Below are 57,671 nucleotides of genomic sequence, written 5' to 3'. Positions count from 1 at the left end.
TCTAAACGCTTCCGGGATTGATAATGTACTGAACCCCCAGCCGTTAGTGGAACCCTGCCAGGCATTCTCCAATCCGAGTCTTGTCAAGACCGCATCCTCTAGGCTGCCAGACCCATAGACCCGGACATGACGATCATCCCGAATTTCAACGATCAACAAAGGATTTGCAGGCCTCTCAATCTGTGTGGCTATTAGTGATAACCTAGCGTCTACAGAGTCAATTAATATTTGAGCTTGCTGTTGCTGACCGTTAAGTTCCCCCACTTCTTTAGTCAACTGTTCAAGGCTCTGCCAAATATTTAAATTTTTTCCAAATAGCGAGATTTTTATTACATCAGCAATGTCGGAAAGTTTACCCTCTAAATTCAAGTGAGCTGGTGGCGATATCATGATGACATCAGGTTCCAATGATGCTAGATATTCAAAGTTGGGCTGAAACCTATTCCCGAGCTCTCGGGTATCAGGCAGTAAAGGCTCTTGGTAGAGGCGCCTATACTGCGCCAAGCCCGCCATCGCCAAAGGGGGTTGTTGCAAAGCAGCAAGTGTATCGGCAATGGCATAGTCAAAAGTGACTAGCTTTTTGGACTCTTCAGCGTTAGCGAATGAGGCGAATAGCGGTAAAAATATAACTAGGAGAAAAATTATACGGTCTGATGTTAGCAAATTACCCATATAGATCATCAATATCTTGTCTATTTTGGCTCTTATAAAACAAAGACAGGCTGTGCAACCGCCTGTCTTTGTCTCTCTTGGTAATGACGTTACCATTGATAACTTACTGAGCCTATGATGCTTCTCGGCTCGCCATAGTAACAGGCATAAGTGCAGGACTCGATATAGGTTTTATCAGTGAGATTGGTGGCATTCAATGCATAAACCCAGGGACCGGTTTCATAACTCACGCGCGTATCGATAAGCGTAAATGCAGGTACTTCTCCCTCGATCCAAGTCGCCCGGGTGGGGCCTACGTAGCGAACTCCACCTCCTACCTTAAGTCCTGGTAGACCGAAATCGCCAAAGCGATAGTCGCCCCATAAAGAGAACTGATTATAGGGTGTATTAGCCGCTCTCTTACCCTCTTGGGCTGGTGTGACGGGGCTGCTTTTCGTTGTACGCGCATCAGTGTAGGCGTAGGCTGCGACAAGATTGGCGTTGGGGCCTATAGCCGTCTTCGCTTCCAATTCGACCCCACGTGAACGCACTTCCCCTATCTGTGTCTGAAAGCTGGTGTCTACCGGATCGGTGACACTGACGTTTTCCTGTGTTAGCTCATAAGCGGTGGCGGTGAGCAGGGTATCCCAGCCCTCTGGCTGGAAGCGAACGCCCAGTTCATATTGCTCTCCTCGGGTGGGCTCGAACTGATTGCCGTTTCGGTCAGTGCCGCTGGTAGGTTCAAACGACTGGCTATAGCTAATGAAAGGCGCCAAACCGTTATCGGCAAGATAGACTCCCCCAACACGTCCAGTGAAAGCATTATCCGTTTCACGACTCCACTCTGTGGAGCCAAAGTAGGGTGAGGTCTCAGATTCAGTCCAATCCTGACGTCCTCCCAATAAGAAAACCCATTTGTCAGCGATTTTCATTTGATTTTGAGCATACAGGCCAATCTGCTCGTTGCGTTGCTTGGATGACCATGCAAAAGGAACAGGTTCACCTAGCTCACCACTACCATAAACAGGATCAAATAGATCAAGCGATGACACAGTTCGGTTGTAGCGCTCTGTTTCATGGCGTTGTCGTGTGTAGTCTATTCCTATCAAGCTGGTATTGGTGGTATTGCCAGTCTGCCAGTCATATTGCAAGGAGGTATCTGAGGTTAAGCCCAATGAGGCATCGCGGCGATCCTGGGCGCTCCGGGCATAAATCCGCTGATCAATACTTTGGCCAAGCCCTATCTGAGGAAAATCTCGATCAGCCCGGAAGGTACGCAGGCTATGGCTGAGGTGGAGGTTGTTAGAGAAGTCGTGCTTGAGCAAGTAGCCGATGGAATAGCGCTCGTTATCATACTCATCAAAGCCGGGCTCCCCAGTGAACTGCTCCCGAGGAATGTCACCATTCGGGTTAGAAACAATGGTGCCGCTGGTGGGTAACCCATAAACATAGGTCGTTTCGTCGCGCTGATACTCGCTTAGCAGAGTGAGTGAAGTGCTCTCGTTTGGTTGCCACTTTAAAGCTGGGGCAATATAGGTGCGATCATCCGGCACATGGTCGATAAACGTATCACTATCCCGGTGCAGCATGGTTAGGCGATATGACCATACGCCATCCTCATCGAAAGCATCGGAGAAATCAGCAGAGATCTGGCGACGATCGAAACTACCCGCCTCAACATTCACTTCGCGCAAAGGGGTGCTGATAGGGCGTTTACTGACAGCGTTGATCATGCCGCCGGGAGCAGCGACTCCGTACAATATTGAGGACGGGCCCTTAAGCACCTCCAAACGTTCCAATCCATAAAGCTCCTGCTGGCCATCATAAATATTAGCGTGGTATTTACTGCCGTCACGATAGGAGTCAGTATTGTAGAACCCACGTATTCTTACTGTTTCAGTGGTTCGGTCAGCCCCACTCTGTCTCGATATACTGGCTGTGTAACCCAGCGCCTCATTGAAGTTCCGGGCTCCATAATTTTGAAACTCTTCACTGCTCACTACCGAGATAGATTGTGGGGTCTCGATGATCGGTGTACCGGTCTTGGTGCCGGTCGCACTTCGGGTGGCAGCAATACCCTGTACTGGCCCGTAGGCGGTTTCCTGCATCCACTCAGCCTCAACCCGCACAGTCGAGAGTTCCACATTCGCAGGCCGCTCCACTAATCGATAGCTACCATCAGCTTCCTTAACCAGAGACAAACCACTCCCGCTGAGCAGTGCCCGCAACCCACCTTCGGCGTTGTAATCACCGGATAGCCCACGGGTTTGCTTACCCTGGGTCAGGCTGGCATCGAAGTAGATGACTACGCCGGAATCGGCGGCAAAGTGGCTGAGGGCGTTGCCCAGGTCACCAGCGGGCACTTCAAAATGCTGCGCACCTTGCTCAGCCTGTTGCTGAAGCTGTTGTTGAGACTGTTGTTGAGACTGCTGCTGGGCGTGGGCAGTCAGTGGCAGCAGCACGCCGGGTAGTGATAGCGTGGTACACAGCATTGCGCCGCTAACCGCATGGGTGAGCCGGGATTTTGTAAATGTTGTGTGGTGCATGGGTTCCCCTCTGGTGAGCAACAAAAAAATGCGTCTTTAACCAGTAAGTCGAACGGGAAACTCCAAAGGTACCGTCATTGGCAAAAATTATTTTTCTTCGTCCACGGTCACCCAATAACGCGTACGAAAATTGACCGATACCGGGAATGATTTACTCAGCGCATGCAGCGCCTGATCGGTGTCGTCTACCCTGAAAGCGCCAGTAATACGATAATTAGCCACACTGGGGGCGCAGCGTAAAACGCCTGTGCGGTAGCGGCTCAGTTCGGCAAGAAACGCATCCAGAGGCATGTTTTGCACCACTAACATCTGGCGTGTCCAGGCATCGTCGGTGGATGCCAGGCTTGTCGGTAGGGAAGCAGTGTCGACGGTAAAGGTAAGCTGCTGGCCGGCAAGACACTGGTTTTGAGCCCCCGAGCGAGTGGTCACTTCCACACTGTGCTCGAACACAGCGACCTGGGTTTCTGCTTCCAGCATCCGCACCGCGAACCGCGTGCCCAAGGCACGAACCCTACCCTGCGGCGTTTGCACAATGAAGGGGCGCGGATTCGCGGCACTGCCACTAGCGGTGGTCACCATGACTTCGCCTGCGCGCAATATTACCAAGCGCTCGTTGGCATTAAAGCGGATATCCACAGCCGAAGCGGTGTTGAGTATCAGGCGGGAGCCATCTGCCAGCGTTAGCAGTTTGGTTGCCCCTGTGGCCGTGTGATGATCAGCAAACCATAGCTCCACGGGGGCGTGGCGGTAGGCAGCCACACCCAGAGTCCCCGTGCCCAGCATCAGTGCCAAACCTTTCAATACACTACGACGGCTCATACTGAAGTGCTGTTCGGCACGCTCCAGTGTGTTCAGTGCCAAGTGGTTCGGCACTCGACCAAGCCGTACCTGCAATTGGTCTACCCGCTGCCAGGCCCACTGATGTATTGGGTCGCTGTCTAGCCACTGCTGCAGAGCCTGTTCGTCTGCTGGCCCGGCCTCTTCCGAACACAGGCGTGCATACCAGTGCGCAGCCGCTTGCAGCGCCTCCCGCCGAGACTGGGTCACTTCATGAGGGACTGTGGAAGCCAAAGGTTACAGCCCCGCTTCCAGTTCATAGAGCAAACACGCCTCGGTGGCCTTGGCCATGTATTTTTTGACTGAGCTGAGCGATACACCCAATTCCTTGGCAATATCTACGTAGCGCATCCCTTGTAACTGCGATAACAAGAAGGCTCGCCGTACTTTGCTCCCCAGGCCGCTGAGCATGGCATCCAGCTCGTGCAACATTTCCAGCATGATGGCCTGCTCTTCTAGCGAAATGGCAACCGATTCCGGCTGCAAGGCTAGGCTTTCCAAATAGGCCTTTTCCAGCGCGTGGCGTCGGAAATGATCAATCAGAACCCGATTGGCGATGGTCGTCAGAAAACTTCGTGGCTCGCGGATAGCCTCAATTTGGAGTTCGGCATCGCTGCGCCCCAGAATGCGTACAAAAGTATCCTGAGCAAAATCCGCCGCCTGCTGCGAACAGCCCAAACGGCTACGCAGCCAGCCAAGTAGCCAGGGGTGGTGGTCGGAATAGAGGATATGTACCTGCTCGCGCAGTGGGTATTTCCCAGACGGCATGGTTACTTTCAGGCCTCAAAATCATGCAAATGATAACTATTTCCATCATACTGAGTGACCCAGGAGGATACAAGCCCTTGCCATGGGTTTGTGAGCTTATGTATCTGGCGAGTTCGCCAGATAGCGCTAATGGTTGGATGCGACTTTCACTTCGATTCGAAGGCACTTTTCAGGTTCGTGATAACCGCGACACTAGCTGTGCGCCAGCCTTCCCCCCCTAGGCTAAAAAGGCCCCAAAAAAGACCAAAAGCTTGCACAGCCAGCACGTGATTGCTCCCATTACACCCAGCGTATTAGCAATATCAAAACCTGTCGGGAAATAGATTGCGTTAAAGTTCAGTGGGCGTTTCCAGAGCCTCAACGAGGGATTCGGCGAAGCGGAGGGCTGAGGGAAGTCCTCCAGCGATCCAGAAAGTGCTAGGAAGCACAATGACATCACCGCGTCTTACACTGGGCAGGTAACTCCATAAAGCAGTACGAGCTATTTGCTCCTCGAGACCAGCTGAATTATAGGATCTGATAATCACTAATCTGGCCTCAGTATCGAATAAATTCTCAACGCCTACTTGGGCATACCCCCACTGATTAGTTGCACCTTTCCAGGCATTGCACAGCCCCAATTGCTGAGAAACAGCATGCACAAAACTATTATCGCCAAATACACGGATATGTCTTTCATCCAGTAGCTGTATGAACAGCAAAGGCGTACAGCCTTTCGTGACATGCTCTCTCAGGCTGGCCAACCGAGCCTGAGTTTCTTGGACAAGATGATTTGCTTGCTGCTGCTGTTCGGCTACTTCACCAAGTTCATATGTGAATTTTAATAGCCCGTCCCAAACATTATTTTCTACCGTATAAGGATAGTTATCAACAACATGAACTGGAGCAATGGACGAAAGCTGTACATCCTGGTTAGCTTGCCAAGGTGCAAGTAAAACCCTGCTAGGCAAAACTTGTTGGAGTAGTTCCATATTCGGCCCTGGCAGCCCAGACTCAATCACATGAGAGGATTCGTAGGTATTGCCTGTCCAGAAATTGAAGGAACTCTCTTGCGTAACGATGACAGGAGATACGCCTAATTCAATCAGCGTCTCAGCGATTGGAAGATCAAAAGCTGCGACAGCTGAAGATGTGTTTGCTTGGGTTTCTATAGAGTGGGTACCAGGAAAAGCCAAAAAAGCAACTAAAGTTGTGCATAACATTCGAAAAATATTTATTAACTTAAAAATAATGATCCTCCCTTTCATCAATCGCTACAGCTGATAAAAATCACTAATAATGCAACACCCCTTTCATCTCGATAAAAAAGAGAAAACACATTGCATTAGATTACAACTCTGACAAAAGACATTGGGAGGTTGCCTATTTAACAACCTCCCATTTTTAATCAGTAACTATAATTTAGGTTAAATGTAAAGTTGCGAGGATCTCCATAGTAATTGTGTCTAGTGTTAGATCGAACCGTCGAATAATATTTTTCATCAGTAAGATTATTCCCCTTAAAGCTAACATCAAAGTTCTCATTGAAGCGATAACCTAATTGAGCTGAAAGTAAGGTATAGCCACCTTGCTCCCAGCGATTAGTGCCATCTTCGGCATAAATACTGCTGACAGTGTTAACACCAGCACCAATACGCCATCCTTGGTTGGCATCGTCAGAGAAGCGATAACGTGTCCAAAGTTTGAAGTTATGCCGTGGTGTATCAGGTGATAGCGATAACCCCTCCAGACTTGCATCACGTGTATACTCAGTATCCGTATATGCGTAACTGGCACTTATATCTAAACGTGGTAATGGACTGCCGGAGATCTCTGCTTCAAAGCCACGGCTGCGCGTCTCTCCAAGCGGGATAGAGAAGGCAGAGTTATCGGGGGCTGTGTAGGCTCGGTTCTGATCCTCAATATTGAATACGGCAAGATGCCAATTGAGTTCGCCGTCGGGTGATCCACCCTTTATACCCGCTTCAATTTGTTCTCCTGTGCGTGGCTCGATAATCTCACCGCTAGATTCGACCTCTGTTTGCGGCTGAAAGATATTTGACATGCTTGTATAAAAGTTAATGCTTGGGGTTATTTCATAGATAGCTCCGTAATAAGGAGTGAATTCGCGACCACTGCCAGCTCTATGGCGCCTCCAATCTCCCTCAGCAAGGTCTGATGTGATGTCATACCAGTCAAGGCGTCCGCCAGTAACGAGTGTCAGGCGTGGTGTGACAGACCAGTTAACTTGCCCATACAGGCTCTCTTGGCTCAAGTCAGAACTGACATATCCAGGATAAAGAGAATATTCATCCGGTTCTGGCAGTTCGTGGGGAGAATAAATGTTTTGGAGGGAATGCTGATTAAGATAGTCACCTTCTCCGTAAGCATACGGGGTGTAGCTGTCGTTCTTATTGTAGCTGGCCCCCAGAGTGGTAGCATGTTCGGCCTCGAATAGATTGAATGGAGTCGTTAGTCTCGCCTCCAGCGATTCACTCTTAGTTCGATTAGACCAGGAGCTATTACGTGTCAACATATCGCCTGAATCTTCATCAAGCACTAGAGCACCTTCACTGCTTGTGACATTCATTCTATATGTTTCGATCTGGTTAGCTTTTAAACTAAAGAAGCCGCCATTATTAAGATAGTGTTTTAGATCAGCAAAATAGCGTGTCGCATTTGCGTGCGAACGATCCCATGACGAACCGAGATAGGTTGAGCGGTCAACATCGAATAAGTTGCCGTTGCTGGCTACGGGCAAACCAGAATGCGGACGGGAGTCCTCTGTTTGTCTAGCGACGCCGACCGATAATGTGGTATCAGGGGTAAAGTCGTACTCCAGCGTGCCGTAGCCAATAGCATTTTGTGCATTAACCTCATCGACGAACGACTCTTGTTCATCGTAGACCCCCACAATCCTGCCGCGTAGGCTACCACTCTCGTTGAGCGAACCTGTGACGTCAATTGTGCTTCTATAGGTGTCCCAAGAGCCGGCAGACAACGACATATCGAAGCCGAAATCCCGCCGGGCGCGTTTGCGTGCCAAGTTGACAGTGCCACTGGGTTCGCCGCTGCCCGTGAGTATTCCCGTAGGTCCCCGCATAACCTCAACACGATCATAGAGAGCCGTGTCGTAGAGGCCCGTATTGGCTAATGAGCCATAAGGTGCTTCAACACGGCTTCCATCCAGCATAAGAGAATCAATATCATAGCCGCGGGATCTGAGTTGATACTGATTTGATCCGTATGACATTACACTAATGCCAGTAGTCTGCTCCATCGCCTCTTTGAGAGAGGTTAAGTTTTGATCGTTGAGCCTTTCGCGGGTCAATACACTGACAGACTGCGGAATATCCTTGATGGCCTGTTCGCTCAAACCGATAGTGCTGCGATCAGTGGTAAAGGAATTGCTGCTCTCTGTTGCCGCAGTGCTATGCCAGTCAGCCTCCACCTGCATCGTCGACAACGACACATCCGTTACCTGCTCTGCCAACCGGTAACTACCATCCCTCTGCAGGGCTGCCGTTAAACCCGTTCCATCCAACAACCGCTCCAGCCCTTCATTAACGCTGTACTGACCTTGCAGGCCAGGGCTTTGGCGCCCTTCCCCCAGCTCGCCAGCGCCGCTAATAAACACACCCGCCTGGGCAGCGAAGCGGTTAATTGCCGTGCTAACCGGGCCACTGGCAATATCATAGTGGCGTGCTTGCTGCTGAGTGACTTGAGCGATGGCGGGCTGCGATAGCAGCGGTGCTGCTAATAGCCCAGCGGTGGCAAAATGAACCGCCAGCGTCAAGGCGCGGCGGTTAAGCGTCGGTTGGGGCTTGGCAGTAAGTGGTCGAAGTGCCGTGCGCTGTTGGAGCATGTTGGTTCCCCTTGCAGATACGTTTTAAGTACTTATAAAGAGGAATCGAACCAGTGCGAAAAAGGGGAACCAGCAAAACCAATTTTTTTCTCTTTTTATTCCTCGCTGGAGCTTGTTTCGTCTGCCTCTATTTTGATCCACCAGGGCATGACTTGGCGCACCTTCACCGGTAGTGTGGTCTCGACCATGTTCAGGGTGCGCTCTAGATCATCGAGCGGGAAAGCGCCGAGCAGCGTGAGATTCGCCACCTCTGGGTCGACCTCTAGGCGGCCGTGGTGATGACGGCTAAGCGTCGCGGCAAAGTTCTTTAGCGACATGTTCTCGGCTAACAGGACGCCGTTGGCCCAGGCTTCCCGACGGCCTTCGGCGGGGGTGAGTTCCCCGATACGGCCTTCAGTGTAGTGCGCTTGCTGCCCAGCATTGACTACCTGCCGCTGGCTCGCATGCAGAGCATCGCCCTGAGTCTGGATAGCCACAGCGCCATCAAACACCGCCAGCAACTCACCTGAAGGCTGTTCACCCACACTAAAGCGCGTTCCCAAGGGCGTGAGTCGTGCACTGCGGGTATCCAGGTAAAATGGTCGCTGGATGTCTTTGCCAGTCGCTATCAGCACTTCACCTGTCACCAGCGCCAAGCGGCGCTGCTCTTGATCGTAATCAACATTGAGTGCTGAAGCGCTGCTCAGCCAGACCTGGGTGCCATCTTCCAGCACGATATGAGTGATTTCACCGGTAGCGGTGTGATAATCAGCGCCCCACTGCTGTACTAGCCGTGGCAACGGCGTGCTTTGCCAGAGCGCGGCGGAGAGTGCAGAGACCAGCGCAATGCTTGCTAGCCCTCCCAGCAGGTGGCGACGCCCTCGCCGCCGTTGGCGCGCCAAATTAATCACGCTGTTCGCGGCTTGCCGCTCATCCTTTTCCAAACTGTCAGCGAAGCGGCGGCTGACACCTTCCACTTGCTGCCAAGCCCAACGATGAGTGTCGTTGGCATCTCGCCATGCCTGCCAGCGTTGGCGCTCTGTTGCCGACATCTCACCTGCTTGCCACTCGGCAAACCACTCAGCGGCCTCTGCCAATGCACGGCGTTTGGCGGCTTCATCGGCGCTAACCGCAGAAGCCATTTAGAGGCTCGCCTCGAAGCCCGCTTCGATCAACGCGCACTGCAGCATGGCCTGGGCCATATATTTTTTGACCATACGCTCGGAAACTCCCAGCTCCTCAGCAATCTGCCGATAGGGTTTGCCCTGCAGTTGCGATGCCAGGAAAGCAGTTGCCACCTTTTCGGGCAGCCGCGCCAGCATGCGGTCGATCTCGCACAGCGTTTCGATAACGATCTGCTGGTGTTCGACGGAAGGTAGGTGCGATTCAGCGCGGGCGGCCAGGGCTTCTTGCCAGGCTTTTTCGATATCCTGGCGACGCCAATGATCAACGCACAGCCCTTTGGCCATACGGCTGAGGTAGGCTCTGGCACCGTCGAAACTATCCAGATGGCGAGGCGTTTTCAGCAACCGCACAAACGCATCCTGCGCCAGATCCGCCGCCGACTCACTGCACCCTAACCGATGGCTAAGCAACTGCTGCAACCAAGGCTGATGGTGGTGATACAACTGACCGAGGGAGTCTCGACAGCCGGTATGGTAAGCCACAGGCTCGGCTAATCGGGGTGCCGCCGCCATATAAAAAGCGCCTCACTTATTCGAAAATGATTCTTATTCTTTTTAAATTCACAGGCAGTGTCAATGACCGTTCTCGCCTAGATAGCGATGAAACGTCAACAGGCACTCATTAAATGCACACAGAAAGCAAATCGATGCTTTAGCGGTCAGTGGGTGGGAGCGCCAGCGAACTGTCTAACTCTGCTCGGCAGGCACCCGAACTGTTTCAGAAAAGCGGTGCTGAAATGGCTGACATTAGAGTAGCCAAGTACCATAGCGGTCTCAGTGACATTGTAATCTTGTAGCAAGCGCTTTGCTTTCTTCATGCGCTCTTCTTGGAAGAGCGCATAAATGGTCGTTCCAAAGCGCTTTTTAAAGCATATCTTCAGTTTGCATTCGTTCATACCGACAGCACGTGCGAGCTTTGCAATGGTCGGCGGGTCACTGAGATCTTGTAGTAGAAGTTCTTTGGCCCCATCCAGTTGGCGGCATACACGGGGGGAGAGTACATCGCACCCACGGCAGGTCTGGAACGCTGACAAGTGCCAGTGAAGAAAATCTAACGTTGCCGCATGCAGCAATAATCGGTGCTGCGGTATATCTTTCATCAGATTGGCAATGCTCATCGCTGAGCGCATCGTCTTGCGGCATTGGCCAGCATGGCGGACGAAGAAATCAGCCTCTTCTCCCCTCTCTCTGCCAATCAGAGGCTCTACCTCCTCTCCAGCCAAGCCATAAAGGGCATCAGGGGAGACCATCACCGTTAAATTCTGAAAATCATGGCTGTGACGAATGAGAAAGGACTCGCCGGCGGAATAGCCTAGGGTCACATCGCCTTGGGAGTAGTCCAGCGCACGGTTACCCACCTGGCCGTCGAACCTACCCGCCAGTTGGCAATTCAGATGCAGAAACTGGTGATCTCCCGCAAATGATTTAGGCGTATCAATCGCCCCCAGGCACTCAGCCGTGGTGTGGCAAACAATGAGCCCAGGCTGCAACATAACCCCGACATGGTCGGTGCTCTGGAGTGTAGTACTCCCCAAACTTCCGCGGGTGCTTACCGAGTCTGACTGATTTATATCCACCCTTTCATACCCGCCCTTTCATATTTACCCCTTCACACCAGCCCCAAAACACTAATGATAATCAATATCAAAAGATATTACTATCAGTCTCTTTAGTAAGCCTCCATCCCTGAGGCTAGAGCCTTCCATAGCACGATGGGGGCGCGAAAGCGGGTGTCAGAAGTGGAGGGCGGCACCTAGACCTACTGTTGCACCGCGAGCATAGGACACACCAAACACTGGGTTGCCCTCTGCATCCGTGCCAAAGCGATCTTTAATACTCATGTACTCTTCATCCAGCAGGTTGTCGCCAAAGAAGTACACCTCGCTATTACCGAAATCCATACCCAGGCGGGCGGATACCAAGTGTACTGGCGGCAACTTGCCGAAGTTAGACGCATCCGTGTAGCGGCTACCCATGTAGTTATAAGCAAGCCGCGCGTTGACGGTCCCATCCGCCAATACCCCTCCAAGGCCGAGGTCTTGACCCGCTACTTGATAGCCAATGGCTGCCTTGGCGGACCATTCCGGCACTGTTGGCAAGTGATTGCCACTGTTCAAGCCATCTTGCAGCGCCGCCGCCTCCTCAGACACATTGCGCAGTGCCGTATTGGTATAGGCAACACCACTGCTTAGCCACCAGCGATCCGAGGGGCGATACTGTGCATCTAGCTCTAAACCTACTGAACGCGCATCCAGGTTTAGGTTCTTACCAGTGAAATCCTCGTAGTCCCAGGTTTGCATTTGCTCCTTACGCATATCGTTCAAGAATAATGCCCCACTGATCGCCAGACGGTCATCAAGCCATGCAGAGCGTGCACCCAGCTCGTAGGTCAATACCGTCGAGGAGTCATAGGGGTCTCGGGGTACACCGCTCCACATAAGCGAATTACCCTGCCCAAAGCCACCGCTCTTGTAGCCTCTGGAAAGACTCGCCCAGGTCATCAGGTCGGGGGACCAATCGTAGGTGAGCGCTGCCCGCCCCGTTACAAAGTCGTAGCTCTTTTCCCCCTCCTCGGCAAAATAGGGCACAGCTCCAGACATGCCGTCACTGGTGAACTCGGAGTGGAATTCCTTGGATTCATGGGTAGCACGCGCGCCCAACGACAGCTGCAGTTGATCGTTCATTGGCAGGTTAACTTCACCGAATACCGCCTGCCCTGTCGTGGTGAGATCGTAGTCGGTGCTGCCCGTAGCGGAAGGACCGAAGTACCACATTTCGCTATTGCGATTTCGTTGCGCTTCATCCCGATAGAACACCACACCTGCCAGCCAGCCAACCTGTGCATCAGGCAGCGCAGCTACCCGGAACTCTTGGGTCAGCCGTGAGTCTCGCTTATCCCAATCGATAAAGTTCGTTTCAGGATCCAGGAAGTCGGATGGCGGCAAGCCACTAAAGTCACTGGCGATAAGGGCATCGGGAAAATTATAGCTATTACGATTATTCAAGCGTGCATAGCTGGTTTGCGCGGTTGCCGTGAATGTGTCGAAATCATGCTCAAGTCGTGAGTTGATACTGAGCATGCGCAAATCATCCACGGTCTTGTTCTGAGCCGCCTGTTTCGCCTGCCCCGGGCGATCAGCAATGTAGGCCGTCGGTGCGGTGTCAGTGCTTTCTCCCTGAACACTGAGCAGCCAGCTTGTTCGTTCGGTGGGGGTAAACAGTAGAGATCCACGGGCCACCCAACTCTCATCTTTACCCAGATCCTCACCCGCACTATTGGGAATATAGCCATCGGTACGCGAACGGCGAATCGCTAACCTGCCAGCAAGCCGTTCAGGCACGATGGAGCCATTGAGAATGCTCTCGGCGCGAAAGATACCATCCGTACCAACCTCTGTACGCAATGAACCCTCGAACCCATGATCAGGCTGCACAGGCACCAGGTTGATAGCACCACCGGCCGTATTGCGACCAAACAGTGTATTTTGCGGTCCTTTGACGACCTCCATCCTCTCCAGGTCCAGATAGGGTGAGAGCGAAGCGCCCATCGGCATGGGCGCACCATCAACGAAAGTCAGTACCGAGCTATCATCCGGGCTAAGGGGCGTAAGGATCGGTGCAACGCCACGAATGACGGTAAACGCATTAGAGCGATCACCGAAAGTGCCGAGACTAGCGCCCGCCACATCACGCAACGCCGCCGCACCATCGAGCATACGCTTCTGTTCCAGCGATTCACCGCTCTCCACATGAATTGACGCGGGCACATCCCGAAGGCTTTCCTCGCGACGCCGTGCCGTAACGGTGACTGGCTCAAGCTTGGAGGTCTGGTCGTCCAGTGCGGGGTCAGGACGTTCATCCTCTGCAACGGCGTAGGGCGTTTTCGGTAAAAACAAAAGACCTGCAATCAGCAGGTGGCAGGGTCGAATGCTCCGCATATTCATGGCTGTATCCGTATTGATGAAGTCAATGGAAGTCACCATGCTAGAGAGCCACACGCCAACAGCACTACTCCAAACGGGACACGAACCCCCGAATGCGATTTATTTCTATTCTTGTTCAGGATACTGGAGTCGGCTCATCAGGTGCCTGGGCTGCCCACATGGCGGCATATAGACCGTCGCAGCAAAGCAATTCATCGTGCTTGCCGGACTCGACGATGCAGCCCCGGTCCAGGACAATGATCTGATCAGCATTGCGTACCGTGCTCAGCCGATGCGCCACCATGATCAGAGTGCGATCCCTGGCTAACGTATTAAGGGCGCGATGGATCGCCATCTGCGATTGCGGATCCACGGCGGCAGTGACCTCATCCAGCAATAGCACGGGTGCATCCTTAAGCAGAGCCCGGGCAATCGAAAGGCGCTGGCATTCGCCACCAGAAAGTGCAAAACCGGACTCTCCCACTCGGGTTAGATAGCCTTCCGGCAACCGCTCAATAAAGTCAGCACAGTCAGCAGCAACACACGCTTGCCGCACATCTTCATCGCTAGCATCCTCCCGCCCTGCCCTCAGGTTCTCGATGATGGTGCCGTCAAAAATCTGGACCTGTTGAAACACCGCGCTAACTTTTCCATACAGTTGTTCCGAACCCATCTCACGCAGGTCGACACCGCCCATACGTACAGCCCCTTGGTCAGGGTCATGAAAACGCCCCAGCAGATGCAACAACGTGCTCTTACCCGCACCGGAGGGGCCGACGATGGCCGTGATACTCCGCTCTGGCACCTCGATGCTGATGTCACGCAACCGGGCTGCCCCCCCGTGGGAGAACGACACCGCATCGAAGCTCACCGCAAAGTGCCCCGGCGTCTTCGCGACCAGCGGCTCGGCGAGTGGCTGCAGTGCCCACGCTTCCTCTAGCTTGACTTCGCTTTGGCAGGCATGGCGCAACATGACCAGATATTCGGCCGCCTCCAGTAGCGGCCCAAGAAACTTGTAAGCCAACAGGAAGAAGGCGATCCAACTCACAGGGGGAATCTCGTCACCAAGCACGCTCAAGGTGCCAGCCAGCAGTAGCACAAGCAGACCGCACTCGACGAGGAAGCGAAACAGCATCACTGGGCCACCGCCCCATTTTTCAATGCTCAGGCTCATTCGGCGCAGGTCGCAAAAAGCCGCTGTTAAGCGCTGCGCCCAAGCATCAGCGTGATGGAACAGGCGCAGTGTCGTCAGCCCACCGATGAATTCCACCAGCAGACCGGATGTCTGTCGGTAGCGTGCGTGCTTGCGCAGCCCCGCACGCTCGAATAGATGGCGGCTGACCACCAGCGCCAGCGCCGCTAGGGGTACCAGAGCAGCTAAAGCGAGCGCTAGGCGCCACTCAATACTAGCCAGAACAAGCAGTGCCACCAGCGATAAGCCCAGCGCGGCGACGAAGTCTGCCAAAACATGGGCGAAGATCGATTCCACACGGTTAATGTCATCCGTCACCACATCGGCTAGCTGTCCAACACGCTGGCTGCGCAACTCGCCAATAGGGACGTTGCGCATTCGTTCAATCAACCGTTCCCGATAGCCTGCAATGATGCGGTAGCTTTCCAGAAAGCAGCGTTTCTGGCCGCCATAGGCCAACAGCCACTGCAGTACAAAGCTGACGATCAGGGCCAGCGCCAGCCAACCTGGATCTGCCGCCCAACCAAAGCCGGGACGTGGAACCCCCAGAATGGTACACAACCACAGATAACAGAGCAGATAAGGCATCAGTTCGCAGCAACGTTCAAGCACCCTCAGCAGCAGTCCCAATAGCAATGGCCGCGCAGAAGTGCCGCTATGGGAAAGAATGCGCCGCAAGCTGATCCAGACATTCACGTTTGCCATCGTTTGCTATCCTTGTGACGTTGTCAGATCGCCGCGCTCCGAGGTCAGCGTCCAGCCGGAGCACGATGCTTCACAACGCATCATCGACTGGTAGTAACCGCTACGCTGCATCAGCTGGGTATGACGGCCGCTAGCGGTCAGTCGCCCCTGTTCGATCACCAGAATCTGGTCGGCGCACTCAATCCCGGCAAGACGATGCGCGACGATTACGAAGGTCTTGCCGGGATACGCCTGTCGCAGATCCCGGAAAAAAGCGCGCTGGGTCAGGCTATCGGCAAACGCCGTTGCTTCGTCGAGCAGCAGGATCGGCGTATCGGCGAGCAACACCCTTGCCAGCGCGATGCGCTGTCCTTCACCCCCGGAGAGGCGCGTACCGAGTTCTGCGACCTGGGTATCGAGCCCCTCAGGCAATCCGCACACCAGTGCTTCTGCCTGGGCCACCCGCAGCGCCTTTGCGATATCAGCCTCGCTGGCATCCGGCCGAGCTAGGCATAGATTCTCACGGATGGTGCCGCTGAATAGGAACACCTCTTGGGTGGCCATTCCTACCAAACGTGTTCGATCACTGTCCGCTAATTCGCTCATCGGCCTAGCGTTGATGAATACACCGCCGGTAAGTGGCACCAGCAGCCCAGCCATGATGTGTGCGATGGTGGATTTCCCTGCGCCCGAAGGCCCCACCAGCACATTGAGTGATCCAGGTCGTAGGCAAAGACTCACACCCGCCAACACCGAGCGGCCTCCGTACTGTATGTCAACGTCCCTCAGCTCGACCAAGGGCGGCTCGCTGAACGTTACTGAGCGGCTCGCCATAGATGGAGGCACCGGTAACGCCAGGATAGGCGCCATGCGCCGCAGCCCAGCCAGAATCGGCGGAATCTCCATAAAGAAGCGGCTGACTTTGAGTAGCGGTTTGAAAATAGCTGCGCCCAGCATCAGGGCCAGTGCCACATCCGCTGAGCTCACTTCGCCCCTGGCACACAGCCATGCCCCCAGCGGCAACACCAGCAACATATGAGCCCCCAGCACGCTGGTAAATAGTGACCAAACAGGCACCGTGCGTCTGGTGATGGCCGTCGTCAGTTGGTAGTACGCCTGCAACCGAGACTGCAATAGTTGGAAATGTGATGCGGATCGACAAAATACTTTCAGTACCGGCATATTGCGCAGATATTCCACCATCACATTATTGAGGTTGGCGGTGGCTAAGCTGAATTGGTCATGGTCATTGCCAACCCCTCGCATACCCAACATAGCGACGAATAGCGCCACTGGTCCGATGGCCAGCACTGCGAGCGCCAGCCGCCAGTCCAACCAGAACAGCAGTGCGGTAACACAAAGTGGCGCCAGAATCGCGGCAGTGATCTCGATCGTGTGATGGGCGAGAAACCCCTCAAGGCGCTCCACATCCTGAATGACCGACTGCTTCAAAGCACCACTGCCATGCCCGTACAACCAGGGTAAAGGTACTGCCACCAGCTTGGCGACCATGGTATTGCGAGCCGTTGCCATGATCGCGTAGGCGACATGATGGCTGATCAAGTAAGCCGCGCCGTAGAGCAGGTACTTGAGCAGCAGCGCTGCCGCTAGCCAAGCCGCCAGGAACGGCAATGTCTCCACAAACCGATGTGGCGTTAGCACAAGAGTGCTAATCGCTTGGTAGAGCAACCAGAACGGCAGCAATTCAGCCAGAACCGCCAGGAACGTTATTAGCAGCGCCACTACCATCATCAGTCGATGGCTGACTGTGAGTTCGTAAAGCAGGCGCGGTGCACTGGTATTGGCTCTGAAATTTCTCATGGGTAGGCTCATACTGGTCGAAGCGAACTCAGCATAGAGAGGTAGCGACTGCCAAGACTCCCCGCAGCAGATCCTTTTGGAGGTGATTTCACTCCCGATTCGGGTAGCTGAAGGGTGCCGATTAGCCAACAATCCAGTACTTCGAATGGCCGTCCTGGATTCCAGCTCATGCAACGTCTACGCTCGCTTCTTATCGCAATTCCCGTCATGACCGTTCTGAATACAGGGGGTGTTCTCGCCCATGATTTCCCCCTAACCATCGTCGATGACCGGAATAAGAGCGTTGAGATCGCTCAGCTACCGCGCACCGTCGCCTCTATTTCCAGTTTCGGTGCGGACGTACTGGTATCGTTAGGCAGGCAAGTCGATGGCCTGTCGATACTGGGTGGCCAGCAGTCTGACTTTCTCGGCGGCGCAGCAGTGGACGCTGTGAATCTTGGGGAGGTTCACCAAACCAATCTAGAAGTTTTGGCTCAGTTATCCCCGGACTTAACTATCGGGCTACGCACCTACACTGAGCCTTTCGAACAGAAAATTGAGGAAGCCGGTGCCTTTCTGGCGTTTGACCTGATCACCCTGGAAGACTCTCTACGCGGTGTCGAACGCGCCACCCTGGCGCTCGGCGCCGAAAACCAGGGTAGCGCGTTGAACGAGCGCTTCCTGAACGACCTGGAGAGCCATGCCGAGCGTGCACCGGGTGACATCAGCGCCGTATTCCTCTGGCACTGGGGTGATGTTCCTTATGCTTTCTACAGTCATCACCTAACCGGACACATCATGACCCAGCTTGGCGCGACCAATATTCAGGGCAATCCACCGCCAGGCATGGCACCAGCGGATTCTTCCGCGATCAGTATGGAAACGCTGCTGCGCCTAAATCCAGATGTGATCCTGTCGTTCAAGGCAGAAGATGGCCCCTTCGTTAGCCACCCCGCTTGGCCCCGTTTGAAGGCCGTACGTAATAACCGAGCCTGGCGAGTAGGTGATCAGTACGTCATGCCCCACGGCCCGCTGGCCAGACAGATGGTACTTAAAGAAATGGCCTATCTACTCTACCCGGAGCACTTCCCCGCTCCCGAAGATATCCCCGAACCCGCCCAGGCCCGGGCTATGAACTTCGAGCGCTAGCAGGGCATGGATAATCTCCTGCTCCAGAAAGCCCTGCCGATTCGCGTGTTCTGGCTTGCATCGGCCTGCCTGCTCGTCCTGAGTCTAACAACAGCAGGAGCGCTTGCGCTGGGCGAGTTTGGTATTCCGCTCCACGTCCTGCTCGAAGCGCTGGTACGTGATGATGGATCCGATGCGGCATTTGTGATTCGTGAACTACGTATACCCAGGTTACTGACCGGGATGCTGGCAGGTGGTGCGCTGGGTTTAGCGGGTGCCATCGTGCAATCAATCACCCGCAACCCGTTGGGTGAACCTGGATTACTAGGGGTCACGTCAGGGGCGGCATTCGCGATGGCGCTGTGCATGACCTACTTCACGCTACCAACCCCGACCATGCTGTTACTGAGCACGCTAGGTGGCATAGTAGCAGCGCTAATGACACTCTCCATCAGTTTGGGGGCACGTCTGAACCCGCTGTACCTGACGCTGACCGGAATGAGCGTTAATCTGTTCTTCGCCGCTGCTATCATCGTGCTACTGATCTGCGCCAATGTTGAGGCCAACGGCATCTACTACTGGTTAACGGGCAGCTTAATCAACCGCACTTGGGAGCACGTACACCTCCTGTGGCCTTGGGTGCTACCCGCCCTACTATTGGGAATCGTCTTTGCAGGCAGGCTGGATCTATTGCGTCTGGACGACACGATTCTCATCGCTCTCGGCATGCGCGTCACGCCTTGGAGACTGCTGTTCGGTGTCGTTGCCGTACTACTAGCGGCGGCGACAGTGGCGGCCACGGGCCCAATCACCTTCATTGGCTTGGTCGCCCCCCACTTGGTCCGCTTCACCCTGGGCAGTAACGGAGTTCGCCATCGTCATCTACTGCCGCTGTCCGCCCTGGTCGGCGCCAGCTTGGTATGCGCGGCTGATCTTATCGCCAAGTGGCATGAGGTTCCCGTTGGGATTCTCTGTGTACTGCTGGGCGGGCCGATACTGGTTTACCTGATCAGTCGGCAGAAGGGCTAATTATATGTTTCAAAACGTTATAACAACACGCAGCAGCGCGAGCCAGCGCATGCCATTGCGCATTCCCCTCACGCTGCTCGGGGTTGTCTTGGTACTGCTGGTGCTAGCTTCTCTGTTTATTGGGGCTGTATCGGTGTCGCCACGATTGATTCTCGATAGCCTATTTTCAGGCCAGGCGTCGTCACTGGAAGGCACGTTGGTATGGCAACACCGTTTGCCACGCGCACTACTCGCCATCCTGGTCGGCCTGCAGCTCGCCACCGCTGGCCTGATATTGCAAGCGGTGTTTCGCAACCCGTTGGCGGACCCGAGTATTGTTGGCATTTCCAGCGGGGCTGGGCTCGCAGTCATCACCGTTCTGCTGCTTGCCGACCTTGCCACGGTGGATGTGCTAATCGGCGACGCGACTCCCGCAATGATGAGCTGGCTGCCCGCAGCAGCACTGCTCGGTGGGTTGCTGGCAGCCAGTTTGGTGCTGGGCCTATCCTGGCGGACACAGCTGCGTCCCGTCCATTTGGTGCTCAACGGGATTGCCGTGGGCTCTGTGCTGAACGCGCTAGTGATGTGGGTTATCGTCACCTGGGGCGGTGCACGCACTGAAATCGCTTTGATCTGGCTAGCTGGCAGCCTATACGGGCGCGACTTTCAGCATCTGTACATGCTGTGGCCCTGGAGCATAGCGGGATTACTCGGCACCCTGGCTTTGCTGAGACCACTTGCCCTGCTGCGTTTTGATGACAGTCTGGTGATCAGTCTGGGACTTCGCCCTATGTTCTGGCGTGCTGCCGCCATTGCTGTTGCGGTTCTGCTCGCCGCCAGTGCGGTGGCGGTTACTGGCCCGGTCGGTTTCGTGGGGCTGGTCGCTCCCCACCTCGCCCGACTACTGGTGGGCTCAAAACTGCATCGATTATGGATCGGCAGCATGTTGCTCGGCAGTATGCTGATGCTGTGCGCTGATCTCATTGGCCGTACAGTGATCAGCCCCTTAGAGATTCCCGTGGGTGCATTAACGGCCTTGCTTGGCATACCCATATTCCTGCTGCTCTTGCACCGACAAGCGAGGATTAGGTTTTGACTGAGCATAGATCCCCCAAGACGTCGGTTATGCAAGATTCAAGCGCTGGTTGAGCCGAACTAACCCAGGCTCTATCTGCATTTCACCTATTCAACACAGCCCGCTGTAGCCCCCGGCTGACTATCAGCGCCAGCACCACTACCGCTGCCATGCATAGCGCCAGCATGGTGAACATGCTCGAATAACCCAGCCGGTCGAGCACAATACCGGCGAGCACGGGCACCGCCAGGCGCGACAGGGTGAATAGGCTCGCTTGTAGGCCGTAATCCAACGCCCGGCTCCCCGGTCTGGCAAAGTGCATCATCAGCCCGAACATCAGCCCCGATAGTGCTCCCATGGCGCAAGCGATCGGCCCCACGCCCACCAACCATAGCGACTGCTCGGCGGCCATGTGGCTTACCAATCCCAGGGTCGCCAAGGCCAGTGCTCCCAAGCCAGCGAACAGCGGCACTGCCCGGCCAATGCCGATACCCATTGCCAGACGTTGACCCGCCAGGCTAGCCAGAGCCCCCATCACGCCTCCACCAACCCCAACCCACCATGCCACCTGCTCTGCTGGCATACCAAGGTCAAGCATCAGTGGTTTAAGATAGATCCAACCAGCGCCGACAAAAGGGAAGAGCAACATCAACAACGCCACCCAGATACCAGCAGCAGGCTGACGAAAAAAGTTCAGCACCCCACTCTGATAAGGCGGCGAAAAGTGCGCTTCCGCCGGGATATGAGGCTCGTTTTCTGGCTGTGCTGTCACCACCATGCCGCATAGTAGAATGCCACCCACCGCGAGCAGCAGTGCCATCAGCACAAAGGGAACCGCCCCACCCGTTCGCTGGTGCAGCACCAACAGTAGGCCACCGCCCACCACGGCAGCCAGAAACAGGGCTGCTGAACGAATGCTACCAGCGCGCAGCCGCTCCTCAGCGGGCAGGCAACGAATCGCCAACGCGTTCACGGGCACATCGGCCCAGGTCGCCAACCAACTGATCAGCAGCACCCAGGCATAGAAGCGCGGTGGCTGCGCGAGTGGAAAGTCATACGCTAGCCCCAGCAACGCTAGGCCCAGCAACAGCCCGAGCAGGCATGCCCAGGCGCGATAGCCTCCGCCAGCGAGGCGGCAACGCTCCACAGGAATCGCCATCACCAACTTGAGTATCGCGGGCAGCCCCGCCAGCTGTAACAAACCAATTTGTGTGCCGCTCCACCCCTGCTCGCGCAGTACCAGCGGCATCCCTAGCAATAGATAGATACTGGGCAACGCCAGGGCAAAGTGAAGCCAGCCGAAGGTCAGTTGCTTGGCCATCACAGAGCGATTCATTTGACCCTCCTGCGCGCCACCAGGGCCGTGGCTGGCGCCATGGGAAGCGCTATCGGCTGCGCCTCGCACACCTCGAAACCCTGGGCCAGCAGTGCTTCGCGCAGCTCACCGGCCTGGGTCACTCGACGCCCCTGCCACAGCAGCGGCAGGTAATAGGAGAGCATGCGGCGGGCCGCCTCGGGTTCGTCAGGAATTTCAGCGTGCACGCAGATCAACTCGCCACCGGGCTTTAGTGCGGCATGCAGTTTGGCTAGGCAGGCCGAAAGCTCGGGCACAAAATGCAGTACCGAAGAGCACCAGATCAGATCGTACCCGGTGCCGATGTCATCCCTCGCCAGATCGCCGCCCCGCGCTTCGAGACGCGACGCTAGGCCAGCTTCGGCAATATGTTGCGCAGCCACATCGGCAGCTTCAGGCAGTTCAAAGACCACGCCGTGCATATGTGGAAACGCCTTCGCCAGGCCAACAGCGACCAACCCCGGACCTCCGCCTAGATCCAGCAACCGCCAGGCTGATTCAGTCCTCCTTCGTTGTGCCACCAATTCACAGGCCGCGGGCGCTGTTACCGCCGCCTGCTCACGTGCCAGATGGCCACGCGCTGCCGCAGCCCAGCGTTCACCGCTAGCCAGTGGTGCTGGCCGGTTTTGTCCGCGTAAGCCATCGGCAAGCCCGGTACCAAAATCACGCAGCGACGCAAGCCGAAAACGCCAGGCATCACCGCAGTCTAACGCTGAGGAAGACGCTAGATAGCATCGCGCCACCTCGCTGCTGGTGTAAAGCCACTCCCCCGCCGCATCGCGGCTACGGTCGAGCAACTGCATGCTCCACAACAGCGTCAACCAGTGGCGAGTGGCTTCGGGCCGCCATGCGCGCATTTGCGCCAGAGCTTCGGGAGTGCAGGGTGACGCCAGCGTCTCAAATAGATCCTCTGCTAAGGCAAGCTGTAAAGCCTCGACTTGCACAGAAGCTAGCGTTAGATCCCAGCAGGGCTGCAGCGCATGGGGAAGTGCATCCGCGGGCTGGTTCATAGCGACACCCCCACACGCAAGCCAATCTCCCTGGGCGGACTATACTCCCGAACATTGCCATTGAGCAGGCCAACGGCATCAAACCGGCGGTCGGTGACGTTGTTCACGTACAGTCCCAACTGCCATGGCCCATGGCGATAACCTGCAGCCAGGTCCAGCTCGGTATGCCCAGAGCGGCTGAATTGGTTGGCTGCATCCAGGTAAGTCTTGCCCATGCCGCTGAGGTTAGCCTGGGCATACCAGTCCTGAGGCGAGTCGTAACGCACTCCCAGCCGACCACTGATATCCGGCGCGAAGGGATTGCGGTTGCCAGCATGGTCGCCGCTCAGATCCTCAAACTCACGAAAGCGGGTACGATTCAGCGCTAGGCCCGCCTGCAGTGTCCAGTGGCCGCCCAACCAGTAATCGATATCCAGCTCAATACCCCGCGAACGTGCTTCGGCAGCGTTGGCGATATGCACGTTTCCGGGCTGGAGTACCTGCTGCACCTGCATATCCTCGATAGCCATCCAGTAAGTGGCGACTCCATAGCGCAGCCGCCGCGACAGCGCTGTTCCCTTGATGCCCAACTCGTAGGAAGCAACCTCTTCTGGATCGTAGCCGGGGTAGCCACTTTGCGCTGAGAAGGCGTTGAAGCCTCCGGCGCGAAACCCTTCGGCATAGCGGGCATACAGCCAGTCGTCGTCACCCAAGCGGTACTGCAGTGCTAACTGCGAGGTAACATCGCGCCAGCGCTCGCTGCGCTGCCCGGCTCCTCGGGGCGTCAACGCCACCCGGCTCTGCTCTAAGCGCAGGCCTGGTGTTAGGCGCCAACGTTCACCTAGCGGCAGCGTCCACTGCCCGAACAGCGCGAGGTTCTCAGCCTCTAGTGTTGCCTCACTGCGCTGGGTACCCATCGGATTGCTTTGCTCGAACTGCAGTTGATGATCATCACGGTCGCCGTACAGGCCCAGTACCCAACTGCTCTGCCCCTCATCGCCCTGACGCTCCAGCCGCAGTTCCTGAGACAAGGTGGTCAAACGCTGGTCGCGCCCCATGGCAAAACGCTGGGTCGGGGTAAAATCGGTATCTTGGGTAATACGATCGTGGAACTCTCGCCGCGCAGTAATCGAGCGCAGCGCTAGCTCTGTCGTCAGCGCATGGCGTACATCTAAAGAGACATCCTCGCCGGATGAGCGATTGCTACCAGGGTCCGGCGACGTAACACGGCGCGACTCGTTCTCGACCCGCCCCCAAGGCGCCGCGCCATCACGATAGTCTAGCCGACCATAGCGTAGGGTAACGTCGGTGTCCTGCGTCGGCAGCCAGCGTAGACTCAGGCGTCCACTCTTGCGCTGTCGGTCATCCGCCTCACCTGCACGCGTCAGATTATCCACAAAGCCATCCTGCTGGCGCCACTCTCCGCTGACACCCAAATAGAGCTGTTCAGGCACTAGCGCTTGGGCAGCATCAAAGCGTAGCGAGGTTAAATCGCGACTGCCTAGCGTAGCCTCCAGTTCGGCATAGGGGCCTTCATCCGGTTGGCGGGTATGCAGGCTGATCACCCCCGTTTCGGCATTTCGGCCATAGAGTGTCGACTGGGGCCCACGCAGTACCTCGACCCGCGCCACCCCCAATAGGTTGTGATCGAACCCTTGGCCACTCACCACTGGCACACCGTCGATCAGCATCAGCACCGATGAAGAGAAAGCGGTAGCACCGGAGGTCAACCCGCGCATTACCGGCAGTGCGGTACCCGACTGGCCAAAGGGTTGAAAACTCAACCCAGGTGTATAACGCGCCAAGTCGCCAATGTCGGATGCACCTGCATCCGCAAGCGTCTCGCCGGAGATAACCACCAGACTTGTTGGCACCTCTTCCTCTGCCTGCACTACCTTGTTGGCCGTCACCTTCACCACCGGCAGCCCTTCCTCTTGAGCGACGCCACCCATACCGTATCCCCCCAGCAGAAGCATCATCGCGACTTGCTTCACCCCTTTGCTCTGCATCGCTCCCCCTTAAGTACTGTTGCTGCCTCCTACTGGCGCAGGAGTAGTTAAGGGAGTAGGCTAGCGCCAAACGATATCAATTATCATGCTCATTCATATGCAAACCGATTCACTTTCTATGCCTAGCGATGCACCACTCCCAGCAGAGAAGCCTCTGCAAGGTTCTCAATGCTGCGTGCTGGATGATGGACTCTCGGCAGTGCTGACCCGCTACCGTGCTAAACATACGATCGTCGAAGAGAGTCACACACCTCATACGGGCGCAGGCGTGATAGTGACCTTTGGTCTACAAGGCCACTCTGATTACCGAGAGCGCTGGGGGCCACGCATCGATTTCGGCCATGGCCACACCACGGTAACCACCTTTGACCACAGCCAGGGGGAGCGCCATATACCGGAAGGGGAAACAGTGCTTCAGCTACGCCTTGTCGCCAGTACTGGCTGGCTAGCGCGCTATCTGGGCGAACGCTACCAAGCCGCGCTCCCTGCCTCTGGGGGTATTCGACCGCTGGCTTTCCAGCCTACTTCGTCGGCCAGTCGGGCACATCTACAGGCGCTCCAGGCATGCCTCCAAACAGGCGGTTCTCGCATCCAGCAACATATCCACGCCCTTAGCCTACTGGGGGAACAGCTCGAAGCGTTGCTGCCAGAACCCCGCCCCACACAGCACATTGCCAGCGTAGATGCCGAACGCATCGTTCAGGCCCACGAGATTATTCTCAGCGAGTTAGACCATCCATTGACGCTGGCTTATTTAGGGGCTCGGGTAGGATTGGGGGAACAGAAACTCAAGCAGGGGTTTCGTCGCATGTTTGGGGTCACCCCACAACACTTTCTTCACCAACAGCGCATGCGCCACGCCCATGCGCTGCTGGAGAGCGGTCAACAGGTCGCTCAGGCTGCCTATGCCACAGGCTACCGGCACCCAAGCAACTTCAGCTCAGCTTTCACGCGCTTCTTCGGCTATGCTCCCAAAGCCATCAAGCGGCGCAACACCTGAGAACAACGACGCCTCTTCAATTTTATCCCACTACGGAATTTTCAACTCACCCTCGCCACCGCATCGCGGCTGGCCGCTTCGCGCTGCTCACCGGTGAGTTCCACCAGCTGCCCACCGCGCATTTCCAGCAGCCGATCGGCTTGATCGAAGTAGTGGTCGTCGTGGCTGATTACCACCAGCGTTTTGCCCAGCGCTCTGAGCTGCGGCAGTAGCTCGCGGTAAAACACCCGCCGGAACTGCGGGTCTTGATCGGCAGCCCACTCGTCCAGCAGCAATAGGTCGCGCTGCTCGGCTACTGCCAGCAGCATCGCCAGGCGCTTGCGCTGGCCCTGGGAGAGGTTGGTGTTAGTGACCCGGTCGCCTTCGAAGTCGAGTTTGCTATGCATGCCCAGGGCTTCTAGCCACTCCTCTACCAGTATCGAGTCGGGAGACTTCCCTGCAGGCCCCATCAAGCGGTCAAACAGATGCAAATCGGTATAGATGGCGGAGAAGTGCTGGCGATAGGTCTTCCAATCTTCCTCCTGCAGTGGTCGGCCATCGACCTGAACACAGCCGCTTTGCGGCTGATAAAGCCCAGTCAACAGTCTCGCTAGAGTGGATTTGCCACTGCCATTGCCGCCGATCAGAAACACTACCTCGCCACGCTTTAAGGTCAGGTCAATAGGCCCGATGGCAAAGCCTGACCGCGCTTCTTCAGCGGGGTAACGATAGGTAGCCTGTTCTAGCACTACCTCCTGCCAGTTATGGTGCTGCGTGCCGCCATCGAAGGAGTCACGGTGCTCCGCTAGATCCAGCGCGCTGATTTTCTCGAAGGCCACCCGCGCGTTGATCAGCGGCGGAAAGGCACCAATGGCTTGAATCAGCGGCGCGCGTAGAAATAAAAGCGTGAGCGAGAAGGTGGTGGCCACTTGCGCTGATGCCCAGCCCAGGCCGTTGGCCAGGAAAAACACCACGCCGATGGCCCCCAGCATCATGATATTGAACCAGTTGACCGCGCTAAGATGGTAGGTATCACCGCGAATAATATGGTGCCGATACGCTTCAGCGTTAGGTGTGTAAACATCACGGTACAACCACTCGGCTCGGTCGCGATTGAGTGCCAGTTCCTTACGCCCCTCAATCACCGACTGATAGTCCGCGTAAAGGCGGTCTTCTGAATCCCGTAGCTTGGCCATATGCCGATACACTTTCGCCACCAAGCGCATGCCTACCAGAATAGTAAAAATCACCCACAGCGCCGTCACCATCAGCATAGTTGGCGAAAGCCAACCTAGATAAACCGTGACACCCACCGTCAGTACCCCACCCTGCACCAGCTCCGGCAAGCGCACAAAGGCCACGGTGATATAACGCACATCGCTGGATAAGCTGGCCAATAAACGTGCGCTGCCAATCTGCTCAATACGCTCGATATCGGTATCCAAGATGCGTTTGATCAACTGCCCCCGCAGCCGATAGACAAAGTGGTGCCCCAAGGTGGTCAAGGCTAATTGCGAGGCCAGAGTAATCGCCAGCAGCAACGCCACCAGACCCAGGAATTCCGGCAGGATTCGCCAAGGGTCAGCGAAGGTACCCAACATTCGTTCATTGATAAACGCAATAACTCCGATGCCCAGGCCGGCGCTGACCAAACTAAGCATTACCACCGCCATAAAGGGCCAGCGGTAATCACGCCATACAATCTTGAACAGCTCCATGAACAGGGCCTCCTGGTACTTCGAAAAATTAGCCGATATTTGAAAGCTAGCGTTGGCGTTTGGCCGGTTTATTCTCGGGTTTCAGCGGGCAACCGCCGCACAGCGGCTCGCCGGGCAGCCGATATTTGATGCAGCACAGCCGCCGCACTCGAGCAGGGGTTTCACCGCCCAGTTCCAGATAACGCACAGGTTGATAGAGCGGGTTGCGACGCCCATCGGGTAGCGTCTTAGTGGCGAGATAATCTAGCAGCGGCTCACCCGCGCCAGTGAAGTCTGGATGCCGTGAGCAGGTCTTGCCCACGAACTCCACATAGTGACCAAGATTGCTCCAGAACACTTTGGCAGAAAGTCCAGAGACCACGGCCAACGCTTCGATAAGCGGCGCACAGTGGTCATCGAATAGGCTGCTAAAGCGTGCCTGGAGCGCTTTTGAGGCCAACGGCACGCCACCATGCGGCAGCCAGATGCGCGACGTCTGACCGTGATCACCCAACGCCAGCCGCAGCTCACCTCCGCCGACTGGCAGGTCGTAACCCAATAGCAGGTTCGCCACCAGCGTCGGAATAGAGACACTGCTGAAATGGAATTTCGACCATATCGAAGCGGCGGCCAGAAAATCAGCATCGTCACCGTGGTACCGGCAGTAACGCGACAGCTGGGCGAAGAGCACTTCATGATTCAGCAGTTCAGTAGCTGCCAATGTCGTCTCATCAGGCTGACCAAACGCAGGTGCCTTTAAGTTATCCAACGGCGGCTGGCGATAGAGCGCCAACAAAGCGTCTGCTGGATTCGTCGCTACCGGTAGCACGCTCGCCGCTTCGCTCATAGCCGCCGCAACCCCCACATAAAGTAAGCACCACCAATCAGGGAGGCGACCAAACCTGCTGGTATCTCGTACGGGAAAATAATCTGACGACCTACCCAGTCTGCCATCACCATTAATAGCATGCCGATCAACGCCGCCCCCAGCAGATGTTGCCCTGCCCGAGAGAAGCCAACCAAACGCGCCATATGCGGTGCCAGCAGGCCAATAAACGACAGCGGCCCCACCACCAAGGTGGCGCAGGCGGTTAGTAGCGCCACCAGTAACAGCAATGCCAAACGGGCGCGGTTGAGGGTTACCCCAAGCGCCTTGGCCGTCGGTGCGCCTAACGGCAAGATATCCAGCCAACGGGTAAAGGGCAGTGTGACCAGTGCCAGAACGGCGGCAATGCCGCCGACGACAACCGCATTGGTGACATCCACGTAATAAGTAGAGCCCGCCAGCCAGGCGATCACCTGCTGGCCACGTGGGTCGCCACCCGCCAGCATCACGCTACGCACCGCATCAAACAGAGCGCTGACGGCCACCCCGGTGAGCAGCAAACGCTCGGGCAGATAGCCGCTCTTGCGGTTGATACCCACCAGTACCAGCAGCGTTGCAAAAGCCCCCAGGGTACCCACGCCAATCAGCATCATATTGGTGGGCGCAGGTAATAGGAAAATCCCCAGAATCAGTGCAATGGCACAGCCACCGCTGATACCCAATACCTCGGGGCTAGCCATGGGATTGGCGGAAAGACGCTGCAGAATCGTTCCGGCAATTGCCAGCATTAGCCCACTCGCCGCTGCCGCCATTACCCGCGGCATGCGCCACTGCATCACGTTCCAGTTATCCGGCGACAGTAAGTACCAGCCATCAACACCCTGTCCCACCAGCAAGCCAAGTAATGTGGCGCCCAGTAGCGCGAGGAGTAAACCCGTTGCTAAACGGGAAGGCGCAGGATGGCGATGGGCAAAAACGCCCGCCCCTTTCGGTGGTTGATCGCCCTGCAGTTTCAAACGTGGAATCAACCACATTAATAGCGGCGCCCCCAGGGCACCGGTAATCGCTCCAGTGGGAATAAAGGCCGCCACCATGCCACCGAAATGTTGCAGCAGTAGATCCGTGGTGACCAACAACACAGCCCCTAGTAACGTCGACCAAAGCAGACGTGGCCCTAAGCGCCGCGCACCGGCCATACGCACAATATTGGGCGCTGCCAAGCCGATAAAACCGATGATACCCACCACGCTGACAATGCTACCGGTAATAAATACCGCCAGCCCCATCCCCGCAAAGCGCAGATAGGTCAGCGAGACGCCGAGGCTCTTGGCACTGGCGTCGTCAAGCTCAAGCACCGCCAAAGGGCGCAGCAAAAACCAGGCGGCGACACAGCTAATCGCCAGCCGTGGCCAGAGAACCGCAACGCCATCCCACCCGTTTTGCGCCAGCGAACCCGCGCCCCAAATAAGCAGCCCCGAAAGCGCCTCGTGGTTAAACAGCAGCAGCGCTGTAGAAAGCGCCCCTAAGTACAGATTAACCACCAAGCCCGCCAGCACCACCACGATCGGCGCCAACCCGCGCCGCCACGAGAGCAGGAAAACTAACCCAACCGCCAGCGCACCACCCAACAAGGCGACCCATTCACGCCCGGCGACAAGCAGCCCCGGCGCCAGTAAGGTAGCGGTCATCAACGCCAGGTTAGCGCCCGATGCCACCCCTAGGGTGGTGGGCGAGGCCAGCGGGTTGCGCAGTACTTGTTGCATCAGTACACCCGCCAACCCCAAACCGCCCCCAGCTAGCAGCGCGATCGAGAGACGCGGCCACCACGCATAGTGAAGCAACAACTCGTCGACGTTCTCAAAGGAGGGCGCCACTAACGCCTGCACTCCCAGCATAAAACCGCCCTGCCCCTGCAGACCTAGCCAAAACAGCACCACCATCGGCAAGCTAAGCAGCAGGCAAGCTTTTGCAGGCGACATCCCCCCCATTCGCTGGGTAACTTGCGCAGCGCTTAGCATAGCGAACAACCTCTTGTCATAGCCGGGCAGATCGCCACACAGGGCCTGATAGGCAGCAGAGTCATTTTCTTAGCCTTACTCTTTTCTGGAGTTGGTGGTTGAATTATCCGCAACGATTCTAAATGATAATAATTAGCACTACAATTAACACCATTTATTAATGGAGACAGCCACAATGGCGGCTAAACAAACCTACCAACTTTTCGATATCACTCTCGCTCGGCGAACCCAAGTCAGCGCTTCGTTAGTTAAGTTCACCTTTACTGGCCCAGCCGTCAGCCAAATGGCGACCTACGCTCCGGATCAACGCGTCAAACTGTTCTTCCCCGAAGGCGGTGGTAGCCTCGACCCGCTGTTTGAGATCGCCAAGCTGGCCGAACACGACTGGTACAGCGCCTACCGCGCCCTACCAGATGCCCAGCGCCCCTCTGCACGCACCTACACCATCCGCGCCCTGCGCCCAGATCGGGCTGAGGTGGATGTAGAGTTTGTGCTCCACGGCGACAATGGCCCTGCCTCGCGCTGGGCAATGAATGCCTGTCCAGGTGACCGGCTAGCCATGACAGCCCCTGACGCTAACGCGGAAGGCCCAAAACAGGGCTACGAGTGGAAGCCACCCCAAGGCGTGCGCCGTATTCTGATCATCGCCGATGAAACCGCTCTCCCCGCCGCGGCTGGCATTCTGGAAACCATTGATGACCTGCCGCTCAAACCCAAGGTTGAAGCGCTGCTCGAAGTGCCCCGCAGTGACGACGTTCAGCCGCTGCCCCAAGCCGCTAAGCTGCACTGGCTGGCCCGTGATACTGACCCCGGCTGCCAGCACGGTGAGCTGCTGCTGAGGGCGGTACGCGATATTGATCTGCACAAGGAAATTCAAGCGCTAGGCGGCACGCCGACGGCAGCCACTAGCAACGTCGACAGCGACGATGAGGACGGCCCTCTCTGGGAATCCGCCACTCTGGATGACAGCGCGCCCTTCTACGCTTGGATTGCCGCTGAAACCAAAGTCGCTATGAAGCTGCGCCGCTATCTGGTCAACGAGTGCGGCCTCCCCAAACAGTACGTCACCAGCATGGGCTACTGGCGCCTAGGTAAAGTCAATGGTTAAAGAGGCTGCAAACAGCACGGTGCTAAACAATCGTCACGCAAGCACGTCAGCCCACACGTCTCTGGGCTGGCGAGATAGCCCCAACTACTATGGGCGAATCAGCCGTGCACTTCACTGGTTGACCGCTGCGCTGGTCACGCTGCAATGATCAGCATTGCCCAAGACTCTTGCGGCGACACAGCAGAGCCGGGGCCGCTGATTAACGAAGATATCTTCTAACTCAGCGCTCCAGGTCTGGGTATCCACTGATTGGCCTCCTGCCTTAACTAACACCACAAAATAAATAACAATAATTATTATTTGCGTTAACAGGCAGTAAAGTCAATCAGCGAGGCCTAATCCTCTTTTCATAACGATATGCTTGTACTAAACAACTGATCTACCAAACCAAAAACGTCTACTGTCATCGCCACGTCATGGATGGTTCGTTACCTTTATCAAATGATTTGATAACAGCCATATAAGTCCCCAGGAGAAACGACATGCTTGAGAGCGAAAACAGCTTGCTGGAAACAGTTAAACAAGCAGCCTATGAGGCGGGTGCGCTGTTACGCGAGGGATATTCGCTAAAGGGGCGGATTGCCTTCGAGCAAAAGGGGGCGTCAGACTTTGTGAGCTACTACGATACGGCAGCCGAGAATATCATTATCGACTGCATCAGCAGCGCCTTTCCCGATATCGCCTTCCTTGGCGAAGAAAGTGGCCTGACGCCCACCGATAGCGACTATACCGTGATTATTGACCCCCTTGATGGCACCAGCAATTTCCTGCATGGCGTGCCTCACTTCTCGGTGTCTATTGCGGTCACCAAAGGTGATGCGCTGATTATCGGTGTTGTCTATCAACCACTCCTTGATGAGATGCTTTGGGCAGGCCAAGGTACAGGCGCCTTTCTCAATGACCGCCCGTTAACAACACCAGCCCCTCGCCCGCTAACCGAGATGCTGGTGAGCACTTGTCTGCCCTATCACGCTAAAGGCGACTGCACGACAGCGCTAAATCAACTCGCGACATTAATGCCTCAAGTGGCGGGTATCCGCAGTCCTGGCTCAGCGGCACTTGAGATTGCCTATCTTAGCCTAGGTCGGTTTGATGCTTTTTGGTCGCAAGGCGCCGCGCTCGACTTCTGGGATATCGCTGCCGGTATTGTGATTGCCCGAGAAGCGGGATACACCGTCACGGATCTCTCTGGTGAGGTGAGTCCCGCTCAATGGAACAGCCTAATTGCAGCGCACCCTGAACGGTATAACCAACTATTAGCATATTTAACTACTTGCTAATAAAAAATTCGCATCCCACAGAGTTCAAACGCAGTATTGTGCGTCGTTGAAAAATAAACCGCAGGGCTCGGCATGCCCTGCTTATTTTTTGTGCCTTCCTCCCTGGCGCGCTTTGAAGCGAGGATTCGTTTTACAAATGACATAGAGCCGCCCGCGACGTTTGACCACTTGGCAATCAGGATGGCGGTTTTTGGCGGACTTGAGCGAGCTAAGTACTTGCACGTTACATCTCCGCTACTTAGCGTCGGAAGAGCGGCGCGAAACCAAACCGAAGCGCTGCTGAAAACGCGCCACCCGACCTTCAGCAGAAACTCTGCGTTGCTCACCGGTATAAAAAGGGTGAGAAGCACTAGAGACATCCAGGTCAATCAACGGGTAGGTATTGCCATCATCCCAGACAATCGTCTGCTTTGAGGTGCAGGTAGAACGGATCCGGAACGTGGTACCGCAGCTAGTGTCGCGGAACACCACGTAGCCATAAGCAGGATGTATGCCCTTTTTCATATTCGATTCCTTCAATTGCAATTGATACAAGATAACATAACAATTACATATGATTCTCATTAACATGTAAAGATTATCTTGCAGGCCTACCCTCGTTAACTCACAACCCAACGCTTGCCCCGTAGCACTGCGTTAGCCGCCAATACTCAAGCCCTCGTATGGCTTACCTAAGCCAGCCGACAGAAATCTTTTAATTTTTTTGTTAAAAATGAGAACCATTAGCACTAGAATGGAACCATTATTATTAACCCTATCGCCAGGAGTCATTCATGTTCGAGGTCAAAGGCGCCACCTTTGAAATCAATGGTAAGCAGATTTTAAATCCCATTGACCACAGCTTTCATGAGGGCAAGGTTTACGGCCTGATTGGCCACAATGGCTCGGGAAAGTCGACGCTGATTAAGCTGATGGCCCAGCAGCAACCCACCAGCCAAGGCGAGATTCACTTTGACCAGCGCCCACTGCGTGACTGGGGAAACCGCGAGTTTGCTCGTCAGGTAGCTTATCTGCCCCAGCATTTACCCAGCGCTGAAAGCCTGACTGGGCGCGAGCTGGTGGCTTTTGGTCGCTACCCTTGGCACGGCCTGCTCGGTCGCCATAACCAGAAAGACAAAGACGCCATTGATCGCGCCATCGCCCTTACCCACACAGAGGCCTTTGCCGACCGCTTAGTCGATACACTCTCCGGCGGCGAGCGTCAGCGAGTATGGTTGGCTATGCTACTCGCCCAGGGAAGTCGTTTCTTGCTGCTCGATGAGCCACTAGCAGCACTGGATATTGCTCACCAAATTGAAGTGCTAGCGCTGGTTCGCAAGCTATGCGATGAGCTGAACCTTGGCGTCATTATTGTATTGCACGATATCAATATGGCATCACGCTACTGTGATGAACTGATGGCACTGCATAGCGGTCGCTTGCTGGCCCATGGCAGCCCGGATGATTTGATGAGTTGCAGCACCTTAGAAGCGATTTATGGCCTACCCATGCAGGTGATGAAACACCCCAATGGGGAGCACAATATTGCTGTAGCCCAATGAGTGAAGACATACCGACGCGCTAATGCCAGACGAGATCACTGTCCACATTAGCGCGCCTATTTAATCACTCCTTCTTGATACCGGCTTTCCAGACTGACTCACATCGTGTCGGTACAGTGTTGTATTTCATCAGCCATTTGGTTAAGTAGTGCGTCGTAAAGCCCTGCACCTAGTGTTAAGCCAACGCCTAGAGGGTCCATTACACCAATATAAACATCCGTATCGCCAAAGACAGTATCAACGATTTGCGGATTAAATTGCGGTTCGCTGAATACACACGTAACGCCTTCTGCATCAACTAACTGCTGGATAGTTTCAATACGTCTCGGGCTGGGTGAGGATGCGTCACCGATAGAAATAGCACCAGCCGCAGTGACACCCAACGCTTTTTCAAAGTACTGATAGGCATCGTGAAATACGATAAAGCGAGTCTGCTCGCTATTGGCTAAGCGTTCCTTTAAATCTTGCTCAAGTGCTTCAAGTTCTTGCTGGCCTTGTGCCGCATTAGCACGATAGTGGGCGGCATTGTCAGGATCGATTTCGCTAAGTTGCTGGGCAATGGCATCGAGCCAGCGCGTGGTCGTGGTCGTGGTCGTGGTCGTGGTCGTGGTCGTGGTCGTGGTCGTGGTCGTGGTCGTGGTCGTGGTCGTGGTCGTGGTCGTGGTCGTGGTCGTGGTCGTGGTCGTGGTCGTGGTCGTGGTCGTGGTCGTGGTCGTGGTCGTGGTCGTGGTCGTGGTCGTGGTCGTGGTCGTGGTCGTGGTCGTGGTCGTGGTCGTGGTCGTGGTCGTGGTCGTGGTCACCCAGATCAAACGTCGCGCCTTCACGATATGCAAACGTATTAATGCCGGGTACGCCCATTAGTTCCAGATGCTCGGCGTCGTTTGCCAAATTGGCGATCGGAGCCGATAACCAAGGCGTTAGATCATTACTTACCCATACGACCACATCAGCATCATTTAACACTTTGGCTTCCGAAGGCCTCAGTGAGTAGCCGTGAGGTGATGCACCAGGCTGAATGAAAAGGTCGGGAGTCCCGAGATCCCCCATAACTTTGGCCACTAGCGAATGAACCGGCGGAATGTCTACCGCCACACGGGGAACATCTGCTAGGGCTGACAAGGGAAAGCTCGCTAATAGCGGCAGGGTGTAACGTGAAATTCTGTACTTCATGTTTTTCTCCAAATTATCAAAACCATAATTCCCCCACTCTCATACGACCTATCTAGAAAGCGCTTATAGCCGCAGAAGCATTAGCCCTTATTTTTTTAATATGATATAACATAACAAATTGAATCAGAATAGCAATTAACCGAGAGGCTGCAAGCTGATGTCTCAATTCACACCCGGTAATGCCCCTCTCCTGCGCGCCAAACAAATCAATGTTCTGATCAGTGGCCAGCATATTTTGAGAGATATTAATCTGACATTGCACCGTGAAGAGATTGTCACGCTGATTGGCCCAAATGGCTCAGGAAAATCAACGTTAGTTAAAACATTAGTTGGGGCCATTAAGCCAACATCAGGTTACGTCGCCATCGATGAGAATTTGTCTATCGGTTATGTGCCCCAGCGACTCCATTTAGACCCAACGCTACCGATGACGGTCTCACGCTTCCTTAACCTTCCTCACCGCCATGCCCGCCGCGATGTGCAGCAAACATTAGCAAACGCTGGGGTCGAGGCATTGGAAAATTCCGCCATGAGCCACTTATCAGGCGGCCAACTCCAACGGGTACTGCTGGCCCGCGCGCTTATCACAAAACCAGACATCTTAATTCTCGACGAGGCAACACAAGGGTTGGACTATCGTGGCATCGCGGACTTTTATAAAAAAATTGAAGAGGTTCGTCAGCACTACCGCTGTGCCGTATTGATGGTCAGCCATGACCTTCATGTCGTCATGCGCACCGCCGACCATGTGCTGTGCTTAAACGGCCACATCTGTTGCGAGGGCAAACCAGAACGTGTTGCGTCTTCCCCAGACTATCAAGCGTTATTCGGTGAACAGACAGCACAAATGCTGGCTTTTTATCGTCATCACCATGAGGAGGCAGCCCATGTTGGATGACTTCATGTGGCGCGCTACTCTGGCCGGCATATTCGTTGCCCTTGCCGCGGCACCGCTTGGCTGCTTTGTGGTTTGGCGACGTATGGCTTACTTCGGCGATGCGACATCTCACGCCGCCATCCTTGGTGTTGCACTGGCTTTAATGTTTAACCTCTCTATTTTTGCAGGCGTATTAACCGTTGCCCTCACCATGGCCGCTTGCGTAACGCTACTCAGCGGGCGCGGTTATGCCATGGATACGCTACTCGGTGTCATGGCTCACTCAGCCTTGGCGATCGGCCTGGTCGCCGTTTCATTTATTTCGGGAGTCCGGATTGACCTGACGGCATATTTATTCGGCGATATCCTGGCCGTTGGCCAGGATGACCTGTGGATCATCGGTGGCGGCGCATTACTGATATTGGCGTTACTCTTCTGGCGTTGGTCGGCACTTCTGACTGCCACACTGAGCGATGAACTTGCCTACGCCAATGGCATTCAGCCCCGCCGCGAGCAATTGGTCTTAACGCTCTCTCTTGCCATGGTCGTGGCTGTGGCACTCAAGGTGGTCGGTGCATTGCTAATTGCAGCCTTACTGATTATTCCTGCTGCAACGGCAAGGCCTTTCTCCAGAACGCCTGAAATTATGGCACTAGTAGCTATGTGTATTGCGACATTGGCGGTTACGTTGGGGCTCAGGGCCGCTTACTATTTTGATACCCCCACGGGGCCGACAATTGTTACCTTGGCCGCTGGCTTTTTCGCGCTTTCGACTCTAGGGATAAATGCTTTTCGCTATTTAGGCCAACGTTAGGTATCTGTCAGGTCAAATGGTTATCCCAGCGGAATTCCTGGCTGGCGAGCAACTCGGGCACTGCCGTGTCAGGGGTTACACGGTAGAGTCCGCCCTGGCCGGAGGAGACCAGAAAGCCGCCGCTCCCATCACAGCGGGCACCGGCAGCGTCGGGTAGCTCCAGGTTAGCGTTCAAGCGGCCCTGTTCAGCATCTAGCAGCAGCACCCGATTGCCGCGAGGAGCGGTCACCAGAACAGTTGCTGAAACACGGCTAAACGCGACGCTAGCGGTGTAGTGCCGAAGGCTGGTGGTGACCTCATCGGGCAGCGCCAGCTCAGAGAAGCCTCCGGCAGCATCCAGACGACAAATCAGCGGATAGGACTCCCACTCAGGGCCTTCAAATTGGTATCCGGCGATCACCGTGCCGTCCGCTGCCACGTCTAGATGACGGCAGCTAAGCTGGTGGTGCGAAGGAGCATGGCGGGCTACTACTTCGCCGCTGTGGCGATTCATAAGCATCAGCGCCGGGGCCATAGTGTCCAGATTGAGCTTAACCCGACCGTAGTCAGGGTGAGTCTGGATTCCCCCCAAACCAATCACCAGAGTATCACCATCCGGCATCAGCCGAAGCTCATGGGGCCCGATACCATCCAGCGACATATCGCGCACATGAGCGTAGTCGTTGGCAGCATCGTAAACGCGCACCAGCCCGGCGCTGTCCGCCAAACGATTGGCGGTGACATACAGATAGCGCCCGTTCAGGTCGAAAACCCCATGTCCATAGAAATGGTAACCTTCTCCCGCTGAAATGGTGTGAGCTAAGCGCCGATTAGCCCCATCGATCACATGCATTCGAGTGCCGGGGCGGCGGGCAAAAAGTACTGCCTGGTGGGAGCTAGGACGTAGACAGCCCCCGTGACAGCGCTCGGGCACTTCAATCATAAAGCGGCTTTTACCATCCAGTGCCACTCCAGCGATGTAGTGCTTTCCATCAAGATCATCAACCGCGCTAAACAGCCAGTCAGCATTTTCGCGCCCCGGCACCGCCCAGCTCAGTGGTGTTAATGCCATTAAGACGCTTCCTAGCCCAGCTTTCAGCACCTGCCGTCGCTGCATCGCTCAATCTCCATCGCTAGAATTAAAGCCACGCACGAGGCCAAGCTCGGCCGCAATTTCGGTTCCCAGCAGATAGTTCAACTGACCAATATTGAGATAAAGCGACTGCAGGTCACGAAAGGCTTGATCGTCCAGTGACGTTGTCAGCCCCGAAGGCAGATCACTCGCCTTGGCTAACGTCTTGTCCAATTGATCACGAAATGTCTCGGCGAGTGGCACTGCATCGGCTTCGCGCAGCAACGTCGAGAGCCCTGGAAGAAACCCTGTGCGCAGCCCTTCAAGCGTACTTTCCACCAAACGAATGGAGTTACCGCTACGCCAAGCTTCCGCTAAATAGCGATTAGCAGGCGTCCCTTGTAGCCCCATTGGCTCACCAAGACGTTTCTGCTCTAGGGTTTCGATTGCTTGAATGGCGTTAGCCAGTGTGGTTTCGGTGTAACGCGGGGTATCACGATAGTGCATACCAAAGGCCTGCCAGTCGCGCTCCAGTGCGCTACTCGTGTCTACGAGATGAGTAGAGATAGCCTGCAACAAGCCGCACATAGCCGGTTCACCAAGTGGCCGGTCACTCATAGCATCGTCATATAGCAAGTACTCAATAGCCGGAAATCCCTGAATCGCGACGCTATCGCTAGCAATATCTTCGGCCGTTGGCGTGGTGTCCGCTCTCAACCATCCTTCTACCTTGCTACCTACAAGGTTTTTGCGGTCTGGCCAGAACTGAAGTTGCCAGCCACGGCTATTCTGCTCAATGGGCCCAAACTGGACAAAGCGCACCGCCTGCCAAGCTTGATAAGCCCCCAGCCAGTCGCTTTCAAGCCGCTGCTTGAGCGATTCATCGGGCGCTTGGCAAAAGCGCGTTGCACTAGCCTCCAGGCGCTCAGAGGCATGACTGAGTTCGGCATACTGCTGCGCTATCGCGCCATGCCAGATATCACGTGGTGTATTGGTGTCCGTATCAGCGGAACCCAGTGCAGAAAAGGGAGCCGCTAAAAACGCAACGGCTACCCCCAAACGACGAAGAGAAGAAATCACATTAACTCCTTACCAATAGCCGACAGCCGTAACAGAAGCGTTGTAAAGCTCATAAAGATTCAAGAAAGCGAATAAGTTCCGCGCGCTGGTCAGCGGGTAGATGTCGATAGGCTTGGGTGGCCGCCTCTGCTTCGCCACCATGCCAGAGAATCGCCTCTTCGAGCGTACGGGCACGGCCATCGTGGAGAAAGCCAGCCCGAGGATTCACCGTTTGTGTCAGGCCAATACCCCACAACGGAGGGGTGCGCCATTCGCGCCCATCCGCTTGAAACTCACTACGATGATCGGCCAAGGCTTCGCCCATATCGTGGAGCAGTAGATCGCTATAAGGCCATATTTCTTGATTCGCCAACGCCGCTCGGGGAGCATCCGAGGCGGTACGATGGCGGGGGGTATGGCAGCTTGCGCAGCCCAGTGCGTTAAATGTCTCGGCCCCCTGTATCACCTCAGGATCATCCATGTTGCGGCGCATCGGCACCGCCAGGCTAGAGGCATAGAAGGTGATGAAGTCTGCAATTTCATCGCTGACTTCAGGCGTTCCACCATCAGGAAAGGCATCGCACCCCTGACTCTCCATACAATCCGTTTGCGGCACTAAGCGAGACGTTAGCCCCATATCGCCGGCGAAGGCGTGCATGCTCTGCTGCTCAATGCTGGGCTCACCCGCTTTCCAACCAAAACGCCCCATCACCGTGGTGCCACTGCGCACATCCCAGACTTGGTTATAGCGCCCGGAAATGCCATCGCCATCGGCATCGTTGGGGTCGGCAGCCGCCATCAGGTCTGCTTCAGGAATCGCCTCCAGCAGGCCCAGGCCAATCATTGGTGGCGCCAACCGCGGCGACGTCAGCAACGTGTTCGGTAACTCACCGTAGGCAGGTTCGGCAATTGAGTAAAGCGGCTCCTGCAAGGTAACGCTATGGCCGTCGGCAAAGCCCACTTCCCGCGGACGGTACTCAATGATCAGTTTGCCCTCCGGCTGCACGCCAGGAATCGCAGAGGTTTGTAGCTGCAAACCGTAGTTGGGTACCGGGAGCGCGCCCCGTTGCTCCAAAATTTCCGGCTCCGACTGATTGGAAGGCAGCGAAAGACGCAGAAACAACGCGATGGGGGTTTCATCTCCCATCGGTGGGTGGCCTCGCCCATCCTTGAGATGGCAACCTTGACAACTATTGGTATTAAACAACGGGCCCAGGCCATCACGGGCCTCAGTACTGGCAGGTGCTACCACCCAGGGGTTGCGGAAAAAGCTATTGCCGACGCTGAAATCAAGCCGCTTGGTCATCGACATGTTACGTAGCGGTAATGAATAAGCGTTGTGATCAAATTGCTCCACTGCCCCATCGCCACCGCTCATCGGCGACGATTGAATGGCGGGAGATTCAGCCGCCTGTAAAGAGACCACAAACAAAGAGGCCGCCAACAGTGCTAAGAAAAGGCAGCATTGAGCGAGTCGCCTGAAGGCAAAAAAGCGAGAGAGGTGGCACATAAATATACCTTGAGACAAACGACAAAAGCCGTCCGACAGCCAAGCTGCCAGACGGCTCATAAAATCAAACGAATGATTTAGAAACGATGGCCTGCATCATCCGGCTGCAAAGAGGTAACCCCCAACTCACCGGCGGCTTCTTCAAGGGATGCCGTTTGCGCCACCAGAGTGAGAATCGCCTCGTTGATCAATTCACTGCCCTGCTCATTACCCGGCGCAATCATCATATCGAATGCCATCGGCGAGCTTTCCGCTTCAGCCGCTTGCTTGATAGCATCAAGCCGCGCCATGGTGGCTTCAAGCTGCTCACCAAGGGTATCGGCTAGCTCGCTATCTGTCTGAGACAGTAAGTCTTGCAGCGAAGGCCCCTCTACCACACTGCCATCAAGGCGCTGATAGCTGCCGGTGTAGATATTCTGAATCCCCTGGCCGTTGTAGTAGTGAGAGTTGTGGGTATTATCGCTGAAGCAGTCGTGCTCATCCTCAAAAGAGTTGGCTTCAAGCGCGACTTTCAAGCGCTCTCCCGCTAGTTCACCCAACGATAGCGACCCCATACCAAATAGCATACGGCGCAGGCCTTCCTGATCACTTTCAGCCAGCAGTTCCTGACGATAGTTGCCTTCAACTTCAGGCGACCACTGGGCAACCATCCACTCAAGATCACTGACTAGCAGGTCCGACACTGCATCCAGGTACGTCCGGCGGCGATCGCAGTTACCATGGGTGCAGTCATCGCCGGCTTGGAAGTCACTCACCGGACGCTCACCACTGCCTGCTTCGAAGCCATTAAGGTCCTGCCCCCAGAGCAGAAATTCGATGGCGTGGTAGCCGCTGGCGACGTTGGCTTCTGAGCCCCCCACTTCGTTAAGGTCGGCTAAGAGCTCTGACGTAATATCACTGACATCCAGGACTTCCCCCCCTATCGTGATACGTTCGTTGGCAATGATATTAGCAGTGGCCCCTTCATTACCCAGCTCATGCTGATAGCCATCGCTTTCGACATAATCAATCATGCCTTCATCCAGAGGCCAGGCGTTCAGCTGCCCTTCCCAGTCATCCACCACCACATTGCCAAAACGAAATACTTCGCTTTGCTGATACGATACCCGTGCTTGCAACCAAGCTTGCTTAGTTGCGTTAAGAGCCTCAACAGTAGGGTTGGCCAGCAATTCGTCGATACGCTCGTTCAACACCTCGGCGGCATTGAGCGCATCGGCGTAATTAGCATGCGCCAAGTCGGCATAGTGATGAACCACAGCGCCGGCGCTAACAGCATCGTCAGCGGAAACGGCCAAAGGCATCAGCGCGCTAAGCGCAACGATACCTGCAAGAGGGCGACGGAGCATGATGACAGGCATTACAGTGTCCTTTAAGCGATGGCATTAAGAGTTTAGTGTCGTTTCCCTGTAGATTAATGTAATTCATTTACTTATGACATTCAATCTCACTTGCATAAAGATATGGCGCTTTTATTTGTTAAATACGCGCCTTTTGCATAACGTCATTACTTTCTTATCCTGGGAAGACGGCCATGTTGGATTACAAACTTCTCCATGCTCTGGCCACTGTGGTGGAGTGCGGCGGTTTTGAACGAGCAGGCGATACATTAGGACTTTCTCAATCAGCCATCTCCCAACGTATAAAAGCACTGGAAGTACGTCTAGGCCAGCCAGTGCTAATGCGCCATCCTAAGCTTTCACCTACACCTGCTGGTCAGCGGCTACTCACCCATTACCAGCAAGTACAGCTGTTAGAACGCGACCTACAGCAGACGCTACCTACGCTAGATAACGCAACGACCCGACTAAGAATCGCCATCAACGCTGACAGCGTGGTGACGTGGTGGGCAAACGCTGTGGCAGATATCTGTCAAACCGAGGGCGTATTGCTCGATTTAGTTATTGAGGATCAGGACGTTGGGCTTAACCGTCTGCGAGATGGCGATGTCGCAGCCTGCCTTTGCTCTACGCCAACACCCATCGCGGGCGCTCGCTGTATTAAAGTAGGCGAGATGCGTTATCTCCCGCTAGCATCACCTGCCTACGTGCAACGCTACTTTCCTGAAGGCCTTTCTCCAGAAGCTTTTCAGCAAGCCCCAGTGATTGTGTTCGGCCCTCATGACCAGCTTCAGCATCAGTTTCTTGCTCAGTGTGGCTATCACGGCCATTTCCCCTACCACCTGTGCCCTTCATCAGAAGGGTTTGTGCGTCTCGCCACCGCAGGCATTGGCTACGGAATGGTTCCACAACTGCAGGCACTAGACCAACTGCAAAAAGGCCATCTTGTCAGCATCGCCCCCGGCCACTCGCTTACCGTGCCACTTTATTGGCATTTTTGGCGCCACAGTGGACAACTAGTCCAGCGCCTAACTAAAAGTCTGAACTGTCTCATGCTTTAGACCCATTGTCGGCCACTCGCTTTGAAAGAGGTCTACACTTTGCCTAGGAGCAAAACCCGCCCAAGGCAGGCAAGGGAACCTAGGCACTAAGACCTAGAAGCGATAAAGCCCAACGCAAAAATAACCAAAATAGCGATATTTATGGATGCTTACTGTTGGTTAAAGCGCCTTCCGGCTGGCTTGTTAGTGCTTATTATTAGCTGGCATTCACAAGCAAGTGCTGCAGCTACCATCGTCGTCTCTCCCGAGCAGGCGCGTTACGACTTAAATGAAGCAAGCGGTTACTGGAATACCTTAGAATCGCTAAACCTACGCGATGTTTTAGCATTATCTCCTTCATTTAAACCGGTCCATCACGCCTCTAACCTACATTTCGGCTATACACAAAGCGATGTCTGGCTAAAAACACAAATTCGTAATGCATCGTCCCTCCCGACTACCTGGATGGTTAAATTCGAATACCCATTTTTAGACCATGTCACTCTGTATACGCTGAGGGAACACGCTAGCGATGTTCAGTACAGCGGAAGCGCCGTGCCAATTGACGAGCGATCAATCGCCCACCGACAGGCCGTTTTTCCGGTGATGCTGGTCGGCGGAGAAACCGTGACGCTTTATACCCAGGTAAAAGCCACGGGCAGTAAGTTTCTGAGCTACAGCTTAATGACGCCAGAGGCGTTTTATACTCAAAATGACCGGCATAATTTCTGGCTGGCGACTTACTTCGGCATGCTGCTAGCATTAAGCATTTACAACCTGCTGCTATTTTTTGTGCTTAAAGAGCACGTATTTCTCTACTACGCGCTATTTGCCTTCGGGTTTACACTGGCAAGTTTGACGTTCAATGGCCTTGGCACGCTGATGTTTTGGAGTTTCCTAGGCGATAACACCGCGCGCCTGGTAGCGATTGGCTTTACCTTTGCTTCTGCGATGGGCGCCCTATTCACGCAAAGTTTTCTTAACACGGCCATCTACTGCCCACGTTGGCATCACATCATTACGCTGTTTCGCGGCTACTGCTATATAGCGCTGGTAGCGATGATATTTTTGCCACTTCAACCCGCCCTACGCTTAATGGATATAACAGGGTTTGCTGCCTCACTATTAATGCTCGTGTGCGGTATTTATTGCAGTTGGCGCCGCGTGCCTAGCGCCCGTATTTTTGTGCTCGCCTGGTCAATATTTCTACTTGGGGCTAGCGTGTTTGCACTTCGAAACCTTAGTATTCTACCCGCCAATTTCCTAACCCTTCACGGAATACAAATCGGCTCAGCCATTGAGATGTTGCTGCTATCTTTCGCACTAGCCGCACGTTTTAATAAATTAAAATGGCAAAAAGAGCGTGCTCAAGCAGAAACCGTCGCAATGCTCAAAAAACAGGAAGCTGTTCTAGAAGCAAAAGTAGCCGCTCGTACTCAGGCACTAGAGAAGCTAGCCAATCACGATATGCTCACCGGCTTGCTTAACCGCAACGGGCTGACACGCTGCGCAGAAGCGGCTCTTGAACACTGTAGAAAAACGCATACGCCTTTAGCACTGGTCATGTGTGACCTTGACTGCTTCAAACCAATTAACGACCAGTATGGCCATGAGGTAGGCGATTTCGTGCTTCAGCAAATCGCCAAGCGTCTCGTGCACGTCGCACGTGGGAGTGATCATTGCGCGCGCTTTGGCGGCGACGAGTTTATTCTCTTACTGGAGGGGATAACTGATCAGACTGCGTTAGAGGAGATGCGTAACCGTATCGAACAGACCGTTCGCTCACCTATCAAGCTACCTGATGGCACGTTAGTTAGCGTCGGCGTCAGTATCGGTATTTGTATTAGCTATGCAGATAACGACACGTTAGCCAGCCTGCTTCGCGAAGCGGATAGCCAAATGTACGCCGCCAAGTCACGCCAAACCACCCGTTACTATGGCTATGGTTCAGCGTGATCCTGACGGATAGAACACGATATCAGTCAAATAAACTCATACGTTTCATAACGTTATCGCGCTTGATTCGCCAGTGAAATAGAGCACCCGCAATATGCAGCGTAATAAGCACAACTAACGCCCACCCTAAACGCTCATGCCAAACAAACAGCGTTTGCGAAAGCGCTTCGTTTTTGCCCAATACCCCCGGCAAATGCCATTGAAAAAACTCAACAGGAAAGCCGCCGGTAGCAGTGGCTGTCCAACCAATCAGTGGCATAACCACTAGCCCCGCATAAAGCAAGTGATGCACGCTAGTACTGATAATTCGCTCGAAGGCATTGAGCGGCGGTTCGTGGTCGGGCACAACAAAAGCTAGCCGCGTAATAATCCTCAGCGTCATTAGCAACAGTATCGTCACGCCTAAGGTTTTATGGCTGGTATAGAGCACGTTGGTAAGCGCATTCCCAAGCAAATCAACGGCGCGCTCATACCCCAGGAAGCCAAGCGTCAGACCACTTGCCAATGACAGCAGCACGGCGACTGCCACTAGCCAATGCAACACTCGGTGAGGATAAATATAGTGATCTAGCTCGTGCATTCAGAACTCCTGGCTCATTCGCGTCATGGTAGTTAGCTTAGCTCAGTCAGGTTGCGTTAGAAAAACTAAGAAACCTCTGATTAACTATTGCGCTTGTCCATACTGCGTTAAAAATCGCCTCAAAATGCTCATTTACAACTCGTAAACTCCGCTTTTTCGTTGATTTTTGCCTTGTCTGGCCTACGCTCATAACATTAATCAGAGGATCCTAAATTATCGAGCCCCTCACTGAGCCGTATCACAATCAGCCCCCATTTGGCCGCCTTTGGACCAATTTTCCTGGGTTACTTCTTGAAAAAACACCTGCACGCTCACTGGGTCGGTACCATACACATCGCAGAACGCATCAGTAATACGCTTTGCCAATTCTCGCTTTTGCGCAAGATCACGGGGGAATTGCTGGATAGTGACTATAGGCATCTTAGCTTCCTATCAATGAACATGTTAAAGCAACACCTTATAACGCTTCACTAGGTGCCGCTAGCTGTTCGCGAATCAATTCTCCTAAACGCCGCGCAGGCTCAGAAGGACGGTGTGGAGCACGATGAAGCGCTAGCTCAATCATTGGCAAGGCAGGAAGGCCACTACTGTCATCCAGCGGGCGCAGCGAGGGGGTCAACATACTACGCGTTACCACAACAACAGCTAACCCCGCGGTTACAATAGGGGCAAGACCCGCCATTGACTGGCTGGTATACGCAACGCGCCAATCACGCCCAGCCCCTTGTAACGCCTGCTCAGCAACCTCGCGAAAAACATCAGCGCCGGGAGAGTAAAGCGCCAGCGGAATAGGGTCACTTAGCGAAGGCTGCTGATTTACCCCTACCGCCCACATCAGTGGCTCACGACGAATCACATCGCCTCCTGGCGAATTTCGTTGGCGAGTCACCAGCGCCAAGTCCAACTCTGCTGCTTTGACCTGTTCGACCAAATGAGCACTAGTGCCACACTTTACGGTTAGCCCCACCGCAGGATACAGCTGGTGAAAGTACGCAAATACTGACGGCAATAGCGACGCATAGTCTTCAGGAATACCCAACGTTAAATCGCCCGTTATCTGGCGCGCCTGCATATCGCTCCACGCGTCGTCATTGAGTGCCAATAGGCGGCGCGCGTGTACCAGCAAACGATCTCCTTCTGGGGTGAAACGTAGTCGTCGCCCAGCTCGCTCATGCAAACGCACATCAAGCTGCGTCTCTAAACGCTGTAACTGCATGCTCACTGTTGACTGGGTATACGCCAGCCGCTTTGCCGCTGCCGTAACGCTACCTGTATCGGCAATAGTAACCAGCGTACGAAGTAGCGTTAAGTCAAATGTTGGTGCACGCATACATCACCATTATTGATAATAATGATCATAAAAGATCGATATTGTGATGAGTGTTTACTGAGTATGCTGCGCGTCTCAGGTTTAACGCAAGGAGAGATGCCATGCATCCCGTTCATTCCCCGGCCGTCATATCCCCCAGGTACAGTGTATGCGCAGCACTTGTGGCGGTGATGTTATGGAGCATAGCGCCGCTATTAGCAGAGTTGGCTCGGGATACCTCTCCGCTTCAGCTCACCGCACTTACGCTGCTTGCAGGTGCACTGGCAACATTGCCACTCAGCCGTCGCGTTAACGTCGCGGCTTGCCGTCCTCGCTGGCAAATTAGCGTATGGCTTGGCCTACCACTATTGATCGTTGGTGCTGTTAGCAGTTACTACATTGGCATGCGTCTAGCACCTGCCGCAGAAGCCGCTTTGATCACCTACACCTGGCCAGTGCTGTTTGTACTATTAAGCCAATGGAGCCGGTTTGGTCGTCTGCATATCGCCAGCGTGACAGGTGCGCTAATTGCTTTTTCGGGTGCCGCTATTTTGTTACTGCCGCAAGCCTTAAGTGGCGGCTTTGGCGGGGCTGCTTCAGGGTATGGGTTAGCGCTACTGGCGGCTTGTTGCTGGGCGCTCTACTCCTGGCTCGGGCAAGTAGCTCCTGTATCGCTAACACCATTGCTCCCGCGGTTATTAATGATCGCCTGCGCTGTTGCAGCCTGCGCCAGCTTGATAGTGGAAGGAACCTTCATCATGCCGCAGGGTGAGGCTCTGTTGGCGGGTATCGCGCTGGGGCTTGGGCCGTACGGCATCGCTATGGTGGCCTGGGATAAAGCACTACGCTTTGGCCAAGCCAGCCTAGTCGGCAGCCTTGCCTATGGCGTACCGATCCTAGCGGCACTGCTACTGGTACTGGCAGGCGTCAGCGTGTTTGACTGGCGGCTACCAACGGCCGCCTTATTGGTCGTCGTAGGCTGTTTAAAAGCAAGCCGCTAAACACTATTGACCTAAATAGCGAGGCTTTGCGATACCTTCCAGCGCATCAAGGGGGATCGTCAGAACAGGCTGGCCGGCTGCATAAGGGGCAATTTCATAGACGTTGTATTTAACTTCCCAGGCAGTTGCCAACGGGGCTATGTTGCGGCTCTCGCTGAGCGGCCAATTGAGGGCAAACTGCTCATCATGACCCATCTCCTCTATCCAGCGTTGGTGGGCCTGATCAAGCAGTGCTTGAAAAGCGCCCTGCTGGCCTTCCAACAACATATCGTCTGGATCAACCACACGCAGCTGACGCTCGTCTATCACCATAAACTCAGTCATTGGCAAACCATGCGCTTGCCCCGCATGATAAACGTAGCTACTTAGCTCAAGTATCAATAAGTCGTTGTGCTGCCCATAAACCTTAGCTTCTAATACCGCTTCGCTAGTCATTGCTCCAGGTGAGGTGCGATTATCTTCCTCAGCTAGCTCAAAAAAGTTTTGTGCATAGGCCTCCCAGCTATCAGCTGGCAATGCATCCTCCTCAGTGATGCCCATTGCAAGCGTTAACAGCCGTTTTTGTAACTGCTCCGTTAGCTCTGCAGATTGCGGAAACGCGAGCGCAGACACGGTGACGGTAGAGCACTGTTCAGCCTGACACTCAGGTGCTATGTACTCTTTTTCAACCGCTTTGGAAGCAAGCGTAAGTGACTCTGCAGAAGCATCATCCGACGACTGACAACCACCTAGTAACAATAAACCAATCACCGTTAAACCGAATGAATAGCGCAGCATAAAACCTCCTTGTGAATAACGTAGGCACCTTCAAGCCACGTAAATAGGAATACAAAAGCAAACGCCCCTGCTGTCTCCAGCAAGGGCGTTGCATCATACAACGTGCGCTACATTACGCGTCAGGCTGCATTTCTGTTGGCTCTGTATTGACTTGCAACTCAAACATGCCGCTGCCGCTAACTGCGAAACCACGTGCAACAACAGTGTAGGTACCCGGCAAAAGCGCCTGCTCTAAACGCGAGTTAGTGCCGCTACCGCCGTCATCATCGCTATAAGAATCACCGCCGCCACTTAGCTCTAAATACGTATCAAAGTCACTTGAACGCATGCTGAGCCTAACCAAAGAGCTTTCTTCTAAAGTGAGTTCATAGGTCAACGGCTCACCACTATACCAGCCAGTGAGCGTTTCATTAGCTGTTAACTCACCCTCATTACGTAGTTCTACACCCTCCGGCAATTCACGCGGCTCTACTGAAAGCGTAAACAAACCGCTGTCGGAGCCATACGCCGTGCGTGCTGTTAATTGATAACTACCCGGTGCTAAAAAGTCGGCAATACTGGCATCCAGATTGCCAGCACTATCGTCATCTTCGCGGAAGTAGCCATTTGGCCCTTCCAGCACAAGATAAGAGTCGATATCGCTTGAGCGCATATCAATTTGATACATACCCGCTTCTTCGATCTCTAGTTGATAGCTTCGCTCCTGGCCGCTAAACCAACCATTCAGCGTTTCGCTGGGCACAACACTCCCATCATTGCGCAGATCGTCAGGCAATTCACGTGGCTCCGCACTCAACGTAAAAAGACCACTCCCTTCGCCGAAGGCAGAACGTGCGGTGACGGTGTAATCACCAGGAGCAAGAAAGTCTGAAATACGTGCATTCAAGTTGCCAGCGCCATCATCATCCTCACGGTTGTAGCCGTTCGGACCAGACAGCTCCAGATACGCATCAAACTCATCGGCACGCATCTCGATTTGATACATACCTTCTTCTTCAACGGTTAACGTCACTTCCCGTGACGTGCCACCTAGCCAACTATCCATCGGCTCGCCAATGGTCAGCGTGTCAGAATCGCTCAGCTCAACCGTGCGGCTATTAAGGGTGAATGGGCCATAGCTGCTTGCATCCGCCCCACTGACGGCCACTACGTATTGACCATCTTTTTCGATACGATGACGAACGGTCTCGGCATTCTCCAGCAGCTGCAGCCCATCGTCATAGAGAGCAACGACTCCCCTTAAGGCACCACTGAGAGAAAACTCGACTAACGAGTCCTCTTCCAGATTGATGACATAGCGCACATAGCGGCTACCATCATTACCGTTCAGCTCCGCTGCCGAGGTAATCTCTCCCCTAGTTTGCTCACCTAGCGTAATACTTTCGAGCCCTGCTAATGCTTGGGAAACCTGCCCCTGCTCCGCACTGGTAGGTTCTGCGGCGCTTGTCGTTGATGTAAAACTGGGCGCCGCCTGAGCGGCTAACAACCCAACAGCAACCCCACCGGCGGCAACCAAAATTAGCGTTAGAGAAGAAGACTTAGCCATAGGTGCATCCTTGTTTATTGGCAAACATGTAAAACCTAGCGAGTGCTAATTATATGATGCCTATCTGAGTAAAGTGAGCCTTTATCTAAAATTTATACCAGACACATGACACCGCCGAGTTACATCGACCACACTTCGTTAACTTGCTGAATCACAACGGCACTGAAGAAAGTTGCAAAAAATCTTAATTTAGAAGCCAATTGCACCGATCTTCGTAAAGCTTGCCGTATTAAAATGACCACGTTACCATCGGAGCAGATATCGGTAAATACTCCGACACATAAAGAATCGGCACAATGTAAACTGAGGCACTCCAATGGGAGCATCTAAACGGTTCATCCGCACGAGCTGTGCTGCGGCATTACTCACCTTCTTTTCCACTGGTCATGCATTTGCCACAGAAATTCAAGAGGGAATCGCATCCTTTTACAGCGATCGCTTCCAGGGTTCCCCTACAGCCAGTGGCGTACCTTTTGACCAACAAGCGCTAACGGCTGCTCATCCAACGCTTCCTTTTGGCACCAAGGTGCTAGTTACCCGCCCTGATACTGGCCAGGAGGTTGAGGTACTGATTAATGACCGCGGCCCCTTTGTTAAGGGACGTATTATTGACCTATCAAAACGGGCAGCTCGCCAACTCGGCATGATTCGACGCGGCGTTGCCCCCGTCATGATCACCCTGGTCGATTAACGGATAACACACCCGCAAGTGTGTGATACCCCTTAAACAAACAGCGTTGAAGAAGATTAAGCTTAATTGAAAGCGGCTCACCAGAGCCGCTTTTTTATTGCACAGCAAATTAACTCTTCGACGAACTTGAAAGCGCGCTAACGGTCTCTATGCTGCAAGGAGATTTGTTTAAATCACACATGCAGGAGGCACCCATGCAATCTCGCTTTTTTACCTTAACGAATTACCCCACCGGCTTACCTAAACGCGAACTATTTTCACTGGAAAGTCAGGAACTTCCCGATCTTGACGAAGGTGAAGTCAGGGTTCGCAACCATTGGCTGTCCGTTGATCCATATATGCGTGGACGAATGACAGGGGTACGCACCTATGTCGCCCCTTTTGAGCTGGGCAAGCCGATGGAAGGTGGCGCAATTGGCGAGGTCATTGCGTCTAACCACCCAACCATTAAGGAAGGCGATAAAGTCAGCCACATGGGCGGCTGGCGGGATATCGCGCAGGTGTCAGGCGACAGTGTCACTGCGTTACCAGACAGTGACGTACCAGAACAAGCATATCTAGGTGTATTGGGCATGCCAGGTATGACGGCATGGACAGGCTTGAACCTTATTGCCGAGTGTAAACCTAGCGACAATGTACTGGTAAGCGCTGCCAGTGGTGCTGTTGGCTCGCTTGCTGTACAGCTGGCGAAAGCCAAAGGTTGCCACGTGGTTGGCATTGCTGGGGCTGCCCACAAGCTTGCATGGCTTGAATCATTGGGCGTTGAGCCGGTTAGCTACCAAGGCCGAAGTGCACAGGAACTCAGCGACGCTGTTAAGCTTGCTAGCCCTAATGGCATTGACGTGTATTTTGAGAACGTTGGTGGTATCTGCTTAGAAGCAGCGCTAAGTCAACTCAATGACGGTGCACGCATTGCTGTATGCGGCATGATTGACAGCTATAACGCCGAAGCACCGGCACCAGGGCCGAGCAACCTTTCCCAGTTGGTGGTACGCAAAGCTAAGATGCAGGGATTTATTGTTGCCGATCACTGGTCTAGCTATCGCTACTTCCTCAACGAAGTCTCTCCTCAGGTAGCGAAAGGCAATATAGCCTATAAAGAAACCGTCAAAGAGGGTCTTGAAAGCACACCGGATGCCTTTTTAGCGCTTTTTGAAGGGGGCAACACCGGCAAAATGCTGGTGAAGCTCACTGACTAAGCCATGCTTACGTCAAGTTAACCCCACATTGCTACCTCACTATTTCCTACCTCAATAACAAGCCGCGCCACGGTAACAGGCGCGGCTTTTTGGTTTGCAGCACTACTTAGCAAGCAAATTATTAGACCAAAAGTGAATTGATTATTAAAATTACCCATAATCAATGTGTGTTTTAACCCATCATCACTGCCAATGGGTTAGGGCACGTTGCAGATCTGTCGCTTTTCTAATTTTACCAAGCGGCTTCAATTCGTTGTTAATAGGGGTTTTCTCATGGATGGACACACGCGTGCCCACGGCAAATGGCCAGCGCTACTGCTTGGCCTGCTACTCGCGGTAGCTGGTGTTGCACTGACCATTGGCGGCGCTAAGCTGCTTAGTTTAGGTGGTAGCGCTTACTACTTAATCGCTGGGGTCAGTATTTTTGTTGTCGGTGTACTGCTGGCAATGCGCAAAGGCATAGCCTTATGGCTTTATGCAGCGGTACTTTTTGCAACGCTGCTATGGGCACTCTGGGAAGTTGGCTTAGACTGGTGGCAGCTGGTCCCCAGGGTTGCCATTGTCTGTTTAATTGGCATCATTTTACTGCTTCCCTGGTGGCGCAAACCGCTACATTCACGCGGCGGCAGCCTAGCGCTAGTGGCAAGCATTGTCGCAGCGATTATTGTGGCAATTGCTAGTCAATTCACCTATCCAGGTACTGTGGCAGGCACGATGGAGTCTGCCAATAATAAAGAGGTTAACCCAGCCCAGGCTGCAGGCGATGACTGGCCTGCCTACGGCGGCACTAATGCAGGGACGCACTACTCCTCGCTTAGTCAGATTACTCCCGAAAATATAGGCGAACTGGAAGAGGTGTGGCGTATTCAAACCGGTGATGAACCCGGCCCCAATGCACCGCCTGAAATCACCAACCAAAACACGCCGTTAAAGGTCAACGATAGCCTTTATATTTGTACATCGCACAGCCGTGCGATGGCACTGTCGCCCGAAACCGGCGAAACCCTGTGGGCGTTTGATCCCAACATTAGCACCATGGGCGCAGACGACTTTTCCGGTTGGGCACATATGACCTGCCGCGGCTTGGCGTATTATGATGCGGCTAATTATTCCAGCAGTACTGAAGATTCCACCATCGATAAACCAACACTGTATGCCGATGGCAGTCAGTTTGAACTCGACCTCTCCTTCTCGCTCACCTCAGAAGAAGACTCCACGTCTGAGCTGTTAAGCGCCACCGATGTCATGTGCCCACGCAGGCTTTACCTACCCACCGCCGATGCCCGCCTGATTGCACTCAACGCCGATACCGGGGAGCGCTGTGAAAGTTTCGGCGAAAACGGTGAGATCGACCTGACGAACAATATTGGCGAGTTTAGCCCAGGAGGCTATTACTCGACATCGCCTGCGACTGTCACTGAAGACTTAGTAATTTTGGGTGGCCACGTTACCGACAACAGCTCAACCGACGAACCCTCTGGCGTTATACGCGCCTTCGACGTACATACTGGCGGACTAGTGTGGAACTGGGACAGCGGCAACCCTGAAGACACCGCACCATTAGAAGAGGGCGAGACTTACACGCGTAACTCACCCAATGTGTGGGCGCCGATTAGCGCCGATGAAGAGCTTGGCCTCGTTTACCTGCCCATGGGTAACGCTACGCCAGACCAGTACGGCGCTAACCGCTCTGAAAATGATGAGACCTTTAGTGCCGGGCTAGTAGCGCTTAATTTGAACGACGGCCAAGTGGCCTGGGTGTACCAGTTTGTACACCACGACTTGTGGGACATGGACACACCTGCACAGCCCGTATTGATTGACTTGGCAACAGCAGATGGCACCCAGCCAGCCGTCATTCAGCCCACTAAACAAGGCAGCTTGTATGTGTTAAACCGTGAGACCGGCGAGCCGATTGTGCCCATTGAAGAAGTGCCCGCCCCTCAAGGTGCTATTGAAGGCGACTGGACGGCAGAAACCCAACCTCGCTCAGCACTGAATTTGCTACCACCGCCGCTTACCGAGCGCGACATGTGGGGCGCATCACCCTTTGATCAGATGATGTGCCGCATCCAATTCCTCTCGCTGCGCTATGAAGGCCAGTACACACCGCCTTCGCTGGAAGGCAGCATTATCTACCCTGGCAACGTTGGGGTGATGAACTGGGGTGGTGTTGCGGTAGACCCAGAACGCCAAGCACTGTTTACCGGCGCGAAGTACTTAGCGTTTGTTTCCAAGCTGATTCCACGTGATGAAGTTGAGGATGGCCAAGGCTCAGCTAGCGAGCAAGGCCTGCAGCCCAACACGGGTGCCCCTTACGCAGTAGAACTCGGCCCGCTGCTGTCAGTGCTCGGCCTTCCCTGCCAAGCACCCTCTTGGGGGGATGTGGCAGGAATCGACCTGCAAAGTAACGAAGTTGTGTGGAAGCACCACAATGGCACCACCCGCGACAGCATGCCCTTTGATCTGCCGATTGGTCTGAACGTCGGCGTCCCTGCGCTGGGTGGCCCGCTAACCACTGCGGGTGGCGTTTCCTTCCTAAGCGGCACACTGGATCAATACCTGCGCGGCTACGACATCACCACTGGCGAAGAGCTGTATAAAGCTCGCTTGCCTGCCGGCGGCCAAGCAACGCCGATGACTTACACCGGCGCAGATGACCGCCAGTATGTGGTCGTTACCGCCGGTGGTCACGGCACCTTCGGCACCAAAATGGGTGACTACGTGATTGGTTACGCTTTACCGGAATAGCCATCACTTAGCGTAGCGACGAACAAAAACGGGCGACCCAATGGGTCGCCCGTTTTTTTTGCTAGGGAGCCTCTGCTGATTAAAAACTCAACTCCACGCCGCCATAAACACTTCGCCCTGGGGCTGGCTCATAAAAGCGGCCAAAGGTGCCGTTTAAGCGCACATTGGCATAGTGCTCTTCATCAAGCAGATTGCGCAGACCAAGATAAGCACTTAGTCGCGTACCTTCACTTAACTGCCAACCATCACCTACCCGGAGGTTGAGCAGCCAATAGCTATCTACCTCCGTCGCATTAGCGTTATCCGCTACTAAATCACCGATGTATTCGGTTTCCAACGTGACGAAACGCTGATCAAGGTTTTCCCAGGTTAATTGATTGACCCACGTTTGCTCTGGCAATCCAGGAATCCGGTTGCCATCAAAGCGTTCACTAGGTGTTGCAAACTTATCGAATTCATAACGCGCGAGGGTTAAAGCGCTATCCAGACGCCACTGGTCGGCAAGCTGCCAGCCCAGCGCCAGCTCTAGGCCATCGCGATTTGTGTCACCTGCATTCTGATAGAAGGTACGACCACCCTCATCATACGGCACCAACTCATCGCGAACGCGGACCGAAAATAGTGCGAGATCGTAATCCATCGCCAACGGCTCAATGTAGCCACGCAACCCTATTTCGCGATTCCATGCTTTTTGCGGCTCAACAGCAGGGTTAAAGCCACCGCCAGCCGGGTTGGCAAACTCAGAAAACGTGGGTGTCTCAAACGCGGTGCCGGTATTAATATACGCTTGGTGCTGCGGACGATAGCGATAGCTTAGCCCCGCCGAGCCACTCCACTCGTTAAAGGTACGCTTCCCGCTTTGATCTCCGTCATCAAGAAACGTATCGTCGACGTCTAGCGCCACCCGGTCATATCGCGCGCCCAACGAGAGCGTGACCTGTTCCGAGAGCGCTAAATCCCCTTGGGCAAACACGCCAGCGGACGCCGCAGTTTGGGTTTCATCCGCTAACTGCTCGCCAACTACTCCCTGGGCATCGACATTATTACGAAAACGCTCATCCTCTTGGCGCGCCACATCCACCCCAACGATATAACTCAGCGGCAGGCTCCCTAACGCCACCTCGTGATGGTATTCAGCGCTTGCGCCCATATAGTCCCGCTGATAACCCAAACGACTACTGCCCACAAATGGAAGCTGCTGTTCAAAGCTACGCTGAGCAATTAAGCCCTTGAGATACAGCTCACCATCCCCTGCCGCTAAGTCTTCGTATTGCAGACCCAACAGCTGCTGATCGACGTTTTGCCCAGCATCTAGCGCTAGCGAATTGGGCGCAGCCTGATCGCGCCCAGCGGCAACTTCACGGGCATTAAGTGCACCGGGATCTTCCGAACGGGGGTTCTCCAGCAGATTAATAATCGCAGTAACCGCCCGCCCACTGCCGAGTTCTCGACGCAACTTTGCATTCAGCAAATACTTCTCGGTTGAACTTTGTTCACGATAACCATCAACGTTAAGCGCCGTCAGACTGATATGGTGCGACCAATCGCCCTGTACACCGCCATTTTGCAGTGCCACTTTTTGATAGCCATCACTACCTGCGCCCATCCGCAGCCGTGTACCAGGATTATCACGCCCATCTGCAGTGGTCACATCAATCACTCCGCCAGCCGCATTACCGTAAAGCACTGAAGACGGCCCGCGAATCACCTCAATACGCTCGGCACTGTCTAAATCAATGGCATCCAACTGCGCTTGACCATCCGGAAGTGTGTATGGAATGCCATCTACCATAACGGTAATCCCACGCACACCAAATGGAGCACGCGCGCCAAAGCCGCGAATAGCAATGCGTTGCCCTTGGGCGAAGTTATCGCGGTTTTGTAAAAACACCCCCGGTACTCGGTTAAGCGCTTCATCCAACCTCACCCGTTGCTGACCTTGGGCAATTTCTTCGCTCTCCAAGGTAGAAACGGCCGCTGGTGTGGCATACAGCTCGCGGGCTAAGCGCGGAGCGCTCACCTCTACTGTAGGCAGTACCGCATCTTCACCGCTGGGCGCCTGCGCCCACACAGGGCTGGCTAGAACAACGCTCGCGAGCAGCAGTGATGACGGTAGATAGTGACTCATGGCGTTCCTTATTCATCTGTAGTCGATGGGCTTTCGCAGCCCTAATTTCTTGAAGATCTAATTTTTTGAAAACCTAAGTTCTTGAAAATCTAAGCTCTTGAAAACCTAAGCTCTTGAATACGCCTACCTAAGCAAGTGAACGATAGCCCAAACACGAGGTCGTACCTAGGTCGCACTGATTCGCCAAACTTAATCATTGCGACTACGTTACGCTCAATCGCTGAACCGCACTGTTGCTAAAAGGCCAGCATTAGCAATCAGCACTAAAACCGTTATTGATATCTACATTATAGAGACCTACGTTATTAACCTGTTCGTTATTAACAAACAGACTGTATAAGCAAAGGAGGCTGCATGGCGTTTACCGCAACTGACCCGATCAAGATGATCTTTGCCGTTATTCTGCCCCCACTAGCCCGGATTTCTCACAGGGTATAAAAGAAAGCGGCTGAAAG

At 54.4% G+C, this 57,671-nt stretch carries 48 protein-coding genes (1 of these 48 running past the window's edge); 15 read left to right on the top strand and 33 right to left on the bottom strand.

Features of this window, described 5'->3' with window-relative positions; genetic code table 11:
* The 12 genes from INT19_RS12310 to INT19_RS12255 all read right to left on the bottom strand — a co-directional run.
* A protein-coding gene (locus INT19_RS12310) for an ABC transporter substrate-binding protein (protein WP_193060952.1) crosses the window boundary here: on the bottom strand, window positions 1-768 show its 5' portion. The gene continues 210 nt to the left of window position 1, outside the view; only the first 768 of its 978 coding nucleotides appear in the window; its start codon is at window positions 766-768; its stop codon lies off the left edge, out of view.
* A complete protein-coding gene (locus INT19_RS12305) occupies window positions 762-3,197 on the bottom strand; it encodes a TonB-dependent siderophore receptor (protein WP_193060951.1) in 2,436 nt (811 codons plus the stop codon). Before INT19_RS12305 ends, INT19_RS12310 begins: the two co-directional genes overlap by 7 nt.
* 87 nt (window positions 3,198-3,284) lie before the next feature.
* A complete protein-coding gene (locus INT19_RS12300; protein WP_193060950.1) occupies window positions 3,285-4,268 on the bottom strand; it encodes a FecR domain-containing protein in 984 nt (327 codons plus the stop codon).
* 3 nt (window positions 4,269-4,271) lie between these two features.
* On the bottom strand, window positions 4,272-4,802 hold the full coding sequence (locus INT19_RS12295) for a sigma-70 family RNA polymerase sigma factor (protein ID WP_193060949.1): 531 nt from the start codon (window positions 4,800-4,802) through the stop codon (window positions 4,272-4,274).
* Window positions 4,803-5,131: 329 nt separating this feature from the next.
* Complete coding sequence (locus INT19_RS12290) at window positions 5,132-6,049, bottom strand: ABC transporter substrate-binding protein (protein WP_193060948.1); 918 nt, start codon at window positions 6,047-6,049, stop codon at window positions 5,132-5,134.
* 140 nt (window positions 6,050-6,189) lie between these two features.
* Window positions 6,190-8,646, bottom strand: a complete 2,457-nt coding sequence (locus INT19_RS12285; RefSeq protein ID WP_193060947.1) for a TonB-dependent siderophore receptor — start codon at window positions 8,644-8,646, stop codon at window positions 6,190-6,192.
* Between the two features lie 95 nt (window positions 8,647-8,741).
* Entirely contained in the window at window positions 8,742-9,767 is a 1,026-nt protein-coding gene (locus INT19_RS12280; RefSeq protein WP_193060946.1) for a FecR domain-containing protein, read from the bottom strand.
* Window positions 9,768-10,322 carry a sigma-70 family RNA polymerase sigma factor gene (locus tag INT19_RS12275; RefSeq protein WP_193060945.1) on the bottom strand — a complete coding sequence of 185 codons (555 nt, stop codon included), beginning with the start codon at window positions 10,320-10,322 and terminating at the stop codon, window positions 9,768-9,770.
* A gap of 146 nt (window positions 10,323-10,468) precedes the next feature.
* Window positions 10,469-11,386, bottom strand: a complete 918-nt coding sequence (locus INT19_RS19800; RefSeq protein ID WP_319022191.1) for a helix-turn-helix domain-containing protein — start codon at window positions 11,384-11,386, stop codon at window positions 10,469-10,471.
* A gap of 156 nt (window positions 11,387-11,542) precedes the next feature.
* A complete protein-coding gene (locus tag INT19_RS12265; RefSeq protein WP_193060944.1) occupies window positions 11,543-13,753 on the bottom strand; it encodes a TonB-dependent receptor in 2,211 nt (736 codons plus the stop codon).
* A gap of 115 nt (window positions 13,754-13,868) precedes the next feature.
* Entirely contained in the window at window positions 13,869-15,629 is a 1,761-nt protein-coding gene (locus INT19_RS12260) for an ABC transporter ATP-binding protein (RefSeq protein WP_193060943.1), read from the bottom strand.
* A gap of 6 nt (window positions 15,630-15,635) precedes the next feature.
* The gene (locus INT19_RS12255; RefSeq protein WP_226916773.1) at window positions 15,636-17,429 is read right to left on the bottom strand and encodes an ABC transporter ATP-binding protein; all 1,794 of its coding nucleotides are present in this window, start codon (window positions 17,427-17,429) and stop codon (window positions 15,636-15,638) included.
* A gap of 168 nt (window positions 17,430-17,597) precedes the next feature.
* On the opposite strand from INT19_RS12255, the gene INT19_RS12250 reads away from it, so the two are divergent.
* From INT19_RS12250 to INT19_RS12240, 3 genes are read left to right on the top strand one after another with little or no spacing between them, the layout of a single operon-like run.
* Entirely contained in the window at window positions 17,598-18,557 is a 960-nt protein-coding gene (locus tag INT19_RS12250; protein ID WP_193060942.1) for an ABC transporter substrate-binding protein, read from the top strand.
* A 6-nt stretch (window positions 18,558-18,563) separates the two neighbouring features.
* Window positions 18,564-19,565: a FecCD family ABC transporter permease gene (locus INT19_RS12245; protein WP_193060941.1), complete on the top strand. Its 1,002-nt coding sequence runs from the start codon at window positions 18,564-18,566 to the stop codon at window positions 19,563-19,565.
* Between the two features lie 49 nt (window positions 19,566-19,614).
* Window positions 19,615-20,640 (top strand): FecCD family ABC transporter permease, encoded by a 1,026-nt coding sequence (locus INT19_RS12240; protein ID WP_193060940.1) that lies wholly within the window; start codon window positions 19,615-19,617, stop codon window positions 20,638-20,640.
* A gap of 82 nt (window positions 20,641-20,722) precedes the next feature.
* Here the strand turns inward: INT19_RS12240 and INT19_RS12235 are convergent, their stop codons facing one another.
* Genes INT19_RS12235 through INT19_RS12225 form a run of 3 tightly spaced genes read right to left on the bottom strand, consistent with a single transcriptional unit; the run spans window position 20,723 to window position 24,971 of the window.
* Window positions 20,723-21,955 carry an MFS transporter gene (locus INT19_RS12235; protein WP_193060939.1) on the bottom strand — a complete coding sequence of 411 codons (1,233 nt, stop codon included), beginning with the start codon at window positions 21,953-21,955 and terminating at the stop codon, window positions 20,723-20,725.
* Complete coding sequence (locus tag INT19_RS12230) at window positions 21,952-22,983, bottom strand: methyltransferase (RefSeq protein ID WP_193060938.1); 1,032 nt, start codon at window positions 22,981-22,983, stop codon at window positions 21,952-21,954. The genes INT19_RS12235 and INT19_RS12230 overlap by 4 nt, the downstream gene beginning before the upstream one ends.
* A complete protein-coding gene (locus INT19_RS12225; protein WP_193060937.1) occupies window positions 22,980-24,971 on the bottom strand; it encodes a TonB-dependent receptor in 1,992 nt (663 codons plus the stop codon). The genes INT19_RS12230 and INT19_RS12225 overlap by 4 nt, the downstream gene beginning before the upstream one ends.
* An 85-nt stretch (window positions 24,972-25,056) precedes the next feature.
* On the opposite strand from INT19_RS12225, the gene INT19_RS12220 reads away from it, so the two are divergent.
* Window positions 25,057-25,971 carry a helix-turn-helix transcriptional regulator gene (locus INT19_RS12220; RefSeq protein ID WP_193060936.1) on the top strand — a complete coding sequence of 305 codons (915 nt, stop codon included), beginning with the start codon at window positions 25,057-25,059 and terminating at the stop codon, window positions 25,969-25,971.
* 41 nt (window positions 25,972-26,012) lie between these two features.
* On the opposite strand, the gene INT19_RS12215 is transcribed toward INT19_RS12220, so the two are convergent.
* Genes INT19_RS12215 through fhuB form a run of 3 tightly spaced genes read right to left on the bottom strand, consistent with a single transcriptional unit; the run spans window position 26,013 to window position 30,491 of the window.
* Entirely contained in the window at window positions 26,013-27,668 is a 1,656-nt protein-coding gene (locus INT19_RS12215; RefSeq protein ID WP_193060935.1) for a multidrug ABC transporter permease/ATP-binding protein, read from the bottom strand.
* Window positions 27,669-27,714: 46 nt separating this feature from the next.
* Window positions 27,715-28,494, bottom strand: coding sequence for a siderophore-iron reductase FhuF (gene fhuF, locus INT19_RS12210; protein ID WP_193060934.1), 780 nt, complete (start codon window positions 28,492-28,494; stop codon window positions 27,715-27,717).
* The gene (gene fhuB / locus INT19_RS12205) at window positions 28,491-30,491 is read right to left on the bottom strand and encodes a Fe(3+)-hydroxamate ABC transporter permease FhuB (protein WP_193060933.1); all 2,001 of its coding nucleotides are present in this window, start codon (window positions 30,489-30,491) and stop codon (window positions 28,491-28,493) included. The genes fhuF and fhuB overlap by 4 nt, the downstream gene beginning before the upstream one ends.
* Before the next feature lie 175 nt (window positions 30,492-30,666).
* On the opposite strand from fhuB, the gene INT19_RS12200 reads away from it, so the two are divergent.
* Window positions 30,667-31,599: a siderophore-interacting protein gene (locus INT19_RS12200; RefSeq protein WP_193060932.1), complete on the top strand. Its 933-nt coding sequence runs from the start codon at window positions 30,667-30,669 to the stop codon at window positions 31,597-31,599.
* A gap of 111 nt (window positions 31,600-31,710) precedes the next feature.
* Here the strand turns inward: INT19_RS12200 and INT19_RS19660 are convergent, their stop codons facing one another.
* Window positions 31,711-31,845 (bottom strand): hypothetical protein, encoded by a 135-nt coding sequence (locus INT19_RS19660; RefSeq protein ID WP_264299264.1) that lies wholly within the window; start codon window positions 31,843-31,845, stop codon window positions 31,711-31,713.
* 236 nt (window positions 31,846-32,081) lie between these two features.
* Here INT19_RS19660 and INT19_RS12195 point away from each other — a divergent pair, with 236 nt between their 5' ends.
* Window positions 32,082-32,879, top strand: a complete 798-nt coding sequence (locus INT19_RS12195) for an inositol monophosphatase family protein (RefSeq protein WP_193060931.1) — start codon at window positions 32,082-32,084, stop codon at window positions 32,877-32,879.
* 81 nt (window positions 32,880-32,960) lie between these two features.
* Here INT19_RS12195 and ykgO read toward each other — a convergent pair whose 3' ends face one another.
* Together ykgO and INT19_RS12185 are read right to left on the bottom strand one after the other, a co-directional pair.
* Complete coding sequence (gene ykgO, locus INT19_RS12190; RefSeq protein WP_193060930.1) at window positions 32,961-33,101, bottom strand: type B 50S ribosomal protein L36; 141 nt, start codon at window positions 33,099-33,101, stop codon at window positions 32,961-32,963.
* Between the two features lie 12 nt (window positions 33,102-33,113).
* The gene (locus INT19_RS12185; RefSeq protein ID WP_193060929.1) at window positions 33,114-33,383 is read right to left on the bottom strand and encodes a type B 50S ribosomal protein L31; all 270 of its coding nucleotides are present in this window, start codon (window positions 33,381-33,383) and stop codon (window positions 33,114-33,116) included.
* A gap of 269 nt (window positions 33,384-33,652) precedes the next feature.
* Here INT19_RS12185 and INT19_RS12180 point away from each other — a divergent pair, with 269 nt between their 5' ends.
* Window positions 33,653-34,420, top strand: coding sequence for an ABC transporter ATP-binding protein (locus INT19_RS12180; RefSeq protein WP_125745997.1), 768 nt, complete (start codon window positions 33,653-33,655; stop codon window positions 34,418-34,420).
* 98 nt (window positions 34,421-34,518) lie between these two features.
* Here the strand turns inward: INT19_RS12180 and INT19_RS19795 are convergent, their stop codons facing one another.
* Both INT19_RS19795 and INT19_RS19790 read right to left on the bottom strand, forming a co-directional pair.
* Window positions 34,519-34,959 carry a metal ABC transporter solute-binding protein, Zn/Mn family gene (locus INT19_RS19795; protein ID WP_319022192.1) on the bottom strand — a complete coding sequence of 147 codons (441 nt, stop codon included), beginning with the start codon at window positions 34,957-34,959 and terminating at the stop codon, window positions 34,519-34,521.
* 4 nt (window positions 34,960-34,963) lie between these two features.
* Entirely contained in the window at window positions 34,964-35,590 is a 627-nt protein-coding gene (locus INT19_RS19790) for a metal ABC transporter solute-binding protein, Zn/Mn family (protein ID WP_319022190.1), read from the bottom strand.
* Window positions 35,591-35,747: 157 nt separating this feature from the next.
* Here INT19_RS19790 and INT19_RS12170 point away from each other — a divergent pair, with 157 nt between their 5' ends.
* Together INT19_RS12170 and INT19_RS12165 are read left to right on the top strand one after the other, a co-directional pair.
* The gene (locus INT19_RS12170) at window positions 35,748-36,488 is read left to right on the top strand and encodes a metal ABC transporter ATP-binding protein (RefSeq protein WP_089038962.1); all 741 of its coding nucleotides are present in this window, start codon (window positions 35,748-35,750) and stop codon (window positions 36,486-36,488) included.
* On the top strand, window positions 36,478-37,281 hold the full coding sequence (locus tag INT19_RS12165; RefSeq protein WP_193060928.1) for a metal ABC transporter permease: 804 nt from the start codon (window positions 36,478-36,480) through the stop codon (window positions 37,279-37,281). Before INT19_RS12170 ends, INT19_RS12165 begins: the two co-directional genes overlap by 11 nt.
* Before the next feature lie 7 nt (window positions 37,282-37,288).
* On the opposite strand, the gene INT19_RS12160 is transcribed toward INT19_RS12165, so the two are convergent.
* The 4 genes from INT19_RS12160 to INT19_RS12145 all read right to left on the bottom strand — a co-directional run bounded on the left by INT19_RS12160 (window position 37,289) and on the right by INT19_RS12145 (window position 42,259).
* On the bottom strand, window positions 37,289-38,377 hold the full coding sequence (locus INT19_RS12160) for a DUF1513 domain-containing protein (protein WP_193060927.1): 1,089 nt from the start codon (window positions 38,375-38,377) through the stop codon (window positions 37,289-37,291).
* A gap of 3 nt (window positions 38,378-38,380) precedes the next feature.
* Window positions 38,381-39,412, bottom strand: coding sequence for an imelysin family protein (locus INT19_RS12155; protein ID WP_193060926.1), 1,032 nt, complete (start codon window positions 39,410-39,412; stop codon window positions 38,381-38,383).
* A 49-nt stretch (window positions 39,413-39,461) separates the two neighbouring features.
* Complete coding sequence (locus tag INT19_RS12150) at window positions 39,462-40,901, bottom strand: di-heme oxidoreductase family protein (RefSeq protein ID WP_226916911.1); 1,440 nt, start codon at window positions 40,899-40,901, stop codon at window positions 39,462-39,464.
* 77 nt (window positions 40,902-40,978) lie between these two features.
* A complete protein-coding gene (locus tag INT19_RS12145; protein ID WP_193060925.1) occupies window positions 40,979-42,259 on the bottom strand; it encodes an imelysin family protein in 1,281 nt (426 codons plus the stop codon).
* Between the two features lie 173 nt (window positions 42,260-42,432).
* Between INT19_RS12145 and INT19_RS12140 the strand changes: the two genes are divergently transcribed.
* Both INT19_RS12140 and INT19_RS12135 read left to right on the top strand, forming a co-directional pair.
* Window positions 42,433-43,299 carry a LysR family transcriptional regulator ArgP gene (locus tag INT19_RS12140; RefSeq protein WP_089038967.1) on the top strand — a complete coding sequence of 289 codons (867 nt, stop codon included), beginning with the start codon at window positions 42,433-42,435 and terminating at the stop codon, window positions 43,297-43,299.
* 141 nt (window positions 43,300-43,440) lie between these two features.
* Entirely contained in the window at window positions 43,441-45,234 is a 1,794-nt protein-coding gene (locus tag INT19_RS12135; RefSeq protein ID WP_193060924.1) for a diguanylate cyclase, read from the top strand.
* A gap of 22 nt (window positions 45,235-45,256) precedes the next feature.
* On the opposite strand, the gene INT19_RS12130 is transcribed toward INT19_RS12135, so the two are convergent.
* The 3 genes from INT19_RS12130 to INT19_RS12120 form a co-directional block, all read right to left on the bottom strand.
* Entirely contained in the window at window positions 45,257-45,814 is a 558-nt protein-coding gene (locus INT19_RS12130; protein ID WP_089038969.1) for a cytochrome b, read from the bottom strand.
* A gap of 225 nt (window positions 45,815-46,039) precedes the next feature.
* The gene (locus INT19_RS12125) at window positions 46,040-46,234 is read right to left on the bottom strand and encodes a tautomerase family protein (protein ID WP_089038970.1); all 195 of its coding nucleotides are present in this window, start codon (window positions 46,232-46,234) and stop codon (window positions 46,040-46,042) included.
* Window positions 46,235-46,271: 37 nt separating this feature from the next.
* Window positions 46,272-47,144, bottom strand: coding sequence for a LysR substrate-binding domain-containing protein (locus INT19_RS12120; RefSeq protein WP_193060923.1), 873 nt, complete (start codon window positions 47,142-47,144; stop codon window positions 46,272-46,274).
* Between the two features lie 101 nt (window positions 47,145-47,245).
* On the opposite strand from INT19_RS12120, the gene INT19_RS12115 reads away from it, so the two are divergent.
* Window positions 47,246-48,124, top strand: a complete 879-nt coding sequence (locus INT19_RS12115) for a DMT family transporter (RefSeq protein WP_193060922.1) — start codon at window positions 47,246-47,248, stop codon at window positions 48,122-48,124.
* 3 nt (window positions 48,125-48,127) lie between these two features.
* On the opposite strand, the gene INT19_RS12110 is transcribed toward INT19_RS12115, so the two are convergent.
* Window positions 48,128-48,901, bottom strand: a complete 774-nt coding sequence (locus INT19_RS12110; RefSeq protein ID WP_193060921.1) for an RsiV family protein — start codon at window positions 48,899-48,901, stop codon at window positions 48,128-48,130.
* 112 nt (window positions 48,902-49,013) lie between these two features.
* A complete protein-coding gene (locus INT19_RS12105) occupies window positions 49,014-50,447 on the bottom strand; it encodes a hypothetical protein (RefSeq protein ID WP_193060920.1) in 1,434 nt (477 codons plus the stop codon).
* A gap of 316 nt (window positions 50,448-50,763) precedes the next feature.
* On the opposite strand from INT19_RS12105, the gene INT19_RS12100 reads away from it, so the two are divergent.
* The 3 genes from INT19_RS12100 (at window position 50,764) to INT19_RS12090 (ending at window position 55,088) form a co-directional block, all read left to right on the top strand.
* The gene (locus INT19_RS12100; protein WP_089038975.1) at window positions 50,764-51,138 is read left to right on the top strand and encodes a septal ring lytic transglycosylase RlpA family protein; all 375 of its coding nucleotides are present in this window, start codon (window positions 50,764-50,766) and stop codon (window positions 51,136-51,138) included.
* Between the two features lie 194 nt (window positions 51,139-51,332).
* Entirely contained in the window at window positions 51,333-52,337 is a 1,005-nt protein-coding gene (locus tag INT19_RS12095) for an NADP-dependent oxidoreductase (RefSeq protein WP_193060919.1), read from the top strand.
* A 273-nt stretch (window positions 52,338-52,610) separates the two neighbouring features.
* Entirely contained in the window at window positions 52,611-55,088 is a 2,478-nt protein-coding gene (locus INT19_RS12090) for a glucose/quinate/shikimate family membrane-bound PQQ-dependent dehydrogenase (RefSeq protein WP_193060918.1), read from the top strand.
* Window positions 55,089-55,167: 79 nt separating this feature from the next.
* On the opposite strand, the gene INT19_RS12085 is transcribed toward INT19_RS12090, so the two are convergent.
* Window positions 55,168-57,216, bottom strand: coding sequence for a TonB-dependent receptor family protein (locus tag INT19_RS12085; RefSeq protein ID WP_193060917.1), 2,049 nt, complete (start codon window positions 57,214-57,216; stop codon window positions 55,168-55,170).
* Between the last annotated feature and the right edge of the window lie 455 nt (window positions 57,217-57,671).

The sequence above is a fragment of the Halomonas sp. 3A7M genome (assembly GCF_014897875.1).
Classification (GTDB): Bacteria; Pseudomonadota; Gammaproteobacteria; order Pseudomonadales; family Halomonadaceae; genus Vreelandella.
This window is presented reverse-complemented; position numbering and strand designations above follow the sequence as displayed.

What these genes read in the sequence shown, in the direction of transcription:
- INT19_RS12305 (WP_193060951.1), bottom strand. Translation starts at nt 3,197, where the DNA reads ATGCACCACACAACATTTACAAAATCCCGGCTCACCCATGCGGTTAGC.
- INT19_RS12295 (WP_193060949.1), bottom strand. Translation starts at nt 4,802, where the DNA reads ATGCCGTCTGGGAAATACCCACTGCGCGAGCAGGTACATATCCTCTAT.
- INT19_RS12290 (WP_193060948.1), bottom strand. Translation starts at nt 6,049, where the DNA reads ATGAAAGGGAGGATCATTATTTTTAAGTTAATAAATATTTTTCGAATG.
- INT19_RS12285 (WP_193060947.1), bottom strand. Translation starts at nt 8,646, where the DNA reads ATGCTCCAACAGCGCACGGCACTTCGACCACTTACTGCCAAGCCCCAA.
- INT19_RS12280 (WP_193060946.1), bottom strand. Translation starts at nt 9,767, where the DNA reads ATGGCTTCTGCGGTTAGCGCCGATGAAGCCGCCAAACGCCGTGCATTG.
- INT19_RS12275 (WP_193060945.1), bottom strand. Translation starts at nt 10,322, where the DNA reads ATGGCGGCGGCACCCCGATTAGCCGAGCCTGTGGCTTACCATACCGGC.
- INT19_RS12265 (WP_193060944.1), bottom strand. Translation starts at nt 13,753, where the DNA reads ATGAATATGCGGAGCATTCGACCCTGCCACCTGCTGATTGCAGGTCTT.
- INT19_RS12260 (WP_193060943.1), bottom strand. Translation starts at nt 15,629, where the DNA reads ATGGCAAACGTGAATGTCTGGATCAGCTTGCGGCGCATTCTTTCCCAT.
- INT19_RS12255 (WP_226916773.1), bottom strand. Translation starts at nt 17,429, where the DNA reads ATGAGAAATTTCAGAGCCAATACCAGTGCACCGCGCCTGCTTTACGAA.
- INT19_RS12250 (WP_193060942.1), top strand. Translation starts at nt 17,598, where the DNA reads ATGCAACGTCTACGCTCGCTTCTTATCGCAATTCCCGTCATGACCGTT.
- INT19_RS12245 (WP_193060941.1), top strand. Translation starts at nt 18,564, where the DNA reads ATGGATAATCTCCTGCTCCAGAAAGCCCTGCCGATTCGCGTGTTCTGG.
- INT19_RS12240 (WP_193060940.1), top strand. Translation starts at nt 19,615, where the DNA reads ATGCCATTGCGCATTCCCCTCACGCTGCTCGGGGTTGTCTTGGTACTG.
- INT19_RS12235 (WP_193060939.1), bottom strand. Translation starts at nt 21,955, where the DNA reads ATGAATCGCTCTGTGATGGCCAAGCAACTGACCTTCGGCTGGCTTCAC.
- INT19_RS12230 (WP_193060938.1), bottom strand. Translation starts at nt 22,983, where the DNA reads ATGAACCAGCCCGCGGATGCACTTCCCCATGCGCTGCAGCCCTGCTGG.
- INT19_RS12225 (WP_193060937.1), bottom strand. Translation starts at nt 24,971, where the DNA reads ATGCAGAGCAAAGGGGTGAAGCAAGTCGCGATGATGCTTCTGCTGGGG.
- INT19_RS12220 (WP_193060936.1), top strand. Translation starts at nt 25,057, where the DNA reads ATGCTCATTCATATGCAAACCGATTCACTTTCTATGCCTAGCGATGCA.
- INT19_RS12215 (WP_193060935.1), bottom strand. Translation starts at nt 27,668, where the DNA reads ATGGAGCTGTTCAAGATTGTATGGCGTGATTACCGCTGGCCCTTTATG.
- fhuF (WP_193060934.1), bottom strand. Translation starts at nt 28,494, where the DNA reads ATGAGCGAAGCGGCGAGCGTGCTACCGGTAGCGACGAATCCAGCAGAC.
- fhuB (WP_193060933.1), bottom strand. Translation starts at nt 30,491, where the DNA reads ATGCTAAGCGCTGCGCAAGTTACCCAGCGAATGGGGGGGATGTCGCCT.
- INT19_RS12200 (WP_193060932.1), top strand. Translation starts at nt 30,667, where the DNA reads ATGGCGGCTAAACAAACCTACCAACTTTTCGATATCACTCTCGCTCGG.
- INT19_RS12195 (WP_193060931.1), top strand. Translation starts at nt 32,082, where the DNA reads ATGCTTGAGAGCGAAAACAGCTTGCTGGAAACAGTTAAACAAGCAGCC.
- INT19_RS12185 (WP_193060929.1), bottom strand. Translation starts at nt 33,383, where the DNA reads ATGAAAAAGGGCATACATCCTGCTTATGGCTACGTGGTGTTCCGCGAC.
- INT19_RS12180 (WP_125745997.1), top strand. Translation starts at nt 33,653, where the DNA reads ATGTTCGAGGTCAAAGGCGCCACCTTTGAAATCAATGGTAAGCAGATT.
- INT19_RS19790 (WP_319022190.1), bottom strand. Translation starts at nt 35,590, where the DNA reads ATGAAGTACAGAATTTCACGTTACACCCTGCCGCTATTAGCGAGCTTT.
- INT19_RS12170 (WP_089038962.1), top strand. Translation starts at nt 35,748, where the DNA reads ATGTCTCAATTCACACCCGGTAATGCCCCTCTCCTGCGCGCCAAACAA.
- INT19_RS12165 (WP_193060928.1), top strand. Translation starts at nt 36,478, where the DNA reads ATGTTGGATGACTTCATGTGGCGCGCTACTCTGGCCGGCATATTCGTT.
- INT19_RS12160 (WP_193060927.1), bottom strand. Translation starts at nt 38,377, where the DNA reads ATGCAGCGACGGCAGGTGCTGAAAGCTGGGCTAGGAAGCGTCTTAATG.
- INT19_RS12150 (WP_226916911.1), bottom strand. Translation starts at nt 40,901, where the DNA reads ATGTGCCACCTCTCTCGCTTTTTTGCCTTCAGGCGACTCGCTCAATGC.
- INT19_RS12145 (WP_193060925.1), bottom strand. Translation starts at nt 42,259, where the DNA reads ATGCCTGTCATCATGCTCCGTCGCCCTCTTGCAGGTATCGTTGCGCTT.
- INT19_RS12140 (WP_089038967.1), top strand. Translation starts at nt 42,433, where the DNA reads ATGTTGGATTACAAACTTCTCCATGCTCTGGCCACTGTGGTGGAGTGC.
- INT19_RS12135 (WP_193060924.1), top strand. Translation starts at nt 43,441, where the DNA reads ATGGATGCTTACTGTTGGTTAAAGCGCCTTCCGGCTGGCTTGTTAGTG.
- INT19_RS12130 (WP_089038969.1), bottom strand. Translation starts at nt 45,814, where the DNA reads ATGCACGAGCTAGATCACTATATTTATCCTCACCGAGTGTTGCATTGG.
- INT19_RS12125 (WP_089038970.1), bottom strand. Translation starts at nt 46,234, where the DNA reads ATGCCTATAGTCACTATCCAGCAATTCCCCCGTGATCTTGCGCAAAAG.
- INT19_RS12120 (WP_193060923.1), bottom strand. Translation starts at nt 47,144, where the DNA reads ATGCGTGCACCAACATTTGACTTAACGCTACTTCGTACGCTGGTTACT.
- INT19_RS12115 (WP_193060922.1), top strand. Translation starts at nt 47,246, where the DNA reads ATGCATCCCGTTCATTCCCCGGCCGTCATATCCCCCAGGTACAGTGTA.
- INT19_RS12110 (WP_193060921.1), bottom strand. Translation starts at nt 48,901, where the DNA reads ATGCTGCGCTATTCATTCGGTTTAACGGTGATTGGTTTATTGTTACTA.
- INT19_RS12105 (WP_193060920.1), bottom strand. Translation starts at nt 50,447, where the DNA reads ATGGCTAAGTCTTCTTCTCTAACGCTAATTTTGGTTGCCGCCGGTGGG.
- INT19_RS12100 (WP_089038975.1), top strand. Translation starts at nt 50,764, where the DNA reads ATGGGAGCATCTAAACGGTTCATCCGCACGAGCTGTGCTGCGGCATTA.
- INT19_RS12095 (WP_193060919.1), top strand. Translation starts at nt 51,333, where the DNA reads ATGCAATCTCGCTTTTTTACCTTAACGAATTACCCCACCGGCTTACCT.
- INT19_RS12090 (WP_193060918.1), top strand. Translation starts at nt 52,611, where the DNA reads ATGGATGGACACACGCGTGCCCACGGCAAATGGCCAGCGCTACTGCTT.
- INT19_RS12085 (WP_193060917.1), bottom strand. Translation starts at nt 57,216, where the DNA reads ATGAGTCACTATCTACCGTCATCACTGCTGCTCGCGAGCGTTGTTCTA.